General features: G+C 44.3%; 49 protein-coding genes and 1 pseudogene (2 of these 50 cut by a window edge). 29 read left to right on the forward strand and 21 right to left on the reverse strand.

Annotated features, from left to right (window positions below; genetic code table 11):
• The 3 genes in view from H70737_RS30965 to H70737_RS05530 are tightly spaced (each overlapping or abutting the next) and all read right to left on the reverse strand, a layout consistent with a single transcriptional unit that may run on beyond the window.
• Positions 1 to 1873, reverse strand: partial view of a carboxypeptidase-like regulatory domain-containing protein gene (locus H70737_RS30965; protein ID WP_042185450.1) — the 5' portion only. 440 nt of this gene lie to the left of the window's left edge; only the first 1873 of its 2313 coding nucleotides appear in the window; its start codon is at positions 1871 to 1873; its stop codon lies off the left edge, out of view.
• Positions 1863 to 2210 (reverse strand): hypothetical protein, encoded by a 348-nt coding sequence (locus H70737_RS05525; RefSeq protein ID WP_042185452.1) that lies wholly within the window; start codon positions 2208 to 2210, stop codon positions 1863 to 1865. The genes H70737_RS30965 and H70737_RS05525 overlap by 11 nt, the downstream gene beginning before the upstream one ends.
• Positions 2207 to 2704 carry a sigma-70 family RNA polymerase sigma factor gene (locus H70737_RS05530; protein WP_269321802.1) on the reverse strand — a complete coding sequence of 166 codons (498 nt, stop codon included), beginning with the start codon at positions 2702 to 2704 and terminating at the stop codon, positions 2207 to 2209. The genes H70737_RS05525 and H70737_RS05530 overlap by 4 nt, the downstream gene beginning before the upstream one ends.
• 310 nt (positions 2705 to 3014) lie before the next feature.
• On the opposite strand from H70737_RS05530, the gene H70737_RS05535 reads away from it, so the two are divergent.
• From H70737_RS05535 to H70737_RS05550, 4 genes are all read left to right on the forward strand, one after another.
• A complete protein-coding gene (locus H70737_RS05535) occupies positions 3015 to 3695 on the forward strand; it encodes a YjgB family protein (RefSeq protein WP_442950254.1) in 681 nt (226 codons plus the stop codon).
• Between the two features lie 145 nt (positions 3696 to 3840).
• Positions 3841 to 4992 carry a winged helix-turn-helix domain-containing protein gene (locus H70737_RS05540; RefSeq protein ID WP_042185458.1) on the forward strand — a complete coding sequence of 384 codons (1152 nt, stop codon included), beginning with the start codon at positions 3841 to 3843 and terminating at the stop codon, positions 4990 to 4992.
• 81 nt (positions 4993 to 5073) lie between these two features.
• Positions 5074 to 6372 carry an MFS transporter gene (locus H70737_RS05545; RefSeq protein ID WP_042185460.1) on the forward strand — a complete coding sequence of 433 codons (1299 nt, stop codon included), beginning with the start codon at positions 5074 to 5076 and terminating at the stop codon, positions 6370 to 6372.
• Positions 6373 to 6773: 401 nt separating this feature from the next.
• Positions 6774 to 7340, forward strand: coding sequence for a histidine phosphatase family protein (locus H70737_RS05550; RefSeq protein ID WP_042185462.1), 567 nt, complete (start codon positions 6774 to 6776; stop codon positions 7338 to 7340).
• Between the two features lie 76 nt (positions 7341 to 7416).
• On the opposite strand, the gene H70737_RS05555 is transcribed toward H70737_RS05550, so the two are convergent.
• From H70737_RS05555 to H70737_RS05570, 4 genes are all read right to left on the reverse strand, one after another.
• Positions 7417 to 8199: a TatD family hydrolase gene (locus tag H70737_RS05555; RefSeq protein WP_042185464.1), complete on the reverse strand. Its 783-nt coding sequence runs from the start codon at positions 8197 to 8199 to the stop codon at positions 7417 to 7419.
• The gene (locus tag H70737_RS05560) at positions 8196 to 9329 is read right to left on the reverse strand and encodes a copper amine oxidase N-terminal domain-containing protein (RefSeq protein ID WP_042185466.1); all 1134 of its coding nucleotides are present in this window, start codon (positions 9327 to 9329) and stop codon (positions 8196 to 8198) included. The genes H70737_RS05555 and H70737_RS05560 overlap by 4 nt, the downstream gene beginning before the upstream one ends.
• Positions 9330 to 9432: 103 nt before the next feature.
• Positions 9433 to 10080 carry a hypothetical protein gene (locus tag H70737_RS05565; protein WP_042185468.1) on the reverse strand — a complete coding sequence of 216 codons (648 nt, stop codon included), beginning with the start codon at positions 10078 to 10080 and terminating at the stop codon, positions 9433 to 9435.
• A gap of 136 nt (positions 10081 to 10216) precedes the next feature.
• Entirely contained in the window at positions 10217 to 10636 is a 420-nt protein-coding gene (locus tag H70737_RS05570; RefSeq protein ID WP_042185470.1) for a MarR family winged helix-turn-helix transcriptional regulator, read from the reverse strand.
• Positions 10637 to 10926: 290 nt separating this feature from the next.
• Here H70737_RS05570 and H70737_RS05575 point away from each other — a divergent pair.
• The 11 genes and pseudogenes from H70737_RS05575 to H70737_RS05620 form a co-directional block, all read left to right on the forward strand.
• Positions 10927 to 11490 (forward strand): annotated as a pseudogene (locus H70737_RS05575) (sigma-70 family RNA polymerase sigma factor); the annotation flags it as partial.
• A 130-nt stretch (positions 11491 to 11620) separates the two neighbouring features.
• Positions 11621 to 12259, forward strand: coding sequence for a DUF3600 domain-containing protein (locus H70737_RS05580; protein WP_052404176.1), 639 nt, complete (start codon positions 11621 to 11623; stop codon positions 12257 to 12259).
• Positions 12260 to 12515: 256 nt separating this feature from the next.
• Positions 12516 to 13916 (forward strand): helix-turn-helix domain-containing protein, encoded by a 1401-nt coding sequence (locus tag H70737_RS05585; RefSeq protein WP_042185474.1) that lies wholly within the window; start codon positions 12516 to 12518, stop codon positions 13914 to 13916.
• A 122-nt stretch (positions 13917 to 14038) separates the two neighbouring features.
• A complete protein-coding gene (locus H70737_RS30150; RefSeq protein ID WP_076284026.1) occupies positions 14039 to 14212 on the forward strand; it encodes an aspartyl-phosphate phosphatase Spo0E family protein in 174 nt (57 codons plus the stop codon).
• Between the two features lie 234 nt (positions 14213 to 14446).
• Entirely contained in the window at positions 14447 to 15532 is a 1086-nt protein-coding gene (locus tag H70737_RS05590; protein ID WP_042185477.1) for a LolA family protein, read from the forward strand.
• 216 nt (positions 15533 to 15748) lie between these two features.
• Complete coding sequence (alr, locus tag H70737_RS05595) at positions 15749 to 16930, forward strand: alanine racemase (protein ID WP_042185478.1); 1182 nt, start codon at positions 15749 to 15751, stop codon at positions 16928 to 16930.
• A 214-nt stretch (positions 16931 to 17144) separates the two neighbouring features.
• Positions 17145 to 17426 (forward strand): CopG family ribbon-helix-helix protein, encoded by a 282-nt coding sequence (locus H70737_RS05600; protein ID WP_025698676.1) that lies wholly within the window; start codon positions 17145 to 17147, stop codon positions 17424 to 17426.
• Positions 17427 to 17429: 3 nt separating this feature from the next.
• Positions 17430 to 17780 carry a type II toxin-antitoxin system PemK/MazF family toxin gene (locus tag H70737_RS05605; RefSeq protein ID WP_042124727.1) on the forward strand — a complete coding sequence of 117 codons (351 nt, stop codon included), beginning with the start codon at positions 17430 to 17432 and terminating at the stop codon, positions 17778 to 17780.
• A 156-nt stretch (positions 17781 to 17936) separates the two neighbouring features.
• On the forward strand, positions 17937 to 18545 hold the full coding sequence (locus H70737_RS05610; protein WP_052404177.1) for a TetR/AcrR family transcriptional regulator: 609 nt from the start codon (positions 17937 to 17939) through the stop codon (positions 18543 to 18545).
• 171 nt (positions 18546 to 18716) lie between these two features.
• A complete protein-coding gene (locus H70737_RS05615) occupies positions 18717 to 19916 on the forward strand; it encodes an MFS transporter (protein WP_042185479.1) in 1200 nt (399 codons plus the stop codon).
• A gap of 118 nt (positions 19917 to 20034) precedes the next feature.
• Positions 20035 to 22263 (forward strand): Tex family protein, encoded by a 2229-nt coding sequence (locus tag H70737_RS05620; protein WP_042185480.1) that lies wholly within the window; start codon positions 20035 to 20037, stop codon positions 22261 to 22263.
• 92 nt (positions 22264 to 22355) lie between these two features.
• Here the strand turns inward: H70737_RS05620 and H70737_RS05625 are convergent, their stop codons facing one another.
• Entirely contained in the window at positions 22356 to 23813 is a 1458-nt protein-coding gene (locus H70737_RS05625) for a methyl-accepting chemotaxis protein (RefSeq protein WP_042185481.1), read from the reverse strand.
• Positions 23814 to 23993: 180 nt separating this feature from the next.
• The gene (locus tag H70737_RS05630) at positions 23994 to 24755 is read right to left on the reverse strand and encodes a DeoR/GlpR family DNA-binding transcription regulator (protein ID WP_042185482.1); all 762 of its coding nucleotides are present in this window, start codon (positions 24753 to 24755) and stop codon (positions 23994 to 23996) included.
• 209 nt (positions 24756 to 24964) lie between these two features.
• Between H70737_RS05630 and H70737_RS05635 the strand changes: the two genes are divergently transcribed.
• The 6 genes from H70737_RS05635 to pbfA are packed head-to-tail and all read left to right on the forward strand — an operon-like array spanning position 24965 to position 31659.
• Positions 24965 to 25717, forward strand: coding sequence for an ABC transporter ATP-binding protein (locus H70737_RS05635; protein ID WP_042124736.1), 753 nt, complete (start codon positions 24965 to 24967; stop codon positions 25715 to 25717).
• Complete coding sequence (locus H70737_RS05640; protein WP_042185483.1) at positions 25710 to 27329, forward strand: ABC transporter permease subunit; 1620 nt, start codon at positions 25710 to 25712, stop codon at positions 27327 to 27329. Before H70737_RS05635 ends, H70737_RS05640 begins: the two co-directional genes overlap by 8 nt.
• Positions 27330 to 27377: 48 nt before the next feature.
• Complete coding sequence (locus tag H70737_RS05645) at positions 27378 to 28379, forward strand: extracellular solute-binding protein (protein ID WP_042185484.1); 1002 nt, start codon at positions 27378 to 27380, stop codon at positions 28377 to 28379.
• 28 nt (positions 28380 to 28407) lie between these two features.
• Positions 28408 to 29502, forward strand: a complete 1095-nt coding sequence (gene phnW, locus H70737_RS05650; RefSeq protein ID WP_042185485.1) for a 2-aminoethylphosphonate--pyruvate transaminase — start codon at positions 28408 to 28410, stop codon at positions 29500 to 29502.
• Positions 29499 to 30314 (forward strand): phosphonoacetaldehyde hydrolase, encoded by an 816-nt coding sequence (phnX, locus tag H70737_RS05655; protein ID WP_042185486.1) that lies wholly within the window; start codon positions 29499 to 29501, stop codon positions 30312 to 30314. The genes phnW and phnX overlap by 4 nt, the downstream gene beginning before the upstream one ends.
• Positions 30304 to 31659: a (R)-1-hydroxy-2-aminoethylphosphonate ammonia-lyase gene (gene pbfA, locus H70737_RS05660; protein ID WP_042185487.1), complete on the forward strand. Its 1356-nt coding sequence runs from the start codon at positions 30304 to 30306 to the stop codon at positions 31657 to 31659. Before phnX ends, pbfA begins: the two co-directional genes overlap by 11 nt.
• Positions 31660 to 31941: 282 nt before the next feature.
• Here pbfA and H70737_RS05665 read toward each other — a convergent pair whose 3' ends face one another.
• Positions 31942 to 32997, reverse strand: a complete 1056-nt coding sequence (locus tag H70737_RS05665) for a UvrB/UvrC motif-containing protein (protein WP_231573391.1) — start codon at positions 32995 to 32997, stop codon at positions 31942 to 31944.
• A gap of 169 nt (positions 32998 to 33166) precedes the next feature.
• Here H70737_RS05665 and H70737_RS05670 point away from each other — a divergent pair, with 169 nt between their 5' ends.
• Entirely contained in the window at positions 33167 to 33913 is a 747-nt protein-coding gene (locus H70737_RS05670; RefSeq protein WP_052404178.1) for a hypothetical protein, read from the forward strand.
• Between the two features lie 140 nt (positions 33914 to 34053).
• Here H70737_RS05670 and H70737_RS05675 read toward each other — a convergent pair whose 3' ends face one another.
• Positions 34054 to 35016 (reverse strand): S-layer homology domain-containing protein, encoded by a 963-nt coding sequence (locus H70737_RS05675; protein ID WP_042185491.1) that lies wholly within the window; start codon positions 35014 to 35016, stop codon positions 34054 to 34056.
• Positions 35017 to 35102: 86 nt separating this feature from the next.
• A complete protein-coding gene (locus tag H70737_RS05680) occupies positions 35103 to 35894 on the reverse strand; it encodes an SDR family oxidoreductase (protein WP_042185493.1) in 792 nt (263 codons plus the stop codon).
• Between the two features lie 176 nt (positions 35895 to 36070).
• On the opposite strand from H70737_RS05680, the gene H70737_RS05685 reads away from it, so the two are divergent.
• Positions 36071 to 38050 (forward strand): GTP-binding protein, encoded by a 1980-nt coding sequence (locus tag H70737_RS05685; protein ID WP_042185495.1) that lies wholly within the window; start codon positions 36071 to 36073, stop codon positions 38048 to 38050.
• 6 nt (positions 38051 to 38056) lie between these two features.
• Positions 38057 to 38578 (forward strand): GNAT family N-acetyltransferase, encoded by a 522-nt coding sequence (locus H70737_RS05690; RefSeq protein WP_042185496.1) that lies wholly within the window; start codon positions 38057 to 38059, stop codon positions 38576 to 38578.
• A 69-nt stretch (positions 38579 to 38647) separates the two neighbouring features.
• Here the strand turns inward: H70737_RS05690 and H70737_RS05695 are convergent, their stop codons facing one another.
• From H70737_RS05695 to H70737_RS05715, 5 genes are all read right to left on the reverse strand, one after another.
• Positions 38648 to 39526, reverse strand: a complete 879-nt coding sequence (locus tag H70737_RS05695; RefSeq protein WP_042124758.1) for an anti-sigma-V factor RsiV — start codon at positions 39524 to 39526, stop codon at positions 38648 to 38650.
• A gap of 1 nt (position 39527) precedes the next feature.
• Positions 39528 to 40034: an RNA polymerase sigma factor SigV gene (locus H70737_RS05700; protein ID WP_042124760.1), complete on the reverse strand. Its 507-nt coding sequence runs from the start codon at positions 40032 to 40034 to the stop codon at positions 39528 to 39530.
• 58 nt (positions 40035 to 40092) lie between these two features.
• On the reverse strand, positions 40093 to 41973 hold the full coding sequence (locus H70737_RS05705; protein WP_156113059.1) for an acyltransferase family protein: 1881 nt from the start codon (positions 41971 to 41973) through the stop codon (positions 40093 to 40095).
• Positions 41974 to 42161: 188 nt separating this feature from the next.
• On the reverse strand, positions 42162 to 43247 hold the full coding sequence (locus H70737_RS05710) for a stalk domain-containing protein (RefSeq protein ID WP_052404179.1): 1086 nt from the start codon (positions 43245 to 43247) through the stop codon (positions 42162 to 42164).
• A gap of 138 nt (positions 43248 to 43385) precedes the next feature.
• Positions 43386 to 43949, reverse strand: a complete 564-nt coding sequence (locus H70737_RS05715; RefSeq protein WP_042185500.1) for a CGNR zinc finger domain-containing protein — start codon at positions 43947 to 43949, stop codon at positions 43386 to 43388.
• Positions 43950 to 44117: 168 nt separating this feature from the next.
• Between H70737_RS05715 and H70737_RS05720 the strand changes: the two genes are divergently transcribed.
• A complete protein-coding gene (locus tag H70737_RS05720; protein ID WP_042185502.1) occupies positions 44118 to 44612 on the forward strand; it encodes a DinB family protein in 495 nt (164 codons plus the stop codon).
• Between the two features lie 79 nt (positions 44613 to 44691).
• On the opposite strand, the gene H70737_RS05725 is transcribed toward H70737_RS05720, so the two are convergent.
• Complete coding sequence (locus H70737_RS05725; protein WP_052404181.1) at positions 44692 to 45585, reverse strand: AraC family transcriptional regulator; 894 nt, start codon at positions 45583 to 45585, stop codon at positions 44692 to 44694.
• A 174-nt stretch (positions 45586 to 45759) separates the two neighbouring features.
• On the opposite strand from H70737_RS05725, the gene H70737_RS05730 reads away from it, so the two are divergent.
• Together H70737_RS05730 and H70737_RS30605 are read left to right on the forward strand one after the other, a co-directional pair.
• Positions 45760 to 49122 (forward strand): tetratricopeptide repeat protein, encoded by a 3363-nt coding sequence (locus H70737_RS05730; protein WP_042185504.1) that lies wholly within the window; start codon positions 45760 to 45762, stop codon positions 49120 to 49122.
• 122 nt (positions 49123 to 49244) lie between these two features.
• Complete coding sequence (locus H70737_RS30605) at positions 49245 to 49415, forward strand: hypothetical protein (protein ID WP_156113060.1); 171 nt, start codon at positions 49245 to 49247, stop codon at positions 49413 to 49415.
• A 75-nt stretch (positions 49416 to 49490) separates the two neighbouring features.
• On the opposite strand, the gene cmpA is transcribed toward H70737_RS30605, so the two are convergent.
• Both cmpA and H70737_RS05735 read right to left on the reverse strand, forming a co-directional pair.
• Positions 49491 to 49628 carry a cortex morphogenetic protein CmpA gene (cmpA, locus tag H70737_RS30610; protein WP_094874036.1) on the reverse strand — a complete coding sequence of 46 codons (138 nt, stop codon included), beginning with the start codon at positions 49626 to 49628 and terminating at the stop codon, positions 49491 to 49493.
• 65 nt (positions 49629 to 49693) lie between these two features.
• Complete coding sequence (locus H70737_RS05735; RefSeq protein WP_042185506.1) at positions 49694 to 50056, reverse strand: hypothetical protein; 363 nt, start codon at positions 50054 to 50056, stop codon at positions 49694 to 49696.
• A 120-nt stretch (positions 50057 to 50176) separates the two neighbouring features.
• Here H70737_RS05735 and H70737_RS05740 point away from each other — a divergent pair, with 120 nt between their 5' ends.
• A complete protein-coding gene (locus H70737_RS05740) occupies positions 50177 to 50647 on the forward strand; it encodes a SprT family protein (RefSeq protein ID WP_081382729.1) in 471 nt (156 codons plus the stop codon).
• 13 nt (positions 50648 to 50660) lie between these two features.
• On the opposite strand, the gene H70737_RS05745 is transcribed toward H70737_RS05740, so the two are convergent.
• Positions 50661 to 51299, reverse strand: a complete 639-nt coding sequence (locus tag H70737_RS05745) for a pentapeptide repeat-containing protein (RefSeq protein ID WP_042185508.1) — start codon at positions 51297 to 51299, stop codon at positions 50661 to 50663.
• A gap of 204 nt (positions 51300 to 51503) precedes the next feature.
• On the opposite strand from H70737_RS05745, the gene H70737_RS29680 reads away from it, so the two are divergent.
• Positions 51504 to 57671, forward strand: partial view of an S-layer homology domain-containing protein gene (locus H70737_RS29680; RefSeq protein WP_052404182.1) — the 5' portion only. It continues 660 nt past the right edge of the window; 6168 of the gene's 6828 nt are visible here — the first part of the coding sequence; the start codon lies at positions 51504 to 51506; its stop codon lies off the right edge, out of view.

Genomic DNA, 57671 nt, shown 5'->3' on the forward strand with positions numbered 1-57671 from the left:
GAAATTCGTTATAAGATTTCCAGTCCTTATGGTCAAAATAATACTGTGTCAACGTGAAGGTATAATTAGAATAAGGATGCAACTGTATGAGCTTTTGGAGTAGCGGAATCGCCTGATCTTCTAATGAGTCATCCTTCGTCAGGGAGGATTTAGCGAGCATCAGCTTCACAAGCATATGCAGGGCATGAGCATCCTGTGGATCATCGGCAACATTCTGTTGGTACATTTCTATGGCTTGATCAGGTTTCTTATTTAACAATAGTCTATCGGCTATGGTTAATTCTCGTTCCTTGAGATAGAAGAAGGGCAGATTACCAACGGTGTCTTCGTTCAATCTGTAGCCATTACTGCGGGTAAGCAGATGTCCATCCGCATCAAATGCCTCGATATTCCAAGAAAAGCGTGCTTCAGGATTCATGAACACGAGAAAAGATAGAGGATCAATCGATTCAAAGCCCTCTCCGCCACTGCCGTAGGAGAAACCACTGTTGTAATAGAGTTCATCTACTGGAATAGAGACTTGATTGTCCGTGATATGGTCCCGAATCTGCGAACTGAAGGAGCTCCCCACCATTGAGACCCCACCGCTTAAACGATAGTAAGCCGCACCTTCAACAGCCTTCCAGTGGAAATCTACAGACTGACCCGTTATCGTCTCCTGATTAATAGGAGACTGAAGCTCAAGCAGAGGTTGTAGAACAATGCTCTCATTCAACCTATCATCCGGTTTAACTTCAATCCAATCGTCATTCTGTACAGGCCAAGTCCATCCGTCGATCTGATCATAGCTAAGTCCAAGCTGCAATTGATAGAAGCCCGGAATCACACCGTGGAATTCGAAACGCCCTTCATCGTCGGTAACGATTCGGTACGGTTCAGCAGCTGTGATGCTGTGATTAACCTCGCTTTCAGCACGGAGAAAAATACCTGCGCGTGAGATTGGTGTCCCATCGCTTCGGGTTAGGGTTCCAGATACGACAGCTGTTGAGGTACTTCCCATATCTACAGCTGACTGAATGGCAGATATTAGCGCTTCAAGCTGCATTTCGGCTTCTGAAGTGCCAATCGTTGGTGCTGAACTTGATAATGAGCCCGCTGCTTCGCTGTCTGCAGTGTCTTTATCAGAGTTACTAATGACAAGACTCATTTGTTTATGAATATCCTGCCAGTATTTTTTGTAGCTCTCCAAGCCATTGGTTACTACGGCAAGGGCTTCCTGCGCTTTGCCTTTCGTGAAGAGCAGGCGCCCGGTAAGCCATGCTTTTTGCGCTTCTAAATCTTTCTGATTCTCGTATGGAAATGTAGTTTGTTCAAGAATAGATTCAGCGGCTGTTGTATCCCCACGATTCAGGGCACGTTCTGCTTGAAGCAGCGCCAGTTCTTTTGCCACGCTAGAATTACTGTCTAACTGTTTCGCGGCGGTGTTTAGCGCTTGATCTCCGACGTCTCTACGACCAAGAGCATCATATTCGTAGGCAAGCAGCTTTACCGCAAATATACGTGTATTATTCGCTGGCCCATCAAGAATGTATTCCTCTAGCAACGCGATTTTATCCTCTGACAGCAAGCCGGAAATACTAGGTTCATCATGATTCCACTGACTCATAGAGGGGCCAATATTTACGTCGTATCTATACGGATCGTAGCCGTGCTCCTTATCGATGATATTTGTTTGAATAAGCTCCATACGTTTACTGCCAGTTGTAGACTCTAGCTTTTTCAGAAGTTCTGTACGGGCCAGGTTAGATTGAACAGCTGGGCTTTCCTCCATTTGTGCCTTTGAGGAGGGCAGAAAGTTAAATAGAAGAATGAGCAGGGAGGCAGGGAGTAGCACGAATGACACTAGATGTTTGACTTTGATCTTAATTCGCATGTCTCTTCACCGCCTGATCATAGATATCCTTCCAGTACGTATTGCCCCCAGCCTCAATAAGTTCACGGTTCGGGTGCTGCTGGACGTTTTGTTGTGGTTGATGTTTAACCTCTGGTTGATGAAGTGTCAATGATACGACTAGAATAATGGCACCAATCGCGCCTATAGGTTTCACAGGGATCTCGATTTCTTTATTCCAGAAAGCCAAGAGACGAGCTCCAAAGGTTGGAGGGTGGGTCATCTTGAGGACGCGTTCATGTCCTTCGAAGTGTATGGGTTGTAGTTCTTCATCTAGCTGTTGCTTGATAGCTTCGCGTTTCGTATTCCCCGTATTCATAAGAAATGTCCCTCCTTCTCCAACATCTTTTTTAAGAGTGTCCGTCCTCTAACTAACCGGGATTTAATCGTATTCTCCGGTGTATTCAATTGCTCGGAAATTTCACGGATGCTCATCTCATGAAAGTAATATAACGTCAGACATTCGCGGTATACATAATCGAGATTCCTGATGAATTCGGCGAGTCTAACATTATGCCATTCCACCATAAAAAGCTCTTCTGCACCGGCAGTGAAGCCCGCATCATCGCTGGCTTGTAGCTCTGACCCACCCGAGGGGAAAATATTACGCCAGCTCCAAGTCCGTTGCTTCATGCGGCAGCGGTTGACTACGATGCGAATGAGCCAAGCCTTTAACCGTTCGGGATCCTGCAACTGATTCATTTTGGCATAGGCTTGAATAAAAGTATCTTGTACCGCCTCTTCGGCACTCTGTCGATCCTTGAGCAGTAAGCAAGCGGTTCGGAGCAGCATATCGCCGTAATCGTCCATCAATAGGCGGAGAGCTGACTCATCCTTTGCTTTGATTCTCTCTATAATATTCAGATGAAGCTCCCCTCCCTTTACTAATAAGATGCGGCTTGGAGGATTAAGGTTGCGTTTGTGTGGAATATTTTTACTAAGGGGGAGTATCTCCCGAGATGATGTCCCGTAATTTATTGATGTTCAGCAGATTTGGGTAAATGATTTTTAGACCAAGCCAAGCCCTCCTTGGCTGATGAAACTTTTTCATTTCAGTATCGTCTATATTTTCAGTTCCATTTTTTTGCAAGCTGGTTTTGAGCTAACCTACTAAGGAGATGACATCATGTCGGTACAGATTAAATTTTTAGCAGCTTCTATTTTGCTCACAGGAATGATTGGATTAGCTGGATGCAGCTCGAACAATGAGCAAGCTAATTCTGCTTCCCCAACTACGGCGCCAACTGAAACGGTAACAGCAACCGCAGAACCAGAAGTTAGCCCATCAACCACTCCTTCGGAAACCGCACCAGCAGCGACCACTTCCCCTACGGAGACTAATAAAGATACAGCGAATGCGAATCCGCAGAATAGCGACAAACAACTTCAAGAATTACTTGAGCTTGCTAAAAAGGGCAAGGTGCCCGGTGTTGAATATGCTGCTCATACCGGACTAATTGATGAGGTAGAAGCTGATTGGGGTAAACCTGATCAACAAGAGTCAGCGGGAAAAGGTATTTATGCTACCTACACTGATGAACATGTCGTATTCGGATTCAATAAAGGGAGCCTAATCTTCGATGTTCGTTCCAGTGATGCTGCGCTGCAAGAGCTAACACTGAAACAGATCGAGTCCACACTGGGCAAGCCGGATGATACCAAAGTAAATGGCGAGGATAAGATCTACACTTATCAAGCCAATGATCAATTCCAGTTGAAATTCATTATTCCAAACTCGACGGGTAAGGTAGGTCACATCTCTGTTTTTAGTGAACAGGATTCCATTAATAATATGGCTGGATAAGACCAGCAATGGGTGCAAGGAGCAATCATGCAGAGAAATCTGCGGGTTGCTCTTTTTGTATGTTTTTTTTTAATCTGGAGTACGCCTTGGATGGGCTGATATAATGTAACCAATGAGCGGATTCGGGGGAAAGAGAGGTTCTATCATGCAGCTGGAATTAATCGAAAGTGAATATAAAGTGACCGGAGATGGGATAACGATCGAATTATTCCCAAAAGAGTTTACGCTTTTTCAGTTCTTGTACAAAAATAGAGGGCGTACGTTTAGTCGAGATCAACTGCTGGATAAGGTATGGCCCCTAGAATACCCAGTAGAGCGAACGGTAGATGATCATATTTATCGCCTTCGTAAAAAGCTTAACAAGCTACAAGGCTTGGATATTAAGACTGTTCGTGGATTTGGCTATAGTCTGACGATGCGGGAACCCTCAGTAACTATGACCAATCCGACTACATATGACGCAAAGATGCAAGAGACGATGCGGGAGGTATTCGTAAAATATCATCAATACGGCCAAGGACGATCCATGTTAACTTTAGCGCGACAACAGGATGTTTTGGGTTATGAAATGGATCCGTTCTATTCGATCTATATTCATTTTGTGCAGGGAGATTTGGAATGGCTTCTGAACACAGAGGAAGTTGAGATAGAAGAGCGTTTCTATTCTTTGATGATCTGTTATATATTTTTGGGTGATCCGAAGAAGAAATTAGAGTTCTGTGAGCTAGTCCTTGAGAAAAAGATTCTTTTGCCGCCCCAGCATCGTGAAATGGAGATCCTTAATATTCTGGATTTGTACACATTTGCCGGGCAACCGGAAAAAGCAATAGAACGATTAAAGCTAACGCATGAGGTGATTAAAGAGCCTGGGTATGAGAACTTCATTCCTGTAACGGCCATTTCCGAAATGCTCGTACACTTGTGGATGGGGACAAAAGATCAGGAATTGGAGCGGATGGCAAAAGACATTGAAGTGCTTTTGCAGGAGAAACCTTTTTTGCGTGAGATCGGCAGTTATAAAGTTGCAAGAGGCTTGTGGTGTCTACGGCGCAAGTCTTGGCGTGAAGCAGAGCAGTTATTGGATGAGGCGCTTCAGGTGCTAGAGATGTCAGGATTCGTGCCGATGCGGATATATGCGTTATACCGAATTGTTCACTATTGTAACGAGTTTTCTCCCCAGTCAGCTTTGCATCAGAAATATGCAGATTTATTTGAACGAGAGAAGGAAGAGCGGGGATTCCATCGTTTGGAGCAATCCTTGGAAAACGTGCTTATGAATATCGTGACAGCTCTCTGATAATTCTCTGACAATTCTCCGTTACATTAAGATCATGCTTCATATGTTCTTGTTCTTAATCGTATCTTGGAGGAATGTCCGATGAATGCTTCATCACAAGCAGGAACGAGTCTGCTAAAAAACAAAGTGTATATGCGTGTGTACAGCGCATATGCGACAGCCACTTTTGGGGATTGGTTCGATGCACTGGCGATTCAGGTACTCGTAGGGTACCGCTGGCAGGCTAGTCCGTTAATGCTGGCTTTGATTCCAGTCTCCATCGCTTTACCTGGGATTCTGCTCGGCTCCGTGGCGGGGGTAGCGGCTGACCGACTAAATAAGCTAAAGCTAATGCGGATGTGTGATCTACTAACGGCATTGTTAACAGTACTAGTTCTTTTCGCTCCCAGTATGGTGTGGCTACTTCCGTTACTGATGTTGCGTGCTGCTATCTCGACGTTAAATGTGCCTGCCCAGCAGTCGATGACCCGCAGTATGGTTAGAGAGGATCAACTGCTTCAAGCCACTTCACTTAATGGAATCGTAAATCAGGGTTCCAAAATCGCTGGGCCATTGCTGGGTGGTTTTGCATTGTCTGTGCTGACGCCGCAGTGGTGTATTTTGATCAATGCTTGTCTAAGAGGCTGTTCTTACTTGCTCCTACTTACTGTTAAAAATAGTGAAGCAGGACAAGTCAGCTCAGAGAGCAAGGGGGATCCAGAGGAGCATGTTTCTCTCCGCACGATGTGGAAGGAAGGCTGGAGCTTTATGCTGCGCAGCAGACTGCTGCTAAACAGCATGCTGTTTGGTTTAGTTGGTGCGTTAGCTATTCAGATGATCGATTTTCAGTTTACAAGTCTATTCAGAATTATCGCACCTGCTGAGGAATCTATGCTGGGCTGGCTTGTCGCGGCAACTGGTGTGGGTGCAATATTGATGATCATGGTCATGAACAAAATGAACCGGGGAACAGGCTACGGCTGGAAGCTAGGTACCGGTTATGCACTTATTGGTGTATCGGTCGGAGGGCTTGGCCTGCTTCAGCCAGGCGTTACTAGCCTTCCTGTATTGCTGCTGGGATTCGTACTGGGTCTCGGAAACGGAATGTTTATGATTACCTTCAATTATTGTTTACAAAAAGAAACTCCCCCGTACATGACAGGGCGTGTGTTCGGTATTCAAAGTACCATTCTTAGCGGAGTTATGATTGGCGCTCCACTCCTCGGTGGAATGCTGGTTCAGGCTGCTGGGCCTAGTCGAATCTTTTTAAACTTTGGTATCGTAATCGCTTTGATAGGTGTGCTGGGGATAGTATTTGGCCGCGTGCTGTGGCCTGTGCAGAAAGAGAAAAGTGATAGCTCAACGGAGCAACCGGGTAAGGTTAAAGTGGTGGAAACTTGAGGCTGCAGATTTATTCAGAAATAAGCTTGCGAAGGTTGGAGTGAAGGTCAGGCAAACTTGCCAGACTAGAAGGCTTGAGTAGCATAGACTACCTAGCAGGCTTACCTAGCATTTAGTTGCAGAATCTGCAATTAAATGCTGTTCCATCGTTCAAGCCGAACTTTAGTTGTATTTAGTGCAGCTATAAATTGATTTTTTCTCTTTTGGGGTAGAAATGATGGTTTTTAGTTGCAGAAACTACACTTATTTGCTCAGCAGACCTCTTTTTACGCTTAATAGTTGTATAGAGTGCAATTAAGAGATTTCCTAGCTCGCTAGGATCGATTCTTGCCCGTAAGGGCTTTTTTTATGAAGGAGTTTGGATAGAACACGAGAAATGTAAAGGTAGAGGAGGGGGAAGAATGGCAACTTTTATTTATATGGTAAGGCATGGTGAGTCACCCAAGCTGCCCGGAGGAACTGAGAGAACACGTGGATTAACAGCGAAGGGGGAGGCGGATGCCCGTAAGTTAACGGAAAAATTACGTCTCGAAGGAATTCAAGTCTTTTATTCAAGTCCATATCTTCGGGCTATACATACGGTTTCTGGCTTGGCGCAGGAGTTAGGGGCAGAGATTCAAAGTGTTGAAGATCTTCGGGAAATCCATTTTTCGGATGGAAATATGATCATGCCTGACCAGGAGCTATATCCATTACTGGAAACAATGTTTGCTGATCCAAATTTTGTTCCGGTTGGTGGAGAGTCCATTTATGCGTGTCAGAAGCGATCAGTTAGCGTGCTGCAAGATATACTGAAACAACACAGTGGGCAAAAGATTGCGATTGGCACTCACGGTGCAGTCATGACGCTTATGATGAATTATTTTGACGCTAAATATGATCTGGATTTTCTACTACAAACCACAAAGCCGGATATTTATAAAATGGAGTTTGCAGGAGGAACGTTAATGGGTGTGGAGAGGTTGTGAACTCCCAAATTGGGATAAAGCTGTGATTATTCACAAGGATGGCCTGGCATTCGCTAGGAACCATCCTTTTGTTTATTTACAAGCTATAAAATCGCTTAGTATTCGCAGTCAGTATCTCTTCTGCTTGGCTGGAAGTGTAGCCATGGAGCACTCCCCAAGCGGCAGCAACATCTCGAATCATAGATGGATGCGTGACTCTACCCGCAAAAGGTCCTTCAAATGGCCAAGGACCATCGGTCTCCGCCATGACAAGCTCTGGGGGATAGCGGCGGGCAAGCTCTTGGATCTCCGTCTCATAAAGGATGTCAGGGGTGAAAGAGATATAGTATCCATTCTTAATCATACGGTCAATGGCTTCTTCGGGTCCCTTGAACCAGTGGAAGTGGACACGCTTTATACCGTGTTTCTCTAATAGATCACAGGCAATCAGCGAATCCTCATAGACAGCGTGCAGGACCACTGGTTTATCTATACGGGCGGCAAGCTCAAGCAACTGATCAAGAAGCTGAATGTAAGGCTCCATATCAAAAGCTTCGCCACGCTCCAGCGCTTCAGCACGTGAATAATAAGGCAGTCCAATTTCACCTACAGCGATGAAATCCTCCCGGGCTTGACGCTCAATCCATTCCAGCAAAGAGGATAACTCAGCTTTCTGCGGTATGGGTTGCTCTGGATGAAAACCATAAGCTGGACGTACCACTCCGGGATAGGTAGCGGCAAGCTTTTGAGTGCGAACGCAAGAGTCTAAATTCATGGAGACAGCAATCAGGGCTTCGATCCCCAAGTTAGGAATCTCACTCAACATTTGTTCTGAAACCTCAGGCTCATATTGCTCTAAATGTACATGGGCATCAATCATAGCTGCTTACCCACCACATAAGAGGCATACTCCTCATGAGGCTCAAAACGAATGGATTCAGGTTCCATTCCATCATTCCCTGATTTGTAGGAAAAGGTTAATGTGCCAATACTCTCTAAAAATCCAATATAAACATTGGTTTCAGCTTTCAGCTTGCCTTCTTCTACCATGTAGTAAGTCACAGCACCAATCCCGGCTTTTTCGCCAAGATTGCCATCCCCGCCACGATCCGGATACCGCATAGTAACCATAGATGGAGTTGAACCTTTTACCTGAATTTGAATTAAGGCATCGCCTTTTTCATTGGAGATTTTTGAGGTAACAAATGCTGAGACAGCTTTATCTGCGGAAGGTACATTCATTTCTTTCCACTGGTCAGGCTTAATGACGTGAAGCTCCTGCATAGACATGCCCGTACCTGTTCCTAGCCACAGTATGACAACAACTTCTTCCTGCCCATCCTGATCTATGTCGGCATAATGAATCTCAGGAGTGTAACCTAACAATCTTGGTGCTTCCCAATTAAACGTATGCTTGTTACCGTTCACCTCTACAACAAATCCTTCGTAGGTACCGCCATTTTTGAGGGCAGTATAAAGCTTAACTTGGTCATTTTCTGTAGCAATCGCGAGAGGTTCGCTGGGTGTTCTTACGGTAGTACTAACATCCCCTGATGTAATGGAAACTTCATTTTGCGAGGCATTCAGCTGCGCAGTGGCACCAGAGAGAGAGTTTAGAGAGTCTGCCGGAATATATATAATACCATTTCGTAGAATTGCAGGTCCCCCCAGCTCATTTTGATAACCGTCACCTTGCATATACTCATTACCTGGCTTCAAAACATATTTACTGCTTCCATCAGAGATGGTTAAGGTTTTCGTAGCATTATCCCATTGTTGTTCAGATGAGTAGTACTCCATGAGTACTTTTGCAGGTACATAGACCTTATCACCTGAGAAAAAAGGTGGGAGAGAAGGAAGAACGGTTTCTCCATCAACGATTAGCTTCAGTGGTGCTTCAGTAGTTTGTGTTTGGTTAATTGCCATTGTTGTATCCATATCTATAGATGCCGATGCTCCGCATCCGGCTAAAAAGAGCGTGATAGCTCCGATTACGATGATTTTATTCATAATTACCTCCGAGGATTAAGTCCAATCCTCTTAAGTATAGATTAAATCAGCGCGTAGTAGGTCACTTTCTGTAAACAAAGCAGAGACAAGGTTGTTACGTTTGCTATTTATTTAAAAATACGGTCCGAGTAACTTGTGATTTAGGGTCTACCGTTAGACTTTTGCTATAGCGGATCTCCCCAATAGAACAACCCGGTCCGATGACAATATCTTCACCGCAGACGAGATCTGCTGTCGTTCGATATAACATGATGCTAGTCCCTTCAATCGTTTTGCAGGTGAGCTTCCGGAAGTAGGGGATTAGCGCATTCATTAGCTTCAAAGATGGCTTAACAGTAATGGTACCGCTAGATTTTATGACATCGATTGTGCTTCTGTTTCCTAAACGTAGCTCAATGGATGATTCAGCAGTTAACCTATGGATCTTCACAGCACCTTCGGCATAGAAGGTTTCGAGTGCAGCATCTTGTGCTGCAGAAAAGTATCCAGACGATTGCAGTCTGTCTGCCTGGATGTGTTGAACACGGAGACCTCCCAGATTGATAACCTGTTTGGCTCTACAATGACCTCCAATCGAACAATCGCCAGATACTTTTAACTTAGCGGTAGTAACATTCTTCTGTGCACTTAAATGGCCGACAACATCGATGGTATCCGCACGAACATCTTCTTTGAGGGTCAGTGAACCTCTTACTTTCAGCGGTGGACCGATCATTTCCTGGCGTTCAAAAAGATCATTAGCATTGGACATTTACAGGGGCCGCCTTTCAAAATATATTTTAATGATTAAAATATATAATTATTATAATATATAGTCAATATAGTATTTTGGGCATAAAAAAACTGCCGTCAGTTTCCTGACAGGCAGCAATATAACCCAAAAGCTTTTAGTTCATCATTTTATCCATTAGCACATTTATTTGTTCTAAGGTTCCTGAGATTTTATCCAAATCCGAGGTAGGAAAGGCTTCAAAGATATGGAGAATCCGCTGATGCCCTTGTTCTGTAAGGACAATATTGACGACTCTGCGATCTTCCTTCGTCCGCACACGTTCGATAAGACCGGTATCTTCCAACTTATCGCACATCGAGGAAGCGGCTCCTGGTGTAATAATGAATCGTTCGGAGATGTCAGTAATGTTCAAGCTACCTATAAGCCTGAGCTGGAACAGCAGAAGGATCTGATTGTGAGTCAGGGTCTCCTGCTTGGTGATCATATCAATGAAGAACTGGGATTTCTGCTGCACATTTGCCATGGATTCCATAACCTTATGGATAGCATATTGTTTATCTTGCTCTGTGCTCATAGCCACGCTCCAATTTACTTTAGTTCCTAAAATATATAGAAGCTATAATAAGCTTGTCAAGTTAAGGGGTTCTCTCTTTCTTACAGGCGAATTTATTTAGCTAAGTAAATTTTGCGGGAAAGGAGAGTTTGAGTGATGCCAGAGCGCGTGGTGCTTGGTCCATAACGGCGGTCAAACCACTTGAACCTGATGCAGCTCAAAAGGCTGGGTTAAATTCGTTAAAATAAATCGAACGATATCTCTTTGATTTACCAATATATAGTGTAAGACCGAAGGAGGGATTGAGAGGGATGAAACATCCAAATGAATATTCTCAGCTCATTGCGCTTACGCTAGCCGGCAGTCGTGAAGCGTATGGTGAGCTATATGAAGCAACGATCCGGGATGTATATCAGACCGTTCATTTCCTCGTTCGCGAAACCTCCGATGTGGATGATATCGTTCAGGAGATTTACATTCAGGTGCACCGTTCTCTTGAACAATTTGACGTAAACCGCCCCTTTAAGCCTTGGCTGATGGGAGTGGTCATGCGGCAAATTCATGCCTATCGAAGAAAGAGATGGACGCATCTCCGAATGGTGAAAAAAGTAGAACAAACAGATCTAATGCTGGAGCATGATTTCACGAGTGATGTTGTGGACAGGTTATCTAACCGCCGCCTGCTAGCAAGTGTAGATCGTCTTCCATTTAAGCTGAAGCAGGTGATTATTCTGCATTATTTAAACGAATATTCACAGGAAGAAAGTGCTGCGATACTGGGTATTCCGCTCGGAACCGTGAAATCCCGTATTCACGCTGCACTGCAGAAGCTTCGTCAGAAGCCAGACAATCATACTCTTTTTAAGGGAAAGGTGGAGGACCTGCATGAATTTCAAAGAAGAGTTACGGACAGTTCTGCAGGAAGAGGCGAGAAATATAAGTGCCCCACCGGAACTGAAGGAGCAAATATTAAATAGGGCCGTAGCCAAACAAGGGGGAAGACGTATGAAGAAATGGCTCGTGGCAAGTATTATGGCGGCTGCACTATTAATTCCTACTGGAGCTTATGCCGGATATCATTATTTGGCAGACAATATGTATGGATCCCCAGCAACTGCTGCTACGATAGGAGTAACCCAGCAACAATATGACAGGCTTGAGGCCAAACTGCAAAACGCGAAGCAAAGCTTTGACGAAGAGGAATTCACAAAGCTGATGTCCTTACTAGAGGATTTGGGAGCTTATAATCTGCAAATGGCCGATGCTGAAGGCGTCTTTCACCTAGAACAGTTAGGTGCGAAGGACCAGAAGGCATATAAAGAGTTACAGGCTAAGCTTGAACCATATTTCGAACAAATAAATGAAGCGAAAACATCAAAGAAATCAGTGCAATCCGTAGATCGCGATGCTTTCTGGAATGGCTTGCTTGAAAAAGCTGAACAGAGGCTTACTAAAAAAGAGTTTGAGGAGATCGAACGATTAATCATAGACTTACAAAGCTATGATGCTAAGGTATTTGATGCAGATGGCAGTATTCATATGGATCGGCTTTCGAAAGAAGAGATACAAAACCAAGAGAAGTTAATTGAAACGCTAGACCCTTATATTAAAAAGCTGGATATGATGATTAAACCTAGCTCTTAGTTGAATTTAAATGCATGTATTGAATAACTATCGATAGCAATATCATAAGAAAAACCATCAGAAAAGGTCTATTACACCTTGTATTCTGGTGGTTTTTGTCTTTTACTAATTTAAAGTCTATACATTGATCACCGAATAATTGCATAATGAAAAGGAATAGAAAAAAAGTATTTGACCACTGGAATAATTAGACATATATTTATTAAAATGCTATTTGCTTATCTATGAATTATGTTGGCGGAAGGTGGCTTTGATCATGAAGCAGATGACCATTCGTGCAGAACTGGCAGACTATCTCAAGAAGCAGGGGATAACGATCAATCAGTTCGCAGAGGTGTCTAAGGTAAATTCAGGCACGATCAGTAATATCATCAATGGGAATCGCCCAATAGCCATGCAACAATTAGATCGGATTACAGAAGGTATGGGATTAGAAGAAGGCTGCTACTATGATTTGTATGTGGATGAGTGTTTTGTTCACTCCAATCCGAATTGGAGACGTCTTCGGCCATTTCTATATCGCTGTGCAGAGCTGGATAAGCTGGAATGTATTGCACGGGTAGTTGGGATCATGATGGATAGCTTATCTTATACGCCTTCGTTATTTGATACTGCAGAAGATTTTTTTACGCTAGGGAAGCACAAAGCAGCAGCGATGTTATATGAGAGTGTGGCTGAGAGTGAGAAGTATCAACATTCAGAGCGGCTGGCCCTTTGCCAATACAGGCTATTCACGATCGCTTTGGGTGAAGATCGGGATGCTAATTTGCGAGCAGCTGTGCAATTTGAAGGATTTGTTAACCGGCTTGATGAGGTGGACCAGCTTGATGCGCTGAAAGATTTGGCGAATACATATAGTGCTTTACGACATTGGGACAAGGTAATGGCAATGGCTAAGGAAATGGGGAATAAAGCAACAATTCAATATCATGCTAAATACGACCGTGCCAGAAAAAGCAGGCTTCAAAAGGAACCTGAAATCCCACTATTCTCATATATTCAATACTCTTACATGCTACGTTCAGTAGTTTATAGAGAGCTAGGAGATTATGATAGGGCTTTACATTATGTTAACATGTATATGGATATGAACTGGATTCGGGAAGACACGGAAGAAGCTTTGCAGCTTATGAATCAATGTATGGAGTGGGCACGGGCTAATATTAACTTGCTGCGAATTTTAAAAGGGGATATAACGGTGCTGCCGGAATATGTAGCATATCTTGAACAAAGGGAGGAAGAGATCCTCTCAGGTCTGTTCAAAATCCTTCAAGCAGCTAATTATTACCAATTTAACGTGGATGATATTCTTCTGCAGTTTGAGGGGAAAATATCAGATTGTAGAGATCATCATCAGCTAGAGATTAGATCCTATAATCAACAAATCTTCGAAGATAGATATACCAACTTGATGGCTGAGATAGCGTTTTATTATATAAGAAGAAATAAATATGAGATTAGTATAAAGTATATAATGGAAAGTTTAGAATATTCAGTAAAAATCAATAGTGAATCATGTATTATAAAATGTGTTGGAATGTTCGAAGAGCTTCGTCATACGGTATCTTTAGAAACGCAAAAAGAATACAGAAACCTAATTAGTAAGGTGCATCGAATCAACGAAAAGAAAAATGGCTTTGTTGTTAGCAGTGCATAGTAACGTAATTATTACCTTCATTCTAGTATTTATTAGAATCATTTCTTTATAGTACTGCACTTATTTGTAAATTATAGAATTTGACATATACCTCTAGTATATTAATTTGAGGAGGTAGTGTAATGAATAATCCAGAAATTATCCAAAAGAGAATAGAGGGTGCTAGAGCCAAACTTTATTTAATGGAAAGGGAATACGGTGGATTGTTACATCCAAATGTGATCAGACAGTCGATGAGGTTGGATGAATTAATCAATCAGTACAATAAAGCAATACATAGTGATAATGAGAGTTGAAACAAGAAACTGATCGTATAATTTTCTCTCTATTCAAAAGATAAGACCTACATAATGTTATTACATTTCTGTATAAAACATAAAGCCAGCGCTATGCGTGGGCTTTTTTTGTTTGTATGTTCCTGAAAAATAAATCTAACTCCCAGCTTGTCATGCCCGTCTGCATATTGCGGCCAAGTCCCTCATAGACATGTACTAATCAATGCATTCAAAACAGGTTAAGGGGATGATGTCATGCGCCGGACAATATGGGTACTCGCGATCATTATGAGCGTGGCCCTGGTGATGACGGGGTGCGGGAAGAAGGATGCCGCTTCCGTGGTCAAGGATTTGAACAATGTGGCCGACAAGTTGGAGAGTAAGCAGGGAACGTACCAAGCTTCAGGCATTATGACCCTATTCACCGGCGAGCAGCCGCAGGAGTATAAGGTAGAGGTATGGTACAAGAACCCTTCTTATTACCGGATCAGCTTGGCGAATGTACAGAAGGATATTACGCAGATCGTGCTTCGTAATGATGAGGGAGTGTTCGTACTTACACCAAGTATGAATAAGAGCTTCCGCTTCCAGAGTGATTGGCCGGACAATCAAGGCCAGGTTTATTTGTATCAGACACTAGTTCGGGGCATCGTCTCAGATAACAATCGTCAATTTGTGGAAGATGGAAATAACTATGTGTTTGAGGTAGCTGCGAATTATCAGAGCAATGCCCTTGTGCGGCAGAAGATTTGGCTGGATAAAAAGACTTATGAGCCTAAACAGGTTCAAGTCTCTGATTCTGAAGCCAAGGTAGTTGTAGACGTGAAGTTTGACACCTTTAAATTCGATACAGATTTCACTAAGGATTCCTTTGATATGCAAAAGAATATGACTACAGGTGCTGCTTCAGAAAGTACAGTAGCTCAGGTTGACGAAAATGGAAATCCGGTTGTAGTTCCTGAGGGTCAGGAGCAAGAGGGGCAACCTGTCGCTGCTGAGCTGGGTGACTTTGGTATTATCGAACCGGGGTACGTTCCGGCAGGTGTCGAGTTGAAGGACTCCCATAAAATGGAGGGGAACAAGGATCATGCTGTTCTCATCCGGTATGATGGGGTTTATCAATACACCATTATGGAAGCCCGTCCATTGGACCGTGCAGTAGCATTGGCTCCTGGAACGCTGATAGATCTTGGTTTTACCGCAGGACTTCTGAGTGGTGATGAGCAGCAGACTTTGACTTGGATGTCTGAGGGTATAGAATATCGAATTACAAGTGCTAATCTTCCTGTTAACGAAATGATGCAAATTGCCGCTTCTATGGAGGCACAATCGGGTAAATAATATAAAGTAGGCGGATACTGCGTTTTGTGGGATTCTTTCCTCTACAACGTAGTATCCGCCTTTCTATATTTGCCAGCGCTCCAGCCGCTTTGAACTGAAGCGAAAAGATAACTGAGCTCACATTGACAGCCACCTTCCGTAGCATTACCATGAGTACTAAGACAATGATCATTACAGCTATGACGTTTTACTACAACGTAAGAAGGTGACTTTGAAGTGCAAGCAAGCTATCGACCGACAGTAGCCGAAATTAATCTGGATGATTTGCGTGCCAATTACGAAGCCTTTCGCCGCTACTTGCCGGCAGAGACAAAGTTTATGGGATGCGTCAAAGGAAATGCGTACGGCCATGGAGCAGTGGAAGTAACACGGGAACTGGAAAGACTCGGAGCAGATTATGTTAGTGTGGCTTTTTTGGATGAAGCATTGGAGCTGCGTCAGGCGGGAATACTGATTCCTATACTGGTGCTTGGCTACACTTCTCCAGAAGGAATAGCCGTTGCCTGGGAGAACCATGTAACTGTAACACTGTTCACACCGGAAGTATTAGAGGCTGTTAGACAGCTTCCTATAGATCCGGAACATCGGCTGAAGGTGCATATCAAGATTGATAGCGGGATGGGGCGACTGGGTCTTTTACCAGATGACGCACCCGCATTTATCTCTGAAGTGCAGTCTGTTGCGCAGGCGGAGCTGGAGGGTATGTTTACCCATTTTGCCAAGGCAGACGAACTAGACAAAAGCTATACACTGGAACAGCATCGACGGTTCATGAGCGTGGCGGAAACGCTGCGGGAGCAGAACATTCAGATCCCGATCATACATACGGGCAATAGCGCTACGGCCATTGATTCACCTTATTTATCCAGCAACATGGTGCGGGTAGGCATCAGCTTGTACGGATTTTATCCCTCAACTGAGGTAAACCGTCAGCTGGTAGAACTACATCCGGTAATGACGCTGAAGACGCAGGTTGTATATGTGAAGAGCCTGCCTTCTCATTGGGGCGTCAGCTACGGCACTCGGTACTTCACAGACAGCGAGGAGATTATCGCAACGTTACCTGTGGGGTACGCAGATGGATATTCCCGCATGCTAACTGGCAAAGCGGAGGTGTTAATACGTGGACGCCGCGTTCCTGTCGTCGGAACAATCTGCATGGATCAGTGTATGGTATCACTCAAATCTTTCGCTGAAGAAGCGGAACAAATTAAAGCAGGCGAAGAAGTTGTACTCATCGGCCGTCAAGCTGACGTGATGGTCACGGCAGACGAGTTGGCTCTCCATCTTGGAACGATTCACTACGAGGTAATTTGCATGCTGGCTCATCGGGTGCCGCGCGTTTATATCCGTGAAGGCACACTTCCTAAATTAGTAAATGCTCTGTTACAATCTTAAAGTTCTTGACAGTGATGTTATTCAAGGGAGAAAATAGAAGGAATTGTATCGTTTTAGGAGATATGACTAAAAGCCTATACGAACCGCCATTTCTAGTTTATAATGGGATGCAGCATACTTGATATACTGGCGGCATATATTCCTTGTATAAAATTCCTTGTATATTGCAACACTGGAACACAAGGGCAGAAGGTTTGTGGGGGTGGAAGAGAAGGTGGCCAATTTGCAGAACACCAAAAGAATCATGATCAGCTTGCCCGATCATCTCTTGCAGGAAGTGGACGGAATTGTTCAATTGGAGAATTCCAACCGGAGTGAATTGATTAGGCAGGCCATGAAGCTGTATTTGAGCGAACGGAGGAAACGTTCTATCCGGGAGTCCATGCAGCGCGGCTACATGGAAATGGCTAAGATCAACTTGACCATGGCATGCGAGGCGTTCCTCGCGGAGGAAGATGCAGACAGCACTCTTGGCCGCTTAGTAAGCGGGGTGTAGACATTGATCGTTAAACGTGGCGATGTTTTTTTTGCTGATCTTTCGCCGGTTGTAGGTTCTGAGCAAGGCGGAGTAAGGCCAGTACTGGTAATCCAGAATGATATTGGCAATCGCTTTAGCCCGACGGTAATTGTGGCCGCAATCACGGCCCAAATCCAGAAGGCTAAATTACCTACGCATGTGGAAATTGACGCAGCAGCTCATGGCTTTGACAGAGACTCTGTTATACTGCTGGAGCAGGTTAGGACGATTGACAAACAACGCTTAACTGACAAGATCACCCACCTTGATGATGAGACTATGAAGAAGGTGGATGATTCGCTGCAAATCAGCCTCGGACTGATTGATTTTTAATCACCCAGGGTTATAGATAATCCATGAGATAGGCGCTCGGGTACGAATCCGGGCGTCTTTTGATGTGCATTTTTACGAACTCATGGTAAAAAAGGATTAGGGGTTCACTTTTACAAAATGATCTGATAGTATTAGACCGTACGGTCGGTTTAGGAGGTGCTTAGAATCAGAGGACGTTCAGACGGAGAAGAAACAAAGAAACGAATTGTACTTAAAGCCACACAGCTGTTTGTTCAGAAGGGGTATGCAGCTGTAACCATGAATGAAGTTTGCGTAGCCTCGAATGTTAGTAAGGGCAGCTTATATCATCATTTTCCGAGCAAGGATGAACTTTTTCTATATGTGGTAGAAGAGGATACCGCGCAGTGGTTACAGGCGTGGGAAGATAAGAAGAATGAAATTGTTGGTGTTCAGGAGCGTTTATATGCTTTAGCCGAGCACTATGCAAATGATTTTCAGAATCCGTTGATTCGGGCGCTTGAGGAATTCTCAAGAAGCAGAGTTCATCCGGAGGATATCACTAAGCGTCTTGCTCATTTATATGAGGCTGCCTCGCATGCGTGTCGTGATCTTCTGAAGGAAGGCATGGACACGGGGTATTTTATTAAGGGTGATTTAGAGGATTATGTGATTATTGTAAATGGTATGCTCGAAGGGATCGGAAGAGCTGCTGAATGTTCTATTCCTGAAAAGACTCCGGATGATATAAAAAAATATTACCGGGAATCAGTACGATTGTTATTACAAGGGATATATACGGGGTAAGATATAATGGGGCTTGAAAGGAGCTTTACATTCAGGAATCAAGAAGGCTGAAGCTTCTTAAAGGCACCGGATTAGAAGGATTATTTTTTTGCTATAATTTAGACCGGATGGTCGGTCTCTACAGGGGAACTATTTGAAGACTTGGCTTTAGAAACTACGGAGGTTAACACAATGTCATTACTACTTAGAAACAGGGGCGCTATGCTACTTGTTATGCTTAATATTTTTCTTGCTTTTACAGGGATCGGACTTGTAGTCCCTATCATGCCTACTTACATGAATGAACTTGGGATCACAGGAAGTACCGTTGGGCTGTTAGTGGCTTCATTCTCCCTTGCCCAATTAGTAGTATCGCCATTCGCGGGCAGGTTATCCGACAGAATTGGCCGGAAAAAAGTGATCGTTGCGGGTCTGATCGTGTTTGCTTTTTCAGAGCTGCTCTTTGGTCTGGCGAATGTGTCCTGGCTCTTGTTCGTTTCAAGACTGCTCGGTGGTGTAGGCGCTGCGTTAATTATGCCAGCAGTTATGGCTTATGTAGCGGACACGACTTCTTTTGAAGAGAGAGCGAAAGGCATGGGGCTTATTAATGCAGCCATTACTACCGGATTTATTATCGGTCCAGGGATTGGCGGTTATCTTGCTGAGCTTGGCATGCGGGTACCCTTTTTCTGTGCGGCTGGTGCGGCTGGGATCGCAGCTCTAATCACAGTTTTGATCTTGCCTGAGTCTCTGTCTGTAGAGAAACGGATGGAAGCGAAGCTATCTAAAAATAATCAGGAGAGCTTCTTCACGCAATTGATGCGTTCTTATCGTGAACCTTACTTTTTCGGGTTAATTATTGTATTTGTTATGGCTTTTGGATTGGCTAACTATGAAACGGTATTCGGATTGTTCGTGGACCATAAATTTGGCTTTACCCCTAAAGATATTGCTTTTGTGATTACCTTTGGCTCAATCGCCGGTGCTGTGGTGCAGGTATCCGCGTTTGGCTGGATTCTGAATAAATTCGGCGAGAATAAGGTAATCTCCACTTGCCTTATAACTGCTGCAATGTTTATTCTGTTGACGCTGTTTGTAAGTGGCTTCTGGGCGATTTGTGCGATTACCTTTGTCGTATTCTTGGCTATGGATATTCTTCGACCAGCGGTAGGCACCCAGTTATCCAAGATGGCGGGGGAAACGCAGCAAGGCTTCGTAGCAGGAATGAACTCTGCTTATACGAGTCTTGGAAATATCGCAGGGCCTATCGTTGCAGGGTATCTTTTTGATCTAAGTATTAACTTTCCATATGTGGCAGCGGCGTTTGTTCTAGCAGTATGCTTTATGTTGTCACTTAGTTCTGGAAAAAGGGGAATGGGACAACGCGCGTAAACTACCCAATCTACCTCCTCTCTAGGCTGGACTTTGGAACAGAGCCGATCTGTGATACTATTTTAGTTATGAGAACAAGAATTGTATAAGCAGATTGTGTACGGGAAGAGGGATACTAATGACGGTAGATAACAGCAATACGGGAGTCATTACGGATGAGGCGGCCGCACAGCGGGAGCAGGAATTGATTACTGTAGCGATTGCCAAGGAATTGAACATTAGCCTAAAGCAGGTGCGTACAACGGTTGGACTGCTGGATGAGGGGAATACGATTCCGTTCATCGCCAGATACCGGAAAGAAATGACGGGTGAGCTGGACGAGAATGCGCTGCGTGATATTGAAGAGCGCCTGGCTTATCTTCGCAATTTGGGCGAACGTAAGAAAGACGTTATCCGCAATATTGAAGAGCAGGGCAAGCTGACGAAGGAACTTCATGAACAAATCACCAATGCGGTCAAGCTGCAGGAAGTGGAGGACTTGTACCGTCCTTTCCGTCAGAAGCGTAAGACTCGTGCTAGTGTCGCGAAGGAAAAAGGCTTAGAGCCGCTTGCGAACTGGATTATGGAGCAGCAGAGACATGGGGATCCACAAACCGAGGCTGTGAAATATATAGATGCTGAAAAAGGAGTGGAGACCGCAGATCAAGCGCTTCAAGGCGCACTGGATATCATCGCCGAGAACATTGCAGATGATCCTGCGATCCGCTCTTGGGTTCGGCAATATACGGCAAGTCAGGGGATCCTTGTGTCTGAAGCTAAGGATGCAGAGCAGGAATCCGTATACGAGAACTACTATAGCTATCGTGAGCCTGTACACAAAATGCCGCCTCACCGTATACTCGCTATTAACCGCGGTGAACGTGAGAATATATTAAAGGTAGGCATTGAGGTTATCACTGACAAAATTCATGCCTACATTGCGCGGAAGATTATTAAAGGGCCATCCCCAGTGAAGGAACTGCTAGAAGCAGTAACTGAGGATGCCTATAAGCGTCTGATTGCTCCTTCTGTGGAGCGTGAAGTTCGTGGGGAGATGACCGAACGGGGTGAGAACCAAGCGATTTCGATCTTCTCTGGTAATCTACGTAGCCTACTGCTGCAGCCGCCAGTTAAGGGGCGCTGTGTGCTGGGTGTTGACCCTGCCTATCGTACCGGCTGTAAGCTGGCCGTCGTAGACGATACTGGTAAGCTGCTTGAAGTAGCCGTGACCTATCCAACACCACCGAACAACAAGAAGGTTGAAGCTGCTGCTAAGTTTAAAGAACTAATCGCTAAATATGGCATTCAGCTCATCGTGATCGGAAATGGGACAGGCTCTCGTGAGACCGAGCAATTTACGGCAGAAGTGATCGCCGAAATTGGCGATCCAGAGCTGGCTTACCTGATCGTTAATGAGGCTGGTGCGAGTGTTTATTCTGCTTCCAAGCTGGCGCAGGAGGAGTTCCCGGATCTGGATGTAGCAGAGCGTAGTGCAGCTTCTATCGCCCGCCGTGTGCAGGACCCGCTGGCGGAGCTGGTGAAGATCGATCCGAAAGCTATCGGCGTCGGGCAGTATCAGCATGACGTCTCCCAGAAGCATCTGGAAGAGAGTCTTAAGGCTGTCGTAGAATCGGCGGTTAACCATGTGGGCGTGGATGTAAATACGGCATCTCCTGCCTTGCTCTCTTATGTGGCTGGCGTTAACGGTACAATTGCTAAAAATATCGTTAAATATCGTGAAGAGAACGGTAAGTTCACGACTCGGAAGCAGCTGCAAAAGGTCCCTCGTCTGGGTGCGAAGTCCTATGAGCAATGTATCGGCTTCCTGCGGATTCCAGGTGGAGACAACACCTTGGATCGCACACCTATTCACCCCGAGTCATATCCCGTGGTGGATCGCTTGTTCCGCGAGCTAAGCCTCGATGTAAATAAGCTTGGCAGCAAAGAAGTGGCTTCACAGCTGGAGGCACAAAATGCCGAGGAGCTGGCTGTGAAGCTGGATGTCGGCGTGCCAACGCTTCGCGACATCCTAGAGAGCTTGCAGCGTCCGGGCCGCGATCCGCGCGAGGAGCTGCCGTTGCCGATCTTCCGCACCGACGTGCTGAAGATCGAGGATCTGGTTCCCGGCATGGAAATGCAGGGAACCGTCCGCAACGTGATCGATTTCGGCGCATTCGTCGATATCGGGATCAAGAACGATGGGCTGGTGCATATATCCCAGCTCAGCGGCAGCTTTGTGAAGCACCCGATGGATGTTGTCTCCGTAGGAGATAATGTCACCGTCTGGGTGATGGGTGTTGACCTGAAGAAGGGCCGGGTCAGCCTGACCATGCGTCCGCCGCGTGTTGAGGCAGGAAGTCTTAGCTAAAGTGAACTAAGTGAACAAAGAAAGCCATCTACTTCGTGAGGAGTAGATGGCTTTTTCTTTTGACTGAATGGTATTGAAACAAACAGCTGTATCTATGAAGATCTCGTTAAATTGTCTAACTTAATAGCTAACTCATTTAGATTGCTGATGCTAATCACCGTTTCAGAAACATGTTGTTGCTGGACCTCAGCGCTAGCGAGGACTTGTTCAATAGCTGCGGTATTCTCTTCGGTAATTGCAGCCACTGAATTAACTTCGCCGAGTACAAGGGTGGATGCATGCCGGATATGATCGCTCCTATCCTTCAGGTCTTCGGCTTGTTCAAGCACCTGGTGTGTATTATTTCGAATGCCCTCGAATAATCGAGCGATATCATCAGTGGAATTTTTTCCTGATTCTACAACTAGCAACCCGTTAGAAACCATATCGCCAACCTGGGCAATATTATTTTGAATGCTTCTGAGAATCCGGGCAATGTCCGCCGATGCATTGTGGGAGCTCTGTGCCAATTTTCGGATTTCATTGGATACGACTGCGAAACCTTTGCCGTGTTCCCCCGCATGAGCGGCTTCAATGGAAGCATTTAGCGACAAAAGATTCGTCTGCTCAGCAATTCCTACGATGCTGGAAACAATCGATTCAATCTTCTGATTTTCTTCATTCATTTGTGTCATCAAGCCAGCAGTACTCGTTACGATATCCGTAACTTCAGACATAGTTCCAGTTAAGCGAATGATTTCATCTTGCCCCTCTTGCGTAATTTGATCCGTTTCACGGCTTCTATTGCTCATGGAGACGGAGGCAGCATTTGCCTGCATAGCTGATTCGTTTAACTGCTGCATAGCATTTGAGATTTCGCTAACACTTTGTGCTTGTGATTCTACTCCACTAGCTATCTCTTGGAAGGCGGTTACGACTTCTTTGGAAATTCGATCTGTTGTCAGTACGTTGTTATGCATTAGGTTACTAGATTGACTCAGAACTCCTACGGATTCAGTAACACCTGTAAGGATGGTTTCCATTTCCGCTCTGGCACGTTCAGCTTCGTTTCTGCTCTTAGACATATTTTTGAACATTTTCGCACCAATCTGACTCTGATAGATCAGAACCAGTATCATCATGATGAGAAAAACGTTAACACTTAAGGCGTCAACGGATTCGAAAGCGGGTTTGGTCATCAGAAAATAGTTGAGTAAGATACAAGCTATCACACCATTAAGGAGTAATGGGCGATAGTTGTGATAGAGGGATACGATGCCTAGACCCCAGTATAGAATTAACGTACTAATGATATTTGCCCCTGCATCGATGTAGAAGTATGTAATGATATTAAAGCCAATAGCTGTTATGTACATAATATAGGGTGTAGCCACACGTTTCCAAATTAGTACCGTACACAATAATCCAAGGGGTACCGCTGCTGATATAATCGCCATGATTGTTTGTGGAAATCTGTAAAGCGAAATTGAACCGAACAACAAACAGCCCCAAAACAAGTAAATAATTAATTTGTTTCTCTGGTGTAATTCGGACATCTGATTCAAGGGCATATTCACACTCCATAATGTAATAGTACTTCTGATTTTTAAGTTTAAGAGATTCACGAAATGATGTCTATGATGTTAAGGTAAGTGTCTGCGATCCTTAAAAAAACACGAAAAAAACCTCCCTTAGGTAAAATGGAAGTACCACACAACCATTCAGATCCGAGAGAGGTTTCTTTTGTAATATTATTCCGCAATTATCAAGCTCGTGCGTTTGGTTTTAAACTTCTGGAGGAAGCTTCGATCTATATTACGGTCGGTAATAATGTATCCAATTTTATCGAGTGAGGCGATGCCGATGGTCACATCTTTCCCGAATTTAGTATGGTCAGCAGCAACATAAACTTCTTTGGAGAGATCGATAATTTTTTTGCGCGTTTGCGCTTCCTCCAGGTTATAGTCGGAGATGCCTTTTTCAAGGGTAATGCCGCTTGCGCAAATAAAAGCCTTAAGGATATTTAATTCACTGAAATTAAATAGATAATCATATGCAATGACAGACTGCTCATTTAGTCGGACCTTTCCGCCAATGATAATAAGCTCAACCGCACTGTTCATCAGCTCGTTTACCACAGGAATGGAGTTCGTAATGACCGTGAGATTCTTTTTATTCTTGATATATTTGGCGATCTGATAGGTGGTAGAGCCGCTGTCCAGATAGATGCAATCCCCATCGTTGATATATTCGCTGCACTTTTGGGCGATCATTTTCTTTTCCTCTAAGTGACCGACCATCCGCGCATCCATTGGAGATTCAGCAAACTCCGATTCCACCAGTTTAATTCCACCATAAATCTTCTTGATCTTCCCTTGCTTGTCCAGCAGGTTGATATCTCTGCGAAGGGTATCGATAGAAATATTAAGCTCTTCTGCTAGCTCCGGCAGCTTCTGAACCTTTTTGAACATTAAGATTTCTATGATTTTCTTTTGTCTTTCCAGTGGAAACATGTAATCACCCATTCAAAGTTTATATCGCTTTCGATAGTTGAAGTATAAAGGGATTAATATAGGGTAGCAACTACTCCTTTCTAAGTTAGTCATGATATACTTATAATATACTCACAACTTATTTATAATTTACATACATTTTACGTAACTGTTTATCCTCAAAAACAAAACCTTTTTATACTGAGGTTGTACTTGAGGAGGTGGAACCTTTGCTTAAATTACAAAACATAAGCAAGCATTACGATAACAAGGTTGTTCTAGAGGATATTAGTCTAGACATCCAAGCAGGGGAAATTGTCTCCTTACTCGGCCCCAGCGGGAGTGGCAAAACCACTTTGCTAAACATCATCTTGGGATTGGCTAAGATGGAGCAGGGGCAAATCATTTTTAATGATCAAGATTTAAGCAATGTACCCATGAAGAAACGCGGATTTAATATAGTGTTCCAGGATTATGCGCTCTTCCCCAACCTTAATGCTTACGAAAATATCGTTTATGGTCTGAAAAATAAAAAGGGATTAACGTCGGAGCATGAGGTTCAGGAGTATATCGAGTTTCTGGAATTAAAGCCGCATTTAACGAAGAAGATCGGCGCTCTATCGGGTGGACAGAAGCAAAGGGTGGCTTTGGCAAGAACGCTCGTAATGAAGCCCAAATTATTACTGCTTGATGAACCTCTAAGCGCACTGGATGGAATCATCAAGGAATCTATTAAAGCTCGGATTAAATCCATCGCCAGAGAATACAAGCTTACGACGATTATCGTCACCCATGACCCGGAAGAGGCGTTAACCCTGTCGGATAAAATTCTCATCATTAATCAAGGTCATATTGCCCAATTTGGAACACCTCAAGAGATCATTCAACAACCTAGCAATGATTTTGTAAAAGAATTTATTTTAGGGCAACTGCAAGTGAAACGGGAAAATATCTATAACCTGTTCGGTGAACATTATGCCTAAAGCTAAACCGGAAATGCGGATCATTTTTATCCCAATCGTATTGTTATTTATCGTGTTTCTGATCTTACCACTGGTAGTTTTATTTATCCGCTCGTTTGAAACGGGCCAAGGCTATTCGGTATCCAATTATCTCACCATTTTGAAAGATCAAGAGATTCGAGAGTCCATCGGAAATAGTATGAAGGTCTCCGGTGTTACGGCACTCATCACGACGGTTCTAGCTTTTATCCTAGCCTATTCTATCCACTGTACAAGAATCTATCGCCCGTTAAAAAGCATCATTAGAACTGGAATTCTGATTCCTATGCTGCTGCCTACGATTACTTACGGGTTTGCGATAATGTACTCTTTTGGCAACCAGGGATTGATTACTAAAATCTTCGGACGGAATTTATTCGAGATTTATGGATTTAATGGTCTGTTGATAGGCTACGTAATTTATACCTTACCTTCTGCTTTCCTGCTGATTCATAATTCGTTCAAGTACATTGATAAAAAGTTCATCGTCGTATCCAAGCTTATGGGGGATGGGACGCTGCGAAGCTTCATGAACACGATCGTTCGGCCTTTGTGGGGCACTTTGGGAGGGGCGTTTGTTCTTTCTTTTATCCTAAGCTTCACGGATTTTGGGATCCCTGCATCGGTGGGGGGGACGTATAACGTGGTTGCTACTCAGCTGTATCAGGTCATGCTTGGGGCTATACCGGATTTCAACAATGGGGCAGTTATTGCTGTACTGATGTTAATACCGGCGGCGTTCGGGGTTGTACTGTTAACGTATCTTGAAAAATTCAACTTCCATTATGACAAGGTGACTGAAATCGAGATGATCCCGAATAAAGGCAGAGATTCGGTTCTTGGACTAATCTCATCCGTGATTCTAATCGGTCTACTAGCTGTATTTGCAGTCATGTTCGTTGCACCACTGATGAATGGCTATCCTTATGATCTTACGTTTACATTCAAGCATTTTGTGGATGTTTTTCAATCAAGCGATTTAATCAATGTATATAAAAATTCCTTGCTCGTAGCAGGACTGACGGCAATCGTAGGTACGATCGTGGCTTATGCTGCGGCTATCATCAATGTGCGAACGCCTATAAAAGGGAAAGCGACTTTTGACATCCTATCGATGGTGACGAACACGGTACCGGGTATGGTCCTTGGTCTGTCGTATCTACTTCTGTTCAATAACAGCAGTCTCAAAGGAACCTTTACGATTCTTGTGCTCTGTACCCTTGTTCATTACTTTACGACTCCTTATTTGATGGCAAAGAACTCTCTGGCGAAAATGAATCCATCGTGGGAGACCACTGCTGAATTATTAGGTGACAGCTGGCTGCAGACGATACGCCGGGTCATTCTACCGAACTCTGCATCCACGGTGATAGAGATGGTCAGCTACTATTTTATCAATGCGATGGTGACCATTAGCGGAATTATCTTTCTAGTGACTGCCCAAACCTCGGTAGTTGCGAGCAAAATAAAAGAGCTGCAGCATTTCGCCAAATTTAATGAGGTGTTTGTCCTATCCATCCTGATCTTTTGCACCAACCTTATCATTAAGCTCCTAGGTGACTATCTCCAGAAACGGCAATCAAACTCTCGTTAGTTAACGATTTTAAATATAAAAAAAACCAGTTAAAGTGAGGGAGAAATTATGTCTAAGAGAATTAAGGGATTCAAAGGAATTATGTTGTCTATCGTAGCTTTGAGTTTGGTGTTCACATTAGCAGGTTGTGGAAATAAAGCAGCGGGTGATGCGAGTAAAGTAGTGATTTTGACCAATGCGGATGAAGAAGCTGTAGCCTCTATGGAGACTGCGCTAAAAGGTGCGGGGTACGAAGGGCAATATCTCTTTCAATCCTTGGGCACTTCTGAGCTGGGTGGAAAGCTGATGGCAGAGGGAGACAAAATTGAGGCTAACCTGATCACGATGAGCTCTTATTTTGTAGAAAGTGCGCAAGAGAAACATGGCATGTTTAAAGATCTATCGTTTACGACTAACGCGCTAGATTCCAATCCAGCGTACTATACGCCGATTTTGGCGAATACCGGTGCTATTTTTGTAAACACAGCGGTGCTTAAAGATAAGGGCTTGGCGATGCCAACGTCCATTAAGGATTTAACAAAACCAGAATTTAAAGGCTTGGTATCTGTTCCGAACATTATGGACTCTTCGACAGGCTGGTTGTTGGTTCAGGCGATTATTTCGCAATACGGGGAAGAAGAAGGTGAAACGGTTCTGCATGATTTAGTTGCTAATGTAGGCCCACATCTGGAAAGCTCCGGCTCCGGTCCGATTAAAAAGGTAAAAGCAGGAGAAGTAGCTGCAGGCTTTGGACTTCGTCATCAGGCAGTATTAGCTAAAGAAGAAGGCGCACCGATTGACTATGTAGATCCAACGGAAGGTAACTTCTCGCTTACAGAATCCGTAGCCGTGGTGAAAAAAGACGATGCAACGACAGAGCTGGCTATGAAAATGGCAGAAACGATTATTAAAGATGCTAGAAAAGACTTAATTACAAATTACCCAGTGGCTCTGTATAAAGATGAAACGGTTAGTGATATCCATAAGCCTGCACACAGTATGAAATTTGTTAAGCCGTTGACTGTGGAACTGCTGGAGCAACATCAACAATTCTTTAAAGAAGCGAAATAAATAAGATTAGAACAAGGAGTGAAGGGCCATGAACAACTATAAATTGCTGACACCCGGTCCATTGACAACTACTAACACGGTCAAAGAGCAAATGCTCTTTGACCGTTGTACTTGGGACCAGGACTATAAGAACATTACACAACAAATCAGATCCAGACTTCTGGATTTGGCAAGGGCAACGAACGATGAATATACGGCAGTTCTCATGCAGGGTAGTGGTACGTTTGCAGTGGAATCTGTGCTGACTACAGCGATTTCAGCGGATGATAAGCTTTTGATTATTACAAACGGTGCCTACGGAGAACGTATTGTGCAAATGGCGCAATATATCGGACTCCATTATCGTGTGTATAGTGCCCTATATAATGAATTCCCCCAAGAGGCAGAGCTTAGAGGGATTCTTAAAGAGGATCCAGCCATTACGCACATTGCGATGGTGCATTGCGAGACGACGACAGGGATTCTTAACCCGCTGGAGATGATCTCACAACTGGCAAAAGCCTACGATAAAACATTAATTATCGACGCGATGAGCAGCTTCGGTGGAATAGAGATTGATGTACCTGGGCTTGAAATTGACTATTTAATCAGCAGCGCCAATAAATGTATTCAGGGTGTTCCGGGATTTGGGTTTGTCATTGCAAAGCTGGATAAGCTGCTCACATGTAAAGGGAATGCACGTAGTCTATCACTTGATCTATACGATCAATGGAAGGCGATGGACGCGGATGGGAAATGGCGCTATACGTCTCCGACCCATGTAGTGGCTGCATTTTCGAAAGCGATTGAAGAACTGATCGAAGAAGGCGGCATTCCTGCAAGGGCAGCGAGATACCAGAATAATAACCGCATACTGAGAGAAAGACTTGCGAGAATAGGAATAGAGGCGTATATCACAGACGATAAGCAGTCTCCTATTATAACCACCTTTCTTTTTCCGAACGAGACATTCAGCTTTGAAGATTTCTATGAATATGTGAAAGAAAAAGGCTACGTCCTCTACCCAGGCAAATTAACGGAGCACGACACCTTCCGGATTGGGAATATTGGTGAGATTTACGAAGAAGATATTCAGAACTTATGTAATATTATCGAAGCATACATGGGAGGAATGACACAATGAATCAAGTTGAAGGCGTAATTCTGGATTGGGCAGGAACAGCGGTTGATTTTGGCTGCTTTGCACCGGTGAATGTGTTCCTTGATATTTTTCGGGAAGCTGGGATTGAAGTTACGATGCAGGAAGCAAGAGCCCCTATGGGGATGCTGAAAATAGATCATATCCGTTCGATGTTATCCATGCCAAGAGTAGGTGCCTTGTGGGAAGGAAAGTATGGCAGAGCTTTTACTGAACAGGATGTAGAGAACCTGTATGCTGAATTTGAACCGGCCCTGATGGCATCCTTATCCGAATATACTGATCCGATTCCGCAGGTTATTGAGACCGTCCAAGTGCTCAGAAGCCAGGGGCTAAAGATTGGTTCGACCACTGGATATACCCAATCCATGATGGATGTTGTAATTCCGAATGCCGCTGGGAAGGGCTATCAACCGGATTATGTAATCACGCCAGATGGAACGCATTCACTGGGAAGACCTTACCCGTATATGATTTATCATAATATGGAAGCTTTAAAGCTATCGGCAGCATGGAAGGTTGTTAAGGTAGGCGATACGATTTCAGACATTCAAGAAGGTGTTAATGCAGGCGTCTGGTCCGTAGGTGTAATCATTGGAAGCTCTGAAATGGGCTTAAGCCAGGAGGAATTTAATGCACTTTCAGACGTGGAGAAGGAAACGGTGATCTCAGCGACACAGACCTCTTTTATTCAAAACGGGGCAGACTTTACGATTCAATCGATGAGTGAGCTGCCTCAGCTGATTGGGCGAATCAATGTACTGATTTCTCAAGGAATCAGACCTTATGCGAGATAATCATGAGCTGAAAAGAGAAGGTGACATCAACTTTAGCCCCTTGCGGACAGAGTGGATGACCCAGTTAAGCGCTGTGAGTATAGATAGGATCGAAGCGGACGAGCGTGCATATATGCGACAATCCATGTCAACGCCATGCTTGAACAGTATCGTAGATGCTGAGGGATGTTATATCACAGATGTGAATGGACACAAATATCTTGATTTTCATGGAAATAGCATTCATCAGATTGGCTATAAGAATCCTTATGTAACTGAAGCTGTGAAAAAACAGCTCGACGAGCTACCGTTCATTCCAAGAAGATTTACGGCAGATATTGCGGTGAAAGCTGCAGAAGCTTTAATCAACAAAACAACCTCAAAGGACTATAAAGTATTATTTACGCCTTCCGGAAGTGCAGCTGTAGGTCTGGCCCTTAAGATTGCTCGCAAATGGACGGGGAAGCATAAGGTCATCTCCATGTGGGAGTCCTTCCATGGCGCGGGGCTGGACACAATCGCTGTCGGAGGAGAATACGTGTTTAAAAAGGACATGGGCCCGCAAATGCCAGGAATGCTGAAAGCCATTCCTTTTAACGCATACCGCAACCTGCTGGGAAGTCATTCCCATGAAGCAGTGGCTACCTTCTGCCTCGACTATCTGGAATATATGATTCAGCATGAGGGAGAGATCGGGGCGATCTTACTTGAGCCTATTCGGGCAACGGATACGCATATCCCGCCTATCTCTTTTTTCACAAGATTAAGAAAAATATGTGATGAATATGGGATTCTGCTGATTTTTGATGAGATTCCTACAGCGCTGATGCGAAGCGGTAGGTTCTACGTCCATCAGAATTTCGATATCGATCCGGATATCCTCGTGCTAGGAAAAGGGTTAGGTGGAGGGGTGATCCCGCAAGCAGCGGTGCTTACCAGAACGCAATATGATTGTGCGGGGGATATTTCTTTGGGGCACTATACCCATGAGAAACCGGCGTTAGGAAGTGCAGCGATCTGTGCCACCATCGATTATATCGATGACTTAAATCTGCAGGAACAATGTATCAGCAGGTCTGAATTTGTAAGAGGGAAGCTTGACACTCTGTCGGCTAAACATCTTTGCATAGGAGATATCCGTATTGCTGGACTACTGATTTCTATTGAACTTGTGAAGTCCAGAGACACCAAAGAGAAGAATGAGGAATTAGCTGAGCGAGTACTGTATTATTGCTTGGAGAAGGGTCTTTCTTTTAAATTGGCTGGAGGAAACTGCATCACTTGGCATCCTCCGCTTATTGTATCTGAAGAGCAATTAAGTTTTGCTGTTAATCTTCTGGATGAAGGATTGTGTAAATATAGTTGAGAGATAGGCAAGCTTCAAAACAGGTTTCTTCCGCTCCGTACATGGGGGGAGAAACCTGTTTTGTCGTTTAAGGAATGAAAGACCTGCTCTTTTTGGGTAAGTTTAGAGTAACAGTTGAGCCAATAGATGAGATGAAGGGGACGGAGGAGGGTTTTGGAACTGGAGGAGTGTTAGTGTCCGTCTTTGTCTTCAGATTTCTACCACGAATACTGGTTTGAAATCAAGAAATCTGAAGACAAGAGCGGGCGGAAGTCCAAACATTCACCGCAGTTACAAGGTAGATTAATTATACGAATGGGCTGGAGTAGCATTTAAAAAGATACGCAACAGCTCGTCCACCGCAGTGTCTAGACGGGAATGATTGTTTGCTGCAAGCCAATCCTCTTGCACGATGATGTAGCTGCAGGAGCTGCTTTTTAAATAGCTGTATATAATTTGTGCTTCGTCAATTTCATGGCGAGTAATTGCTGCCGGGGCCTGGTTAAGTTCACCGCAGAAAGTGTCCATAATCGCTGATGTTATAACGGCTTGCAGGTAGGTAATATCGGGTTGAGCGTATTCGAGCTTAGTATGCGCCAGGATGCGATTTCCTTTGAGCAATATGAGTTTAAGCGTCTGTTCATCCATGGCTTCAAGGATCGCGATATTCTGATTCTCTGCAGCGAATTCGATAACCTTCTCTTTGTGATTCAGGAAGCTGATGGCTCCGATATAATCCCTGTATTTGGCGGCGGTTTCGAAGTCAAATTGCTCTGCAGCTTTAGTCATCTGTTGCTCCATCTCCACAAGGAGGCTGGAATCCGTTCCGTTTAGTAGGGCTATGACTTTATCAATGATTGTATTATATTGAACGGCAGCATCGCCGCCAGCACACATCCCTATGCATAAGCCAAGCGAATGGTTTAGGCATAAAGAATTTTTGGAGCTTGGATTGCTGCAAAGGATTTTTGAGCTTTCCTTGATGCCTTGCACGGCTCTTTCCACGGTACTTCTGCTCGTGTAGGGGCCCCAAATATGGTTACCTTTTTGAACAGTAGGATCATAGGTAATCTCTAACGAATGCATTTTATCATCCGTTCCTATTACGATATACGTATAGGCCTGCGGATTTTTCATTTTTCTATTGTACATGGGCTTTATTTCTTTAATTAATTTGCACTCCAGCATAAAAGCTTCAAATTCGGTATCTGTAAGGATAATATCCAAATCTTTAATATGTCGAACGAGCTGTTTTACCTTTGGGGAATGAGACTTCGAGTTTTGAAAATAGGATTTCACTCTCCGTTTCAGCTGTTTCGCCTTACCCACATATATAATATGGCCAAGGCCATCCTTCATGAGATACACGCCGGGAGTCAGGGGAAGGCTTTTAAGTTTTTCAGTTAAATGAATAGTAACCCCGCCCTCTCATAAGAGTTGTTTGACTGATAGTTTTAGTATAAGCTTGCAACCTTCATTTGTTCAAATCAGTCTAAAGAGCGAGGGATCAAAAACGAGGAGGAATCTTATGTACTTCGCAAGAAATATCGGTGGTTTGGCGCTGATAGCAGCTATGTTATGGCTTACAGCATGCAGAGGAACGCCAGAAGCGGGAACGGAACCGAAGGTGACCCCAGAACAGACGCAAATGCAGATGCCTGAGCAAACGCCAGAGCAGACACAAACTGCACAACCAGCGGCTACTACGGAGCCACTACAGGAGACGGAGCCATCAAGCACGGATCAGCCACTGGATCAGGAGGGACTTCCGCCAACTGTAGAGGAAGCTGCGACGACAGTCATAAGGTCTATTAAAAATAAGGATATGAAGCAATTGGCCGCATGGGTACATTCAGATAAAGGGTTACGTTTTTCTCCATACGCATACGTAGATACGAAGAATGATCTTGTATTCAGCAAGGATGAAGTGGAAGGATTAATGAATGACTCTACCAAAAGAGTCTGGCGAACATTTGCTGGATCGGGTGATTTAATTGAGCTGACATTCGCAGATTACTACATGCGGTTTGTCTACGATGCAGACTTCATTCAGACGGCCGAAATTGCTGTGAACAAGGGGCTTGGGCAAGGTACAACGATCAATAACTTGAACGAAGTGTATCCCAAGGAGCAATATGATTTCGTTGAATATCATATTACTGGCATCGATCCTTCTGTCGAAGGGATGGACTGGCGCAGCCTGCGTCTAGTTTTCGAGAAGATTGGAGAGGATCATGCACTAGTAGGCATTATTCACGATCAATGGACACCCTGAGAAGTAAGAAATTCTTATTAGTCCTTGGGTAGTTTAGAACATGGGGGAGAACCCAAAAAACGAAGGTGCCTCAGTAGCCATTTTACGGCTTTTGGGGCACCTTCGTTTGATTCGTTCCATAAGAATCGAGTCCGGAGCTTTTATTGCGTAGCGCTAGATGTAGATCCGGATACCGATTTAGCGATCGCTTTATATCCCTCTGGCAGATAAGTGACAACAGATGCTTTTGAGATCACCTGTGCGTACATTTTTCCTGGGTCAGGAGCAGTCACATTAAAATAAATCACTGCGGTCTTGTCTTTGCCAAATTCGATTCGCTCAATCACTAGTCCATATCCAGAATGCGGTAAGTTGTTAACGGTCAATGTAGCCTTGTTTACTCCTTCACCCGCTTTGGTTAGTGTAACCTCAGTCTCATAGGTTGGAGTAGTAGGGCTGCCATTAGACACAATTACGCGTTTGGCAAAAGCAGCTGCATCGTAGGTCATTGCGGCTGCTTCCGAACGGGTAATGGCATCATTTGGCCGGAAATTACCGTTCTTATCGAGTGTGGCGATATGTGTATTCAACAGGATCTGGAGACTATTTATAACCTCTGTAGAAAGTTTATCGCCATCCTTAATGTCTACATACATCAGTGTAACCGGGAAGTTACCTTTACTTTGCAGTGCTTGCGTTAATAAGTGAGCGAACTGAGCACGGGTGATGGTTCCGTTAGGATCTACTGTTCGATCAAGTGAAAGACCATTTTGCTTGGCAGTCAGGAAGGCTGAAGCATACCAGGATTTGTCATTCACCTTATCAAAATAATCACTAGCTTTGGATGAGCTGTTACCCGCCTCTGGCTTCGGAGACAGATTCAGACCCCCAACGATGAACTGAATCCCTTGGGCAAAGCTTACTTTAGATTTAGGCGCGAACTTATCTTTGTCTACTCCATTTATAATCCCCTCTTTATGCAGGGAGTTAATTTTTGCTTCCGCAGGATCACCTTTCAAATCCGTAAAAGCAAAAGCGGATGCCCCAAATGACAGGCTTGCTGCTAGAATACCGCAGGCTATCGTCATTGTTTTGACATTACTTATGAATAATGATTTCTTCATTATGCGTCACCTCCATACTCTTAGATGGTAGATTAGACCAAAATGTTGCAGGTAATTTAAAATATTATAAAGATTCAAGTAAAACGTTATCCGCGAAGGAGTGACTCGGCACCATCTACATAGATCTCAGTTCCTGTGACATGGAAAGACTCATCCGAGGCGAGAAATAATACTAGATTGGCTACTTGTTCAGGTTTACCGGGCGCATCTTCCAGAGGATGATTGCCTTTCGGAAATTCTACAGGAATCTTCACTTCTTGAAGATCATCGCTCTTATCCGTATTATCTCCAATTTGAGTGTCGATTGATCCAGGACAGACCGCATTTACGCGGATACCGTATTGCGCCAGCTCTAACGCAGCCATTTTCATAAAAGCGACTTGTCCAGCCTTGGAAGAGGAGTACGCAGCAGCGCCGATGTTCGAGAACACTCGATTTCCGTTAATAGAGCTAGTGATAATGATGCTGCCGCCATTTTCTTTCATATGGGGGATAGCATATTTTACTGTGGCAAAGGTACTGCGTAGGTTGGTATCTAGCGTCTGGTCCCAATCTTCGATTTCTAGTGTTTCGATTGGAGCCCATGTACCATTAATGCCAGCATTCGCAAAAATAATATCAATCTTCCGAGCCTCATCCGCAACCTTACGAATACTTTCTTCGACAAGACCTGGATTGGAAACATCGCATTCGATAACTGTAGCTGTTCCTCCAATGGATTCAATTTCACGTTTAGTTTCATAGGATTCCTCAGGGGTGCGATCAAGCATATATACCTTAGCTCCGTGCTGAGCAAACCTTATGGCTGTAGCTTTTCCAATACCGGACCCTGCGCCTGTGACTACTGCAACTTTATTTTGCAAACGTTGATCTAACATGATGAATTTCCTCCTTGGCGTTAGACTTCTTACTTAGTAATTACATACCCGGCATAGCTGAATTTAACCAATTTAGTAGGAGGGTGGAACAACAAGGAGGGATGTATTACTATGAGACATAAGGATGTGTACAATATAAATTTAGATCAATCTAGCTCATGATAGGGGTACTATAGATGATTCAGCAGCAGGGAGCAGAACGGATTAATGTGGGGATATTTGCCCATGTGGATGCCGGCAAGACAACAACAACAGAGCATATTTTGTATGAAAGCGGTCGCATTCGAGCGCTCGGCAGCGTAGACAGTGGGACAGCATTGACGGATTCTATGGATGTAGAGCGGCAACGAGGAATATCCATTCGGGCGGCATTAGCTTCTTTTGAATGGAAGGGTGTGCAGATCAACCTCGTTGATACACCAGGACACGTCGATTTTCTGTCAGAGGTTGAACGGTCTTTGCGAGTGATGGATTGTGCGGTGCTAATTTTGTCGGCGGTAGAGGGTGTGCAGGCTCAAAGTGAGATGATCTGGAACGCGCTGAGGAAGCTGGGAATACCGACGCTTATTTTTATGAACAAAATGGATCGTGTAGGTGCAGACCCTGAGGCTGTGCTGGCGCAAGCGAGAAATTATTTGTCTAGTGATATCATTCCTGTACAGCAACCCACCGGGAAAGAGCAGGAGTACATAGGCGCAATAGATTTGTGGGGGAGCGATGCCGATCCTGCTGCACAGACTGAATTGTTGGAGGCATTGGCTGAGCGGGATGAAGATCTGCTAGAGACGTATATGTCAGGTAGTTCGATTGATCTTGCAGCTTGGAAAAAATATATGAAGACAGCTTCCGCTTCAGGACGCTTCTTCCCAATGGTTTATGGTGTTGCCGCCAAGGGTCTTGGCATTACTGCATTGCTGGACGCGATGGTTGAGTATTTTCCGCGAGCTGGTGGCAATGTTGAGGGGCCGGTGTCCGGCATTGTCTACAATATTCAGCGTGATAAAAGCATGGGGCGAATGGCGTTTGTCCGCCTTTATGAAGGAACGATCCGTAACCGCGATACGGTAATGAACTACACGCAGAATATTCAGGGAAAAGTGACCCAGATCCGCAAGGTCGAGGGTGGTCGTACTGAGGATGTCGGATCGCTTGAAGCGGGGGATATCGCTGTAATCTATGGTCTTTCAGGGGTACGGATCGGAGATGTACTCGGCCATCCGGAGGCGATTCCGGAGGAAGCGAAGCTGGCTGTACCGCTGCTAACGGTGCGCGTATTCTGGGGAACCGATATGGATGACCATAAGGTTATCGGAGCATTGCAGGAGCTGGCGGATGAAGATCCGCTCTTGGATGCGCAGTGGCTGCAGGATGAGCGAGAGCTGCATATCAAAGTAATGGGACCTATTCAGCTGGAGATTCTGAATAGTGTTCTGGAGGAGCGGTATGCGCTGAAGGTTACCTTCGGTCAGCCTTCTGTTATCTATAAAGAAACGCCAGCCTCTGCTGGGGAAGGCTTTATCGCTTATACGATGCCGAAGCCGTGCTGGGCGATTCTGCGGTTTCAGATTGAGCCCGGACCTCCTGGCAGTGGTTTAGTTTATGATTCGGTAGTGCGGAGTTCCGATCTGCTGCCGCAATATCAGAGCGAGACCGCACGCCGTGTACCAGAAGCCTTGCAACAGGGCTTGTACGGCTGGGAGGTTACCGATCTTAAAGTGACCTTAATCGAGGGACAGCATCATGTATGGCATACCCATCCGCTGGATTTTGCCGTAGCGACTCCTATGGGGATTATGGATGGACTCGCGCGGGTAGGCACTAAACTACTGGAGCCGATTCTTCAGGTTCGCATCGTTGTCCCTGAGGAGAATGGCGGCCGAGTGATGAACGACCTGGTTCAGATGCGCGGCACCTTCGAGCCACCTGTGCTGCAAGGTGAGCGGATGATCATCGAAGGCCGTCTGCCACTGGCAACGTCGCTTGATTATCCTGTTACTTTAAGCTCCTATACGAAGGGGCGTAGCACGTTCACTTCTTTTTTTGCCGGCTATGAAGAATGTCCTCCAGACGTATCCGCTGAGCGCACCCGCCGGGGCGTGAATCCATTAGATCAGGCGAAATATATATTAAGCGTGCGAAAGGCGCTGCAGGGGTGAGATAAAATGAAGATCAGAGAAGCAACAGCTAGTGATATAGACGGGATCGCTTTCGTCCACGCTACGAGTTGGAAAACCACGTATAAAGGACTAATATCAGACGAGTTTCTTGATAATTTCACAGTAGAAGCTAGAAGGAAGCGCTGGATTCAGAATTTTGAAAATCCCAATAAAGACGAGGTAATGTATGTTGCTGAAGATGAGGCTGGGATGATCATTGGCTTTGCAAATGGAGGGGCGCGAAGAGAGCCGGATCTCTACGATGCGGAGCTTTACGCACTTTATTTGCTTAAGGAACACCAAGGAAAAGGTCTAGGGAAGCAGCTCATAAGAAGTGTAGCACAGAATTTATTGAAGAAAAATTATAGTTCGTTCATGACTTGGGTGCTGGTGGGCAATCCGGCGATTCATTTCTACCACAGCGTTGGGGGAGAGTCTATCTCAAGTATAGAAGTTAAGATAGGGAATGAATTATTAGAAGAAATAAAAATAGGATGGCAAGACATTAGAGGCATAGGGATTGATTAATGACTTTTCACGCAAAAAAAGACTCATAAGGGATACAAAACGCATACCCCTTATGAGTCTCATAATGATTTATTTAATGTACGTACGGCTGACCAGAACATCTGCAATTACATCTGTTGGAATGATGAATTCTCTAACGCCCATGTAGCCAGGAGCCACATCATATTTGTTAAAGGAAATAACCAGCTGGTACTTATCGTTGATATAGAAATCTTGATCTTTAGCTATATTTTCAAATTGATAAAAAAGGTCTTCATTGGGTTCATCTGTTGAAATCCAGTAGAACATATCTTTATCTGCTTTCATTTGGGAGCGCATCTGTTCTTTAATATTTTCACTTATGATACTGATATATCGATCATCCTTAAATAACATAGGCAGACTTAGCAGGATTTGATTCTTCTTGTCTATCGTATCGTGCTGCATTGTTGTTGACGATGAACCTACGGTATTTACCACGTATCTGCTAATAGCAAATAGCTCAGCATTGTCCGTTTTAACCTCAAAACCTGTGTCGACCCCTAAATGCCCCTCTCCGGATTGCTTTAAAGACTCCATCTCTGCTTGAAACTCATCATATAGTTTTTTGTTTTCTTCGAGATATTTTTCATTCAGAGTCGATTCCAGCTCTTTATTCTCTAGGTTAGTAATGATGGGGACCTTTATGTCTGCATTATAGGTCTGCTCATCCACTTTGTATTCTCTAAAAGTTAGCACTTTAACAATACTGTCTACACCAGGTATAGCGGAGAAGGCATTGGCAATGTTAACATTGACATTAATCCCAATCACGAAAAATAGGGCTGCCGCACAAACTCCAGATATCCACTGGTAACGTATTCTTCTTATTTTCCTTTTCTTTAATGCTTTACTTACAACGAAATCTAATTCCTCAGGAATAGGGAGTTTGTTATAATCTTCTATAATTTTTTTGATTTGGTTATCCATTCTAATTGATCTCCTTTGAGGATTCTTCCTGCATGTTGACTCTTAATAACTGGAGTGCTTGATATAGTCTAGTCTTTACTGTATTGACGTTTTCATTTAATACTTCCGCAACTTCCTCGATCTTTAAATCTTCGATATATCTAAGGACGATGACATTTCGATACTTAAGGGGTAGATCATCCAGCGATCTTTCTAAATCAATATCTGGATACACGTCTACCGCACCAGGGATAAAAAAGTCGAGTGCTTCATCATCTACTGGTTGAACTCTTTTATGTTTCCTCAGAAAATCCAGAGAGGTAGTTACTACGATTCTAAACAACCAACTCTTTACGGATTCTGGGTTCTTTAGCAACCCTATAGAGGAGAGAGCTTTATAAATCGAATCCTGAACAACATCTAATGCATCCTCTTTGTTCTTCACATAGCTGTAAGCTAGACGGTATATGTTCTCCTTGTTATCTGTAATACAAAGAGTGAGTAATTTCTCTTTATTCCTCTTAAGCATATTCGTAAAACCCTTCTCTTTTTATATTGCGTAGCTTTAGTTTGTTAGATTACTATTCTCATTGATTCTCCTTTTGTATGGCTTTAGCTACAAGTGCTGCATAGGATTTGGCACCTTCTCGTTTTAGATGAACGCCATCCTCATAGAAGTAAGAATCCTTTCCTTCGCTTGAGGAATGCCAGTCTACAACCATAGCATTGGGGAATTCTAAAGCCACTTTCTTAAGCAAGGTATTCACAGTATTTTGCCATTTTTTCGGTACACGTGTGTTTACCAGTACGACTTGCTGAACATCTTCAAGTGAAATAAGTAATTTCCGCAATTGATTGGAGTTAAAAGCTCCGTTCGTACCTAGATTAATGATCACTCGAGTGCCAAGTTTCCCCTTCGTCCTAAGTTTATCGACCACTTCTTGTGCCTGTGACATCTGCCTGCCTACCTTACCATCGATAACAATGCCTGGCAGAAGTTCTTGTAGATAAGGAGCAGCATCGAGGATTACGGAATCACCTATCGCAGTAACACCTTTACCTGCTTCTTCTACCTGAGGCTGAGGTTCTGGCTTCTTCGGTGGATCTACTGGTACTGGTACAGGCACAGGCACAGGTGTTGGTATATTTTGAGGGGGCACTAGTGTGACATTATGTTCATTCTTATCGGGATTAGTAATAGTGCCTGTATTCGGATCTGCGGATATCTTAGTATCCAAGTTGCTACTGCAGGATATGGACAATATGATTAACGGGACTGCAATAAAGATGAATAAGGGTCGAATCTTGAATTGCAGACGCCTGCTTAATTTCGTACACCATCTTCCTAATAAACCTTGACGAATAGGTTCTTCGATATATTTCCACGATAGTGAGGCTAATAGGAGGCTAACTCCCAGCTGAAAAAGAACACGGAAACCATCGAACCCACCTGTATTTACTGTAGGATTAGTTAGAATGATGACTGGATAATGCCATATGTAAATACTATAGGAACGTACGCCAATCCAACGCAAGGGCTTGCAACCCATGATTTTAGCTAGTCGGCACGCAGGATGTGCGAGTACAGCTATTACAATTGCGGAAAGGATCGACACGAGAACCAAGCCGCCATAATAAAGAAATTGTCCGTACTCATTCGTCCGCCAAATCATAAGAATGAGGGTGATTAATCCGATTGCACCACTGAAGTCAAGGATATAGCGAGATCTGCGTGAAATCTTATCGGTCAAATTTTGACTCGGCCATGCTAGAGCGAGAGCGGCTCCAATCAGTAGAGCAAAAGCTCGAGTATCAGTACCATAATAGACTCGGCTTGGGTCAACTCCAGGTTGATAGATTAGCGCCATAGCAAGTGCCGAGAGGAATGCCCCTGTTAGACACATCACAATGAGTTTACCTCGTTGAGGTGCAAGGCGTAACCCTACAATAATAACCAATGGCCAAATGAAGTAGAACTGTTCCTCAATAGCGAGCGACCACAAATGACCTATAGGAGAAGGAGGTCCAAAGCTCTCGAAATAAGATACATCGTGAAAAATAAGCCACCAGTTATTGAAGTATAACGTTGAAGATATAAAGTCCCCTTGTAATGCTGCTAATCGTGAACGATCGAACACCAGAAGCCACATAGCAGTGACAAAAAGCATGACAAACATAGCAGGCAATAGCCGTCGCGCTCGTCTGATCCAGAAATCTTTAAGGTCGAACCGTCGGTCTTGCTTCCACCTTTGGATGATTTGATCCGTGATCAGATATCCAGACAGAACGAAGAATATTCCGACCCCTATAAGTCCTCCTGGAGCCCAATTGAGGTCGAGATGATACGCGATAACTGCGATCACAGAGAGTGCGCGAAGTCCATCTATTCCCGGCATATAACGCCTTCTAGTCGTGGAATTGTCAGGTTCTAAAGAGTTAGTCGGTGGTGTAACCTTGATTTCTTTCATGGTAGTTCATTCCTTCGTCATCAGTTGTCTTATGTCAGCAAGACGTATGACTAACTTAAAAAAGTTCTTAGCTTCTCTTGGTAAATAAAGGAGTGACCATGAATGGATCAGAAATCGGTACACAAGTGCCTATGAATTTAAAAAGGCATTCTAGAACAAAAAATCATTCTGGAATGCCATTAGCCTAATTAGCCGTTCTTAATTTCCACACGTAAAATATCGGTAACCATTTTAACCGGAACGTATATCGTATCGTTCTTTAGGATAGGAGCAGTGCCTAAAGTGACAGGTGCCATTTTGGCAAAAAAGTAAGAATCTTTACCTAAGGTAACATTTGTCCACTGTGCACCTTTCTTCAGCTCAGCTGAGCGCGACGTTTGATTCCACTTGATTTCATATCCTAAACGATTCGCCACATCTCGTAATGACACCATTGAAACCCCATTAGCATTCTTAAATGTAGCTATTGTACTTAAATCGAGCTTCGGGTTGTTCGTAATATGGGTACTGAAACGAAATTCAGGAGTTCCCATGGCGCCTGGAGCAATACTATATTTAGGGAAGAGGATGACAACCTCACCATTTTCAATATAAAAACCTTGTTCTTCGTCGATCCCTTTGAAATCCTCAATAAAATAGTTCTCAGGTTCCTCATTGATCTTCGCAAGGATACCGGTATTCAACTTTTCCTTAAAGTCGTTTCCAAAGAAATCTGACAAGGAAATCCGCTTCGCTTGTTTCGTATTAAATACATTGTATGTATCTACACGAGGCATGCCCGTTCCACCAGTGTCTCCTTGAGAAGTAACAACAAGTGAGATCACTCCAGAAGGGTTATCCGATCCATTTTCTTTTAATTCATAAATAATGTGTAGCTCATATGGACGATACTCGAAACCAGCCTTTTTAGCGTCTGCTGCTGCTTCAGTTGCATCCTTTTCCCAAAGAGCAAGGTCTTTCTGCGCTTTAGAGAGAATGATACTGTTGATTTCTTCCTGAGCCTTAGTGTCCAACATACCTACGATCTGTGGCACTTTAATATTTGTATTCAGAAGCTCCGTTGAAGATGTGAGAATTACTTCTTTGATTTGGATCCCAGTGTTATTGATGGTGGAAATCGGTACAGCTGAAATCGGGGCATTGATGGCAGGCTTAGTCGTGTTCACTGCATCAGCAAAAGCAGTGCCATTCATTGGTAACATGCCAGCGCTTATTCCCACAACCGTTAATCCGACTACACCAAGCTTCAATACGTTAAAAGGGCTCTTTTTCATTGTTTGTTCACGCTCCATTTCGTTGTAATAAGTGTGTTATTAGCGCACTTACTAGCAAGACGTATTAGGAGTGTTGAAAAGTTTGGGGGGGATAAATGTTGATCGAAATTCGTCATCCCGCAAGAGTTCCTTTAATAGTCACTCCGAACCCTTTTCAGCCTTCTTCCGCGCCCGGAACCGCCGCACCTTCATGAGGTTGCCACAAGCCTTGTCATCGCAGTAACGCTTAGAACGGTTACGTGTATCATCATAGTACACCCAGAGACAATCAGGATTCTCGCAGATACGGAATCTTGAGGGTTCTTTTTCAAGCAAAGCCTCCGCAAAAGACGCCGCTATCTCCGCCATCACCTGCTCCCAACCGCTATGTAGTGGCAATAATGAAATCTCCGCTTGCTCGGCACTTTTCCATACCATTCGCCGCGTAACAGGACCCTTGTCCATATAGATATTGAGCTGCTTTAGCATTTCTCCATCCATCGATTTTCCTTGTACAATAGCCTGTACCCAGTCCCATAATAGGGATCGAAGCTTCTTTAGCTGTTCCAGTTCTATCGTATTCGGCAGCTGTGTTTCTAGCAGAGCATGCTTCTTCAGCCATTTCGCAATCCACTCCGGATCTTCGAGTTCATCCCGATCCTTATTCTTATCTCCTGTTCGCCAATCCCGCCAGTAACTATTAATGAAATCCTCCCACAACACGTCCTGTTCATCCTTTCCGCACAACTCTCGATTACAACGATTGTAACAGTTAAAATTGTGATTAGCTAGTTACTTGATTGAACGCTGGAAATATGCTACATTTCTTGTGTAACCACTATATAATGGTTTAAGTAGTTACATAATTCAGTAAGTATTAGGAGGTTGAACATGCAAAATAAAATCAGTGAGGTTCTGCTGCAAAATTGGGATTATTGCATGGATATCGAGGATTGGGCCCCGCCATTAAGTGATGCACTGGAAGGTGTGGACAGTAAACAGGCACTTTGGAAGCCAGAGGGGAGTACAGTCAATTCCATCTGGGAGACGGTTAACCATCTAACATATTATAAGGTGCGTTTGCTGCGAAAGTTAAAAGGGTTGCCCAAACAACCTGATGCTGAAAGCAACGATGATACCTTCACTGTAACAACGGAAGGGGAAGAAGCATGGTCGAAGGCCGTTGCAGACCTGAAAGACGTGCACGCTGCTCTTAGAGAAATCATTGAGGCGTTGGAAGAAGGCGCATATGATTGGGGTGGTTCGGGTCATGCCCCAGGGGAAGAGGTAATGAGTCTTATCCTGCATGATTCATACCACACCGGACAAATTATTATGCTTCGTAAACTGCAAGGCTCCTGGGTTTCCAACCGTAGTTTTAATTAGAACCTCTACAATAAAAATATAAGCCACACTCCACTATACTGGTTTACCTGGTGCAGCGGTCGTGTGGCTTTTCTTTATTTTAACCTTTTGGGGTGCTTCGATATTGAGTCGGCGAGCATCCCATTATTTTTTTGAACAATCTAGAAAAGTAGTAGGGGTCCTGCATCCCGATAGCACTAGAGATTTCTTTAATATGTAAATCGGTTAATGCTAGCAGTTGACTGGCACGCTGCATTTTGAGGCGCAGATAGAATTCAATCGGGGGAACCCCGGTTTCTTGATTAAATAGATAAATTAGATGCTGCTTCGATAACCCCATATGCTTCGCTACATCCGGGAGTGAAATGGAGCTGTTGATTCGATCCGTCATGTAGCGAATGGCTTGCTCAAGATAACGTTCGTTCTTTTTATCTTGCTCAGAGTTCATAGTACTCAACCCCACGTGGCTGATCAGATGACGAATGCACTGAGACACATAGATATGATTACGCATGGCATAAGGCTTATCCGATAACAGGGCATAACATTGCTCGAAATCTTCGATCCATTGGGTATGAAGGTTCAGTGTAAAGGTTAGCGGCTCTACGTCCATGGCATAAGTTTGAATCAACGCAGCGGCATGCGTTCCTTTTAGATGCATCCAGTAGATCGTCCAGGGATTCACATCTGAAGCACCATATCGATGGGGTGTTCCGGCAGGAATGACAGCTATTTGCCGTTCTTTTATTTGGATCAGCTTACTGTGATGACTCTCCATCCACCCTTCACCCTCTACGCAATACATAAGAATATGCGAGTCACATCCTTGTGGACGCTCTCGATAATGAAACTTCGCTCTTGGGAAGCAGCCAATGTCACTTACATAGAAGGAATTTGTTAACGGATTCTCATTTAATTCATTCATCATGAAATCGGGCAGCACAAAAAGCTTCTGCTCATCGAAGCCATCCGGCTTTAATGAGATATCTGTCATGATAACCCTCCTTTTTAAGAACATAATTAATTTATTTGAAATAACAACATATTCATAAGGAGATTATTATTTTTAGGATAAGAATATTGTCCATCAGTTACAGATTATCGTCAATTGTTTAAAAGCGCATACAACGATAAATTAGAGCTATATCACGAAGGAGGAGAGAACGAAATGAGTATGAAAGAGCCTTCTACAATCTTAACGAACAGCGTCCGCATATGGGAGGAAATGGTTGAAATTCCTACCTATGAAACAGGCGAACCCGATAAAAATCCAATGTTCCTCGAGAAGCGAGTCTATCAAGGCAGCTCGGGGCGAGTATATCCACATCCTGTGGTTGATAAAATTATGGATGAGAAAGAAATGAAATCGTATCAGATGGTAATGCTCGAAAATGAATATGTACGCATCGAGATCATGCCTGAAATTGGCGGCCGTATCTATCGTGCTCTGGATAAGACGAACAATTATGATTTTGTTTATTATAATCGCGTGATTAAACCTGCGCTTGTTGGTCTGACAGGACCATGGATTTCAGGTGGAATTGAATTTAACTGGCCGCAGCATCATCGTCCGAACACGTTTGGCCCTGTGGAGCATGTAATTACGGAGAATGAAGATGGCAGTGCAACCGTATGGGTGAGTGAAATTGACCGGATGTATGGAACGAAGGTCACAACGGGCTTCACGCTGCATCCTGGAAAAGCCTATCTCGAAGTTACAGCACAGCTATATAACCGAACTTCGGAGCCACAAACCTTCTTATGGTGGGCAAACCCTGCGGTTGCAGTCAATGACCATACGCAATCGGTGTTTCCACCGGATGTCACAGCCGTATTCGACCATGGTAAGCGTGATGTGTCCAGATTCCCTATTGCAACAGGAACGTATTACAAGATGGACTATTCCGAAGGTGTAGATATTTCGCGCTATAAAAATATTCCTGTTCCTACCTCATACATGGCGTACAAATCCGAATATAATTTCGTGGGTGGCTATGATCATGGGGTTGAAGCGGGTCTGCTTCACGTAGCGAATCACCATGTATCTCCGGGTAAAAAGCAGTGGACTTGGGGGAATGGCGAATTTGGTCAAGCGTGGGACCGTAATTTAACCGATGAGGACGGACCCTACATTGAATTAATGACAGGGGTATTTACGGATAATCAACCCGATTTCACTTGGCTCCAGCCGTATGAAGAGAAGTCATTCACACAATATTTCATGCCATATAAGAACATCGGTGTTGTGAAAAATGCTTCTATTGATGCCGCCGTTAATCTTGAGGTGGATGAGACTTTATGGACTGCCACTGTGATGGCCTATGGAACTTCGGTATTCGAGGGAGCGGTTATTGAACTTAGAGGACAGCATAGAACGTACGTAAAGGATACCGTTACGCTCTCTCCAGAATTAACCTATAAATCCGTCATTACGTTAGATGAAGTGGATCAGCCGCATCACTTAATCCTAACGGTGTTTGATGTGAACGGAAACAGCCTCATATCTTATCGTCCAGCGAAGCCTAGCATTGAACAGGTTCCAGATGCAGCCAAGCCACTTCCACTACCGGAAGAATTAAAAAGCACAGAGCAGTTGTATTTGGCTGGAGTTCACCTGGAGCAATACCGTCATGCCACGTTCGAGCCAGAGCATTATTATGAAGAAGGCTTAAGAAGAGATGCATCCGATATTCGGCTTAATGTGGCTTATGGGACGCTGCTGCTTCGTCGAGGATTGTTTAAGCAAGCGGAAGAACATTTCCGTACAGCTATACGATCGCTGACTTGGCGCAATCCGAATCCATATGATAGTGAAGCGTACTATCAGCTTGGTGTAGTTCTCAGACTGCAGGATCGCAAGGAAGAATCATTTGCTGCCTTCTACAAGGCGGTATGGTCTGCAGCATTCCAAGACAGTGGATACTATGCATTGAGTCAAATTGCTTGTGAACGAGGGGCGTATGAAGAAGCGTTGGAGCTCGCAACTAGAGCTTTGGCACGTAACACAAGAAACTATAAATCAAGACATGTGAAAACAGCACTTTTACGCAAGCTTGGACGTTACTCTGAGGCGATTACATTCGCAGAGGAGACATTGAAACTAGATATCGCGGACTTCGGGGCAGCGCATGAGAGAGTGCTTACGCTTACATTGCTCGGGCGACAAGAGGAAGCAGCTGAGGCTCAGATGAAGCTTGCACGGTTCATGCGAAACGATGTGCATAACTATTTAAATCTAGCTTCCGATTATGCAGGTAGTGGATTGTTCGCGGAAGCTGCACAGGTGTTAGAGCAAATTCGTAGGACATCGAATGAACCCAATTATCCGATGGTGCATTACACATTGGCTTATGTACACGAGAAAATGGGCCGTGAGGAAGAGGCGACAGCGCAGCTTCAGCTTGCTCAAGCAGCATCTTCTGATTATTGCTTCCCGAACAGCTTGTTTGAGCTGCAGGTATTAGAAAGCGCGATTGCCTGCAATCCGCTAGATAGTAAGGCTCATTATTATCTAGGAAATCTATTCTATGATAAAAAACGTACCGACGATGCCATTCGCCATTGGGAGCAATCCGTCGCGCTTGATGATCGTTTCCCGACGGTTCATCGTAACCTTGCGCTTGCTTATTACAATAAGCGTAATGATGCTGAGGCTTCCTTGCAGTCACTTGAACAAGCTTTCCAGTGCAATACGAATGATGCGAGAGTATTCTACGAGCTGGACCAATTGTATAAGAAGATGGGTGTTTCTGCTCAGGAGCGGATGGCAAGACTGCAGCAGCATATGGAGCTGGTGGAGGAGCGGGATGATCTATACCTTGAATATGTGACCCTACTGAATTTGCTTAGCAAGTATGAAGAGGCTTTGTCAGTTCTATTACGACGCCAATTCCATCCATGGGAAGGTGGCGAAGGGAAAGCTACGGGGCAATATGTTTTGGCGCTTGTTGAACTGAGTAAGCAGGCGAATCAGGTAGGCCAATATGAAGAGGCTATCTCATTATTAACACGTGCGCTTCATTATCCAGAGAATTTAGGTGAGGGTAAGCTCGATGGTGCGCAAGAGAATAATGTGTATTACGAGCTTGGTGTGGCTTATAACGGATTAGGCAAGATGCAAGAAGCTGCACGACACTGGGCGATTGCGTCTCAAGGCTTGAAAGAACCAGCCAGCGCGATGTACTACAACGATCAGCCGCCAGAAATGATCTTCTATCAGGGCTTAGCATGGGTACAGCTGAATCATCCGAAGGAAGCGAACCGGCGTTTTAATAAGCTGATCGATTTCGCAGAAAGACATCTCTTTGATGAGGTGAAGATTGATTATTTTGCCGTATCCTTACCTGATTTCCTCGTATTTGAGGATGATCTGAATAGACGCAATCAAATTCATTGCTTGTTCATGATGGGTTTAGGTTTATTAGGCTTAGGGAAAATGGCAGAAGCGAAAGAACGATTTGAAGAAGCGTTGCACTTGGAGCCGAACCATCAGGGAGCTCGAATTCACAAGGCGATGTGCTTGGAATCATAAAAGAAATAAAGCAGTTTCATGATGCCGGAAAATAACTGGTTTGATTTGGAATTTTGTTTCAACTCTGAAAGCCCCGGGTTAATGGAGACTATCTACCAGCCTATATTCGAAAGGAGAGATTGATGATGGAACCGGGCTATAAAGATAGAAGCGTTGAAGTGGAGCATACAGAGGTGCAACGGAAATCGGATTCCAGTGTTGTCGCATCTACCTTTATTAAATATGCTGCTTATATTATTATTTTTTTCGGAGCACTTTTCTTCTTGGTCAGATATGTATTCCCTATGTTCTAATTCGGATTCCAACGAATCCTATACAAAAATCCATCCCCTGTAAGTAGCGGGATGGATTTTTGAATTTAACGAATCCTATAAATTTCTCTGGATGGAATCCGGTGATTCCGCAGAATTACGATAAAAGAACCAGCACTCGTTCAGCAGCTTGATCTGACGGCGGTCTTTTTTGTAATAAGCTTTCATCAGTTGATGGCAGAGCCACTGTGGCAAGGGTATCACTCCTCTAACTGCTTACGTAAGTTAGCATATGGAGAAATGAGCCTAAAGGTGACGATTTACAGAATGCTTTCTGCTTCCTCTTCGTACCACTGCTCTAATTGAGCCTGCAGCGCCCGAATCTCGGTCAGCAGGGAGATGAGTGGATAGTTCTTTTGCTCCTGAACAGAGGCAAAGGCCTGTTCCAATCTATTGATATAATCCAGACCGGACTCTAGGGAGTAATCTTCGCGTAGCAGATCCAATGAATCACACTCAGCAATAGCTAAGGGCAGCTCCGGTACATTATCGGCTGTCAGCTTGTCGATTTCTTTGTTTAGACGTAAATTGAGCGCACTTAGCTGGTACGCATATTCCTCGGGCATTTCCACGAATTGCAATTCTTGATGTTGCTGCAAAATTACATACCGCATTTTCGGCATTGGTCATTCTCCCTCCGTACTTGTCTTCCTTCTTGACAGTTTAGCCTATGCACAAGTTACAATTCAAGTAGAGATCTTAATTCCCGTGGAAAGGACTTGTGATAGAACGCTATGGAAACGATGAGCAACGAAGAGCTGCAGCTGTGGATTGAGCAGGTATCACGGGACAGCTTTGGCGTACCCTTTAGGCACAAGGCAAGCTTTAACAGCCGATTATCTTCAACAGGCGGTCGATATTTTACCAAGAGCCATAATATAGAGATTAATCCCCATCAGCTTGCTATGTTCGGCAGAGAAGAGACGGAGAAGATTATAAAACACGAGCTCTGTCATTATCATCTGCATTTGGCGAAGCGAGGGTATATGCATCGTGACACTGATTTCAAAAGACTGCTGGCACAAGTCGGCGGGAGTCGCTATTGTCAGACATTGCCGGGTGCGAAAGCTCGAAAGTCACTCCCTTACCGGTACAAGCTGATCTGTACAGCATGTGCTATGGAGTATCCGCGTAAGCGAAAAGTAGACCCAAAGCGCTACCGCTGCGGCAAATGTTCGGGTAAGCTGAAGCTGCTAGCGCTGGAAGTCCAGTAAGTAGAACAGCACGTTATTTTATAACCAGACCCATCAATCCAACAAAGGAAACAGCTTGCTGAGGCGAAATGATACATCCCTCCAAATCTTGTATATCCACGATCAAGCCACTAAACTCGCAGTCACTAAGATCGATCCCGTTAAGCTTTGATCCTGACAATGTGGCTTGATCAATATTACATTCGCTGAAGCTGACTTTCTGGAAATTCGATTGGTAGTAATCAGAGCTCATCAATGAACTATTCTCAAAAGCAACCTGCTTCAGATTAGCCATTCGAAATGTTGCGAAATCTCCGATACAATCGACCACGCGAACATTCTGGAATCTGCCTCTTGTGAAATCCGTACCGATGAGTTTGCAGTTCCTGAATTCGGTTCGATGAACAATTGCATTCGTAAAATCCACATTGGATAGATCGCATCGCTCAAAAATTACATCCATCAGTTCAATCCCAGTTAAGGACGACTCGATAATCGTAACATTTTTAAAAACCACTTGATCAAAGCTGACTTTATTCGCCTCTTGATTATCAATAACTGTATCGCTTATGCTGCAACGACTGAATTCATCTTTGGTTTGCAGCGAGTATATTTGCTCAGGGAGTAGAGCGTCTGGATCTGATATTTTTGGTGAATCCATTTTGAATTTCATATGTACCTCCATTTAATGAATGCTCGTTTCTAATTAAATTAACTATCTTAGGGTTCAGCAGATTTGTCAATTTTCAGTAGCGCTCAGACCTTTCGGGAGATACGTACAAATACACCTTTTTATGGATAAAATCACACATCGTTTTGTAAGCGTTACCAACTTAAGATGGAAGGGAAGTCCATATTAGGTAGAGGGGGCACATTTATGAAACGATTCAGGTCCGCGATGGCGGGTCTGCTCGCGATGCTGCTGATTTTCTCAAGCTTGCCTGTGATGGGAATCGGTAGCGGTTCCGTAGGAGCAGAAGGGGTTGGAGGAACAGGCGCAGGGCTAATTCCATCAGGGACAGTACTCATCAAGAATAAGTGGAAAAATAATTTCTTATATGAAACGTCTGATGGTATCGTGCGTTATGGCATGACCAATCCAGCGGACACATCATCGCATTGGACAGTGGAGACGGTAAATGGTCTGTCACGAATTAAGAATGTGAAGACGGGCCACTACATTACAATGTCTGGTAATAACGGCAAAGAGGATACGCTTAAGGCGGCAGATCTACAAGGATCAGGAAGTGTTACGGATCAATGGTTGATCGATACTTCCAATAGAAACGGATATATGATCATCCGAAGCGCAACAGTGCCAGAGAGTAAACTGGTTATCCACGAGGAGAATCAGCTTGGTTACGCGCAAGTAAGCTCGGATATCAATATTACGTTTGAGAGTCCGCAGTGGGCTTTTATTGATCTGAATTCAGTACCAGTAGCTGTAAGGCTGGAAAGCCGGATGCGTCCCGGTCAGGTAATGTATGAGGACGAAAAAGGAAATGTTCTCTACGGCAAACAGTCTTTGAAAAATGAAGCAGCCCAGTGGTATCTTGATCAGGGAACGGACGAAGGAACGTTGATGATTCGTAACCGTGAGACGGGTCATTATATTAAGCAGAATGAGCAGACTTGGGCAGGAGTTTTTTCGCAAGAAATCGATATGAATAATGTAAAGCTAAGTGAGTGGTTCCAAGAGAGTGCACCAGATCCAGATGGAACAGGCTTTATTACGCTTCGTAACAGTGGTTTAACTGATAGTGGGAGTCCGTTATGGCTAAATCCACAATTCAACGATGACAATAACGTGCGCTCTAACGGCTGGCCGGGATCAGCCTCTAATCCAAGTGCGCAGTGGAGCATCGTGCCAATTTCTGAATTTAAGCCGGTACGATTGGCTACTTATACAGATGCACAAGTAGCTACAGATTTTTTATATGAAGCTGCAGACGGCGAGCTTAAGCATGGCGTTATGACTTCAGAGGATGCAGATTCATCCGATTATCTATGGTATGTAGAGGATTATGATGGCAATAAGCGTATCCGTAATGCGGAAACTAATCATTATATTTCATACACTGACGGCACAGCCAAGGCTGTAGAGATCAGCGAAAGTCAGCCATCGGATCAGTGGAAATTTAAAGATTCTGATGATTATGATGATTACCTGACACTAGAAAATGTTGAGAGCAAAGACATCTATATCTCTACCTTGGGTGGAGGTAATGCTGGAGCAAATGGGGATGCGACTTCCTTGAGCGCCCAGTGGCAGCTTCTAGATCCCAATACACCGACTGATGGAACCATTCCATATTATCGAATTCAAAATGGATGGAAGTCTTTTTATTGGTATGAGTCTGCTGACGGCCTCTTGAAGTATGGAAATATGCAGAAGGATGGCTCCGATCAGTGGCTCGTGGAGAAATATAATGGCCGCAAGCTATTCAAGAATAAGAAAACAGGCCATTACATTAACACAGTGAACATGCCAGATGGCCATATTCAGGTCACTGAGCTTCCAGACAGGAATAATGTGGAGCGGGAATTTATATGGACAGGCAAAAATATTGGCGACAACACATACGTAATTAGCAGTGTTCTCGACAAGGAACCAAATAAATTCCCTGAGAAGTTCATTTCACTTCAAAATCTCACTAAATACGCCGAGTATGGTGTGATCAATCCAGGCTGGGGCAGTCCACAGTGGAGATTCGTTACTGTCACAGAGAAAAAGCAGGACTTATTCCGCTTTAAGCTAGACACTGTAAATGGGGAGGATCAGTATCTTAAAGATGGTCCTTTGCTGACTTCTCCAAATGTACTAGAGAAATTGCTAGAATCTAAGACTGTCACTGAATCTGTCTATGATTCACAGGACACTGAAGCAATGGTGCCGCAGGATAAGGTGGTGGAACCTACAATCTCTGATGCAAAAATTGCACCTCTAGCTGCTGCAAACGAGGATGTGACAGTAGGTCAGGCTACTTATGGCCCACTTGATATTAACGACGATTCCTTTGTCTGGCAGCTGCAAGAAATAGCTGGCAGCAATGGATCTGTGAAGATTAAAAATAAAGGTACTGGACGTTACCTCTCCCTGGAGCATATAGGTGGTGCAGTAGATGAGATTGAGCCTAATGTTGCCGTTCAGACATTGCAAACCGTCTATGATGTATGGGGCAGCATTAAGTGGATTGTGGATATGCAGCCTTCAGGTCTGACTACTTTCAAGAGTGGATGGGCTGGCCACTATATGTATGGGGCTTCTGACGAGAATGGGAATCCGATTATAAAGATCAGTAAGGCTCCCGATGCAGCGGATAGAAACAGTGCTCATTTTGCCGCTGAAGCCGTTGAAGCAATTGCGCCACCGATCCCTGCTTACCCTGTAAGATTTAAGAATGCAAGTAGTGGGGAGTATTTATACGAGAATGAGCACGGAGTTGTTCTGTACGGGCAGCCGTCAGCAGAGAATGGATTCTCGCATTGGAATATATCTGTGCAAGACGGCAAACAGACGATCATCAATCGAGCAACAGGCCATTATTTAACAGTGAATGGGGATTATTCTTACTTGGAGAGCAGTAATGCGGAACCGGCTATAGACGGGGCATCTGCATGGGAAGTAAGCTTGGCCTCCGATTATACGAATTACACCATTCGTAGTCTCTATGGAGAGTACGACGATGAATTAATAAACATTGCGAATAAGACGGGATATGCTGAACGGGCACTCCTACTAGAGAGTGACGGCTCAGCTCAATGGAAGCTTGAAGCAGCTCCACAGGAGTTTACTACTCCGTCTGGAGAACTGCGCAACAACAATACAACAACTCCAGTTCAGAACGATACCAACATTATAACAATCGTACCGAAAGGGACGACTGGAAAAGTATTGGCAGAAAAAGAAGGGGCAATCGTATATGCAGAAGCTTCTGATAAGACGGCTCACTCCCAGTGGATCGTTCAGGATGTAAATGGACGTAAACGCATAATGAATGTTCAGACGAAGCAATATCTTTCTTTAAATGAAGGGGATCAAGTCGTCTTGTTATCTTCCGGGGAAACAGAACGTTCCCAGTGGACGCTGGAAGAGAAGTTAGGCTACAACCTCCTGCTAAGTGCTGATAGAACGGGCTTTCTTACTCACAGCGCATCGGCGGTTCAACTTGGTTCTGCTGTGGGAACCGATAGCACTCTTTGGAGCTTCTTGCCTATCCCTACAGATGCAATTTATACAGGAGAAGAAGCATTCCAAGGCGATCATGTTATACGGTTTGCAGTCAATGCCCAGCAAGCCGGTGAATATGATGCCGTTGTTCGTTACAAGAACACTTCCAGCGCTGTTACAGATCTGTTGCTTGAGGTGAACGGCCTGAAGGAATCAGATAAAGTTAACGTGGTCAAGACTTCCTCTTGGAAGACTGTACAGGTGAAGCTGCAGCTGCGTGCAGGAATCAACACCGTTTCTCTAAGCAACGACAATATCGATTGGAATAAAGTAGGCATTGATAGCCTGACAGTAAAAAATAGCGTGAACAAAGTTTACCGCGGGGCAACAGTTCCTTATATTAGCTATGAAGCTGAGGATGCAGTGACTAACGGAACACTAATCGGTCCTTCGCGGAAATATCGCACTATGGCTTCTGAGGCTTCTGGACGACAAGCCATCGCCTTGAAGAATACTGGGGACTATATAGAGTTCAAGCTTGCAGAAGCAGCTAATTCTATTGTTCTGCGCTATTCCATTCCGGACAGCTCGGATGGTGCTGGTGCTGAAGAAACATTGACTCTATATGTAGATGGAGTTAAGAAACAGCTTAATTTGACTTCAAAATATGCTTGGGAATATGGCAGCTACCCATGGTCAAATGATCCTCGTCAAGGTAGTGGACATCGCTTCTTTGATGAAATTCATGCTCTGATTGGCGATGCTCCTGCCGGAGCAACCATTCGTTTAGAGAAGGGAACAGGAGACCAAGCGACTTCATACGTCATCGACTTGGTGGATATGGAGCAGGTAGCCCCTGAGTTGACTCGCCCTGACGGCTTTATTTCTGTAACGGATTTTGGAGCAGTAGCCAATGATGAGGGAGATGATACCGCAGCCTTTAAGGCAGCGCTTGCCGAAGCGAAGGCAACAGGGAAAGGGGTTTGGTTCCCGGTAGGTACCTTTAATGTCGGAGAGGGTCTGCTGGATCTGGATACAGCCGAAATCCGTGGAGCAGGCATGTGGTATACGGTTCTGAATGGCGCCAAATTTTACGGTCACGGTGACAAGGTTGGCGTATACGATCTATTGATTGAAGGTGGCATTAATGTACGGGACGATGAAGCGTTCACTAACGCCTTCCATGGTGCTTTTGGCCAAGGCTCGGTCATTCAGAACGTATGGATTGAACATACCAAAGCAGGCTTGTGGTTAACACAACCTATTGGTGAGAAGGCTCGTACGAATGGTCTGTATATGGCAGGTCTTCGAATCCGCAATCTGATGGCGGATGGAATTAACTTTGCTGTAGGCACTGGCAACAGCATGATGGAACAAAGTGACATCCGCTATCCAGGGGATGATGGTATTGCGATGTGGTCGTTCACAGATGCCAAATTGAATGAAGTGAATGGCGCGGAACGGACTTTTAGCTATAACAATACGGCACGTTTTAATAACGTCTCACTGCCATGGTTGGCCGATAACATTGTGGTCTTCGGTGGTAAAGATAACAAAGTTCAAGATAACGTGGTAAAAGACACTGTAACTAATGGAGCCGGGATCGCTGTATCTACCCGTTTCTCCGCAGAGCCGTTCCAAGGAACGACAATCGTTGAGCGGAATACATTGCTTCGCACAGGTAGTTATGATTCGGGCTACGGGGTAAACCTCGGTGCGTTATGGCTGTACGCTGGTGAGAGCGACCTAAAAGGAAAAGTACTCATCCGTAACAATACGGCGCTCGACAGCACCTATTCTGGCCTGATTGCCCACGGTAATCTGGAGGGAAATGCTCTCACGACGATTGATGGAGTTGTTCTGACGAATAATGTATTAGACGGTGCAGGTACGAGCGGTATAGAAGTAACGAAAAATCTGAAAGGTAACCTGCTCGTCGACAACTTGATTATTCGTGGTGAACGGATGAACCTCCTGTCCAATGCATCTCCTGAATTTAGCATCATTGAACAGAATCAAGGGATAGCCACAGCTGTTAAACCTTTCTCCATCAAGCTAGCAGATGGACAGAGCGGACCTGTTGTACTAGAACAAGGAAAGTCAGCTATTCTTCAGGTGTTGGACAAAGAAGGAGCGGATATTACTACACAAGCTACACTTAATTTTATGAGCAGTGACATTGCTACTTTTACAAACAACAGTATTCATGGAGTTAAAGCGGGAAGCACAGACTTCACGGTAACTGTTGGCAACGATAAGAGGGTGTATACAGTTGAGGTGGTGTTACCTAATGGTGGGACGGATCCTGTGGATCCGACTGAACCAACGAGTACTCCTGATCCGGCGGGGTCAGTAAATCCTGTTGCACCTGTCGCTACACCAACTCCAACACCAGCTGCTAATCATGATGCGCAGCTAAAAGCTAAGGCGACTGCTGGGCAAGCTCTTATCGAGATTTCAGCTAACGGAGAGGGTATAGCTCGCTTTAGCGCAGAAGCTTTACGCGATGCAGCAGCACTTAGCCCGAATGCGGTGCTTGTCATTGCCAGTGGCGATATGAGCTATCGCTTTCCGTTAGGACTCGTGGAGAGCGTGCTGAAAGCTGCACAAATGCCGGCAGGCACTTTAGAGTTCCAACTAAATCCGCTAAACGGAAAAGGATTGGAACAACTGCTTGCCAAGGCTAAGCAGCAAGGTTTTAATGTGCAAGGAACTCCGGCAAGTGTCACCTTAAGGGTCACAGATGGCAAAGACACTGTAGCTGCTAATGGGTTCGGCACTACGTATGTAGATCGTACATTTATGATGGAGGGAGCACTGGTTGCAAAGACGGGAGTAGTCCTTATTTACGATGAGCAGACGGGTTCCTTCCGT

Source organism: Paenibacillus sp. FSL H7-0737, from assembly GCF_000758545.1.
Classification (GTDB): Bacteria; Bacillota; Bacilli; order Paenibacillales; family Paenibacillaceae; genus Paenibacillus_AQ.

Bases quoted from the DNA above. Each gene is read 5' to 3' on its own strand.
- H70737_RS05525 (WP_042185452.1), bottom strand. From the start codon at position 2,210: ATGAATACGGGGAATACGAAACGCGAAGCTATCAAGCAACAGCTAGAT.
- H70737_RS05540 (WP_042185458.1), top strand. From the start codon at position 3,841: ATGCAGCTGGAATTAATCGAAAGTGAATATAAAGTGACCGGAGATGGG.
- H70737_RS05545 (WP_042185460.1), top strand. From the start codon at position 5,074: ATGAATGCTTCATCACAAGCAGGAACGAGTCTGCTAAAAAACAAAGTG.
- H70737_RS05550 (WP_042185462.1), top strand. From the start codon at position 6,774: ATGGCAACTTTTATTTATATGGTAAGGCATGGTGAGTCACCCAAGCTG.
- H70737_RS05555 (WP_042185464.1), bottom strand. From the start codon at position 8,199: ATGATTGATGCCCATGTACATTTAGAGCAATATGAGCCTGAGGTTTCA.
- H70737_RS05560 (WP_042185466.1), bottom strand. From the start codon at position 9,329: ATGAATAAAATCATCGTAATCGGAGCTATCACGCTCTTTTTAGCCGGA.
- H70737_RS05565 (WP_042185468.1), bottom strand. From the start codon at position 10,080: ATGTCCAATGCTAATGATCTTTTTGAACGCCAGGAAATGATCGGTCCA.
- H70737_RS05570 (WP_042185470.1), bottom strand. From the start codon at position 10,636: ATGAGCACAGAGCAAGATAAACAATATGCTATCCATAAGGTTATGGAA.
- H70737_RS05580 (WP_052404176.1), top strand. From the start codon at position 11,621: ATGAAGAAATGGCTCGTGGCAAGTATTATGGCGGCTGCACTATTAATT.
- H70737_RS05585 (WP_042185474.1), top strand. From the start codon at position 12,516: ATGAAGCAGATGACCATTCGTGCAGAACTGGCAGACTATCTCAAGAAG.
- H70737_RS30150 (WP_076284026.1), top strand. From the start codon at position 14,039: ATGAATAATCCAGAAATTATCCAAAAGAGAATAGAGGGTGCTAGAGCC.
- H70737_RS05590 (WP_042185477.1), top strand. From the start codon at position 14,447: ATGCGCCGGACAATATGGGTACTCGCGATCATTATGAGCGTGGCCCTG.
- H70737_RS05615 (WP_042185479.1), top strand. From the start codon at position 18,717: ATGTCATTACTACTTAGAAACAGGGGCGCTATGCTACTTGTTATGCTT.
- H70737_RS05620 (WP_042185480.1), top strand. From the start codon at position 20,035: ATGACGGTAGATAACAGCAATACGGGAGTCATTACGGATGAGGCGGCC.
- H70737_RS05625 (WP_042185481.1), bottom strand. From the start codon at position 23,813: ATGCCCTTGAATCAGATGTCCGAATTACACCAGAGAAACAAATTAATT.
- H70737_RS05630 (WP_042185482.1), bottom strand. From the start codon at position 24,755: ATGTTTCCACTGGAAAGACAAAAGAAAATCATAGAAATCTTAATGTTC.
- H70737_RS05640 (WP_042185483.1), top strand. From the start codon at position 25,710: ATGCCTAAAGCTAAACCGGAAATGCGGATCATTTTTATCCCAATCGTA.
- H70737_RS05645 (WP_042185484.1), top strand. From the start codon at position 27,378: ATGTCTAAGAGAATTAAGGGATTCAAAGGAATTATGTTGTCTATCGTA.
- phnW (WP_042185485.1), top strand. From the start codon at position 28,408: ATGAACAACTATAAATTGCTGACACCCGGTCCATTGACAACTACTAAC.
- phnX (WP_042185486.1), top strand. From the start codon at position 29,499: ATGAATCAAGTTGAAGGCGTAATTCTGGATTGGGCAGGAACAGCGGTT.
- pbfA (WP_042185487.1), top strand. From the start codon at position 30,304: ATGCGAGATAATCATGAGCTGAAAAGAGAAGGTGACATCAACTTTAGC.
- H70737_RS05665 (WP_231573391.1), bottom strand. From the start codon at position 32,997: ATGAAGGATGGCCTTGGCCATATTATATATGTGGGTAAGGCGAAACAG.
- H70737_RS05670 (WP_052404178.1), top strand. From the start codon at position 33,167: ATGTACTTCGCAAGAAATATCGGTGGTTTGGCGCTGATAGCAGCTATG.
- H70737_RS05675 (WP_042185491.1), bottom strand. From the start codon at position 35,016: ATGAAGAAATCATTATTCATAAGTAATGTCAAAACAATGACGATAGCC.
- H70737_RS05680 (WP_042185493.1), bottom strand. From the start codon at position 35,894: ATGTTAGATCAACGTTTGCAAAATAAAGTTGCAGTAGTCACAGGCGCA.
- H70737_RS05685 (WP_042185495.1), top strand. From the start codon at position 36,071: ATGATTCAGCAGCAGGGAGCAGAACGGATTAATGTGGGGATATTTGCC.
- H70737_RS05690 (WP_042185496.1), top strand. From the start codon at position 38,057: ATGAAGATCAGAGAAGCAACAGCTAGTGATATAGACGGGATCGCTTTC.
- H70737_RS05695 (WP_042124758.1), bottom strand. From the start codon at position 39,526: ATGGATAACCAAATCAAAAAAATTATAGAAGATTATAACAAACTCCCT.
- H70737_RS05700 (WP_042124760.1), bottom strand. From the start codon at position 40,034: ATGCTTAAGAGGAATAAAGAGAAATTACTCACTCTTTGTATTACAGAT.
- H70737_RS05705 (WP_156113059.1), bottom strand. From the start codon at position 41,973: ATGAAAGAAATCAAGGTTACACCACCGACTAACTCTTTAGAACCTGAC.
- H70737_RS05710 (WP_052404179.1), bottom strand. From the start codon at position 43,247: ATGAAAAAGAGCCCTTTTAACGTATTGAAGCTTGGTGTAGTCGGATTA.
- H70737_RS05720 (WP_042185502.1), top strand. From the start codon at position 44,118: ATGCAAAATAAAATCAGTGAGGTTCTGCTGCAAAATTGGGATTATTGC.
- H70737_RS05725 (WP_052404181.1), bottom strand. From the start codon at position 45,585: ATGACAGATATCTCATTAAAGCCGGATGGCTTCGATGAGCAGAAGCTT.
- H70737_RS05730 (WP_042185504.1), top strand. From the start codon at position 45,760: ATGAGTATGAAAGAGCCTTCTACAATCTTAACGAACAGCGTCCGCATA.
- H70737_RS30605 (WP_156113060.1), top strand. From the start codon at position 49,245: ATGATGGAACCGGGCTATAAAGATAGAAGCGTTGAAGTGGAGCATACA.
- H70737_RS05735 (WP_042185506.1), bottom strand. From the start codon at position 50,056: ATGCCGAAAATGCGGTATGTAATTTTGCAGCAACATCAAGAATTGCAA.
- H70737_RS05740 (WP_081382729.1), top strand. From the start codon at position 50,177: ATGAGCAACGAAGAGCTGCAGCTGTGGATTGAGCAGGTATCACGGGAC.
- H70737_RS05745 (WP_042185508.1), bottom strand. From the start codon at position 51,299: ATGAAATTCAAAATGGATTCACCAAAAATATCAGATCCAGACGCTCTA.